This window comes from Actinomadura sp. 3N407 (assembly GCF_052245875.1).
GTDB lineage: Bacteria > Actinomycetota > Actinomycetes > Streptosporangiales > Streptosporangiaceae > Spirillospora.
In genome coordinates this window covers 55,720-111,848 of record NZ_JBQQBP010000011.1, presented here as the reverse complement: position 1 = coordinate 111,848, position 56,129 = coordinate 55,720, and the positions used below count along the sequence as shown (strand labels likewise).

Below are 56,129 nucleotides of genomic sequence, written 5' to 3'. Positions count from 1 at the left end.
GGACGCCGAGCACCTGTCCGCGCTGGCCTCCGGCGTGCAGAGCCTCGCGCGCGGCGCGGGCCGGCACTTCGCCGGCGGGAACGTCCGCCAGACCATCATCGAGATGGACGCGCTGCTGCTGTTCGTGACCGCCGCCGGCGACGGCACCTGCCTCGCCGTGCTCGCGGAGGCGGACGCCGACGCCGGTCTCGTCGCCTACGAGATGGCGGTGCTGGTCAAGCGCGTCGGCCAGCATCTGCAGGCGACCCCCAGATTCGGAGCCGAGCACGAAACGGCGGGTGAGGGCTTCGGGGGCGCCGGGGGGACCTCGCCGAGGGGTCTGTGACCGATGTCCCCGTCGGCAGAGCGGTGGCTGGACCGGGAGGCCGGTCCGGTCGTGCGTCCGTACGCCATGACCCGGGGACGGACCCGTCCCGAAGGCGAGGGCTTCGAGCTGATCGCCGTCGTGGCCGCCACCGGCACCCCGCCCGGCGACCGGCTGCGCTACAGCCCCGACCACGCGCGGGTGCTGCGCGGCTGCGCGCGTCCCGTCCCGGTCGTCGACCTGTCGGCCGACCTCGGCCTGCCCATCGGCGTCGTCCGGGTCCTGCTCGGCGACCTGCGGGACGAGGGCCTGGTCACGGTGGTCGCCGCGGTGGAACCCGCGCAGGGCCGCCGTCCCCCCAACGGAGTGCTGAGGGAGGTGCTCAATGGCCTACGCGCCCTCTGAGGAGACCGGCACGAGCGCGCGTCCCCTCGTCACGACGAAGATCCTCATCGCCGGCGGGTTCGGCGTCGGCAAGACCACGATGGTCGGCTCGATCAGCGAGATCAGGCCGCTGCACACCGAGGAGCCGCTGACCGACCGCGGCGTCGGGGTGGACGACGTGGCCGGCGTGGGCGCGAAGTCGACCACGACCGTCGCGATGGACTTCGGCCGGATCACCCTGTCGGAGCAGCTGCTCCTCTACCTGTTCGGCACCCCGGGCCAGGAGCGGTTCTGGTTCATGTGGGACGAGCTGGCGGCGGGCGCGATCGGCGCGGTCGTCCTGGCGGACACGCGGCGGCTGACCGGCTGCTTCCCCGCCATCGACTACTTCGAGCGGCGCGGCGTCCCGTTCGTCGTGGCGGTCAACTGCTTCGACGGGCACCGCACGCACAGCGCGGAGGACGTCGCGATCGCGCTCGACCTGGATCCGGGCGTCCCGGTCCTGCTGTGCGACGTCCGGCGCCGAGAGTCGTCCAAGGAGGTTCTGGTCGCGCTGATGGAACACGTCCTGAGCTGGCCCGACCCGCAGGAGGCGCCGGATGGCGCGCGTCCGCCCGACCGCCGGGAACCCGCGACGTAGTAGGCTCCCGCACACCCCCGTACTCCACGCATCGGGAGGTTTCCCCCGCATGTTCCGCCCCCGAGTGCCGAAGCCGTGATGTCCCCCCGTTTCTCCTCCATCCGGGCGAGGATCACCCTGCTGGTCCTCGTGCCGCTGCTGGCGCTGGCCTCGCTGTGGGTGTTCGTCACCGGCATCACCTACGGCGACGCGCACCAGCTCCTGCAGAGCCGGACCTTCCAGCAGAAGACGGTGCTGCCCACGCAGCGGCTCATCGACGGCCTGCAGAAGGAGCGGCGCCTGTCGATGGTCCGGCTGGGCGGCGCCCGGCCTGCGGGCTCCGGAGTGATGCGGACGCAGCGGCAGGCGACCGACAGGGCGGCCCGGGAGGTTCGCGAAGGCAGCCGCGACGAGGGCATGCGCGACGCGATCCTGCCCGAGGTCGTCGTCCGGCTGGACGGTCTCGTCGACAAGCTCGGCGGCCTCAAGGAGCTGCGCCGCAGCGTGGACCAGCGGGCCGCCGACCGCGCGCACGTGCTGAACGAGTACAACGAGCTGATCGACGCCGGTTTCGCGATGTACAGCGCGACCACGCCGGCGGAGGGGTCCATCACCGCGCGGGCCCGCACGCTCACCTCGTTCGGCCGCGCCCGCGAGTACCTTTCGCGCGAGGACGCCCTGCTGACCGGGGCGCTCGCCGCGGGACGCATCACCGCCGCCGAACGCACCCAGTTCGCCAAGCTCGTCGGGGCGCACCACACGATCCACGCGGACAACGCGCGCGACCTGCCCGCCGAGCACCACGCCCGCTACGAGCGGCTGATGGCGTCGCCGCCGTTCACCCAGCTGATGAAGCTGGAGAACCAGGTCATCAACGGCGCCGAGCCGCCGGCGGCCGCGGAGCGCAGGACCCGCGCGGCCCCGGGGAACGGCACGCGGCCGGCGCGGTCCGGGCAGGCCGGCGCGCGCGACGTGGTCGTCGTCGAGCCCGCCGTCTGGCGGTCGGTCGCCGACACCGTCAACGGCCGGCTCTTCGAGCTGGAGAACGAGGTCCTCGACGACGTCACCGACCACGCCCAGGGCATCGCGGTCGGCACCTTCACGCGGCTCGCCCTCGCCGGCGGTCTCGGGCTGGTCGCGATCATGCTGTCGTCGTTCATCGCGGTCCGGGTGTCCCGGCGGCTGGTGCGCGAATGCCGCGCGCTCGCCGGCGGCGTCGTCGACTTCACCCACCAGCGGCTGCCGCGGCTGGCCGAGCAGATCCGCGCGGGCCGGGCCGCCGAACCGGAGCCGGAGCCCGGGGTCGACTACCGCATCAACGAGGTCCGGCAGATCGCCGAGTCGTTCGACCGCGCCCGCGAGGCCGTCGTGCGGGCCGCCGAGGGCGAGGTCGCGGCCCGGCGCGGCATCAGCGAGGTGTTCGTCAACCTCGCGCGCCGCAACCAGGCCCTGCTGCACCGCCAGCTCAGCCTGCTGGACAGCATGGAGCGCCGCACCGAGGACCCGTCGGAGCTGTCGGACCTGTTCCGGCTCGACCACCTCGCGACCCGGATGCGGCGGCACGCCGAGGGCCTGGTGATCCTCGCCGGCAAGACGGCCGGCCGCGGCTGGCGCCGCCCGGTGCCGCTGGTGGACGTGGTCCGCGGCGCCGTCGCCGAGGTCGAGGACTATCCGCGCGTCCGGGTGCAGCCGCTGCCGCGCGTCGCGCTGCTCGGCTCCGCCGTCGCCGACGTCGTCCACCTGCTCGCCGAGGTCGTGGAGAACGCCACGACGTTCTCGCCGCCGCAGTCGCCGGTGCGGGTCAGCGGGCAGCCGGTCGCCAACGGGTTCGCGATCGAGGTCGAGGACCGCGGGCTCGGGATGACCGAGGAGGCGCTGCGCGTCGCCAACGCGCGGCTCGCCCATCCGCCCGAGTTCGACCCGTCCGACAGCGCCCAGCTCGGGCTGTTCGTCGTGGCGCGGCTGGCCGAGCGGCACGGCATCCAGGTCACGCTCCGCCAGTCCCCGTACGGGGGAACGACCGCGATCGCGCTGATCCCCGGCTCGCTGATCGTGGACGGCGCCGAGCCCGAGCCGGCCGGGCGCCGCGCCACGGGGCCCATGCAGACGTTGCCGGGCCCCGCCGTGGCGCTGTCGGCGCCCGCGCGCCCGGCGGTCGAGTCCGGTGGTGTCGAGCCGGGCCGTTTCGAGTCGAGCAGGGCCGACCCGGGCGGCGTCGTGCGGCTGGTCGAGGCCGAGCCCGTCCCGCCCGAGCCCGTCCCGCCGGAGCCGGCCCCCCGGCCTCAGCCCGTGCCCGCCGAGGCGAGTGCCGAGGCCCCGCAGGAGGCCGCACCGACGCAGGACCCGGGAGGGCTGCCAAAGCGCAGGCGGCAGGAGCACCTGGCGCCCCAGCTCAAGAGGCGGGTGGACGCGCACCTGGCCGCGCAGGGCCGGCCCCCGCCCGCCGAGCCCGAGCCGCCGCCCGCGGAGCCCGCCGGCCCGCGGCCCGAGCCGGAACCTGCGGGGATGCCGCTCGCCGCGCCCGTCCCGATGGACGAGGAGCCGGCGGACGGCGCGCGCTCGCCCGAGACGATGGCATCGATGATGTCGGCCATGCAGCGTGGCTGGCAGCGTGGCAGGCAGGACGCGGCCGACGCCGACGCGGAGGCCGTGCGGAACCCAGCCGACCAGGAGGACGACACCCCATGACACAAGCCCAGTACCCCGGCGCGGAGGTCCCGGGCGGAGCCGGCGGTGAGCTGAACTGGCTGCTCGACGGCCTCGTCCAGCGGGTCGCCCCGGTGCAGAACGCGGTGGTGCTGTCGAGCGACGGACTGCGGATGGCCGCGTCGAGCGGCCTGGCCCGCGAGGAGTCCGACCATCTGGCCGCCGTGGCCGCCAGTTTCCAGAGCCTCGCGCGCGGGGCGGGGGAGACGTTCGGCGGCGGGCCGGTCCGGCAGACGATCGTGGAGATGGAGTCGTCGTTCCTGTTCGTCACTGCCGCCGGGCATGGCGCCTGCCTGGCCGTCCTCGCCTCCGCCGACGCCGATCTCGGGGTCATCGCCTACGAGATGGCGATGCTGGTCACCCGCGTCGGTCAGCACCTGTCGGCCAACCCGCGGGTCGCCGCGGCCAAACCTGGCGGCGTGTGAGGTGCAGGGGCGAGGCGGCGCCTGGTACGACGACGACGCGGGGCCCGTCGTCCGCCTGTACGCGCTCACCGGTGGCCGGACGCACTACGACGGCGTCGAGTTCGATCTGGTGGCCCTGATCGCCGCGGCGGATCCGCCGGCGCACCCCGATGACGGCCCCGCCCTTCCGGCGTCTCACTGGGCGCCGGAACCGGAACATGACATGATCTTGGAGCTTTGCCGCACCCCGTTGTCGGTCGCCGAGATAGCGTCGGATCTGGAACTTCCCCTCGGGGTCGTCCGTGTCCTGCTCGGCGACCTGCTCGACCATTCGCTGATTCAGGTCCGGCGTCCCGCGCCGGTGGCGCAGTTCCCCGGCGAGCGCGTACTCAAGGAAGTGATCGATGGAATCCGTGCGCTCTGACGCGGTCGCCGCCCAGGGCGAATCCGCGTTGACGGTCAAGATTCTCGTGGCCGGTGGTTTCGGCGTCGGCAAGACCACCCTGGTGAGCGCGGTGAGCGAGATCCGTCCGCTGCGCACTGAGGAGGCACTCACCGAGAAGAGCATCGGGATCGACGACACCACGGCCGTCGCGTCCAAGACGACGACGACCGTGGCGATGGACTTCGGGCGGATCACCCTGCCGAACGGCCTGGTGCTGTTCGTGTTCGGGACGCCCGGCCAGGACCGGTTCTGGTTCATGTGGGACGAGCTGGCGAAGGGCGCGCTCGGCGCGGTCGTCCTGGTGGACACCCGCCGCCTCGCCGACTGCTTCGCGTCGGTCGACTACTTCGAGCGGCGCGGCGTCCCGTTCATCATAGGCGTCAACCGGTTCGACGGGGCGGGCCAGCACACCGCCCAGCAGGTCCGGGACGCGCTCGACCTGTCCCCCGACATCCCGGTGATCTCCTGCGACGTGCGTGACCGGGAGGACGCCAAGCGTGTGCTCATCACCCTCGTTGAGCACATCATGCGCACCATGAGCGGCCGGCAGACGGTCAGCTACTAGCGCCACCCCGGAGGCCCCTGCCCGCGACGTCGCGGGCAGGGGCCTTTTGCTCGATCACCTTTGTCCTCTGAGTGGAGAAAGTTTGATCTCAATCAGGAAAAGGTCTTCTCAAGGAGGCGAAAGCCGGTTACGGTCTCGCCATGAGACCGGGGTCACATGCTCCGGCCCGGCCCTGAACGGACCCCTGCCGCCCGCCTGCCGGGGGGCCGTGGGGGTCGTCCCCACAATGAGAGGACGGCGTGATGCGGATGTCGGCTCGCCCGCAGAACGTGCATCAGGCGCGCCTGGTGCGGCTGCTGCGCGACGAGGGCCCGCGATCGCGTGCGGAGCTGGGCGACGTGGTCAGGCTGTCGCGGTCGAAGCTGGCCGTCGAGCTGGACCGGCTCGTCGAGCTCGGGCTGATCGAGGGCGCGGGGCTGGCCGCGTCCCGGGGCGGGCGCCGCTCCGGGATCGTCCGGCTGTCGCCGCGGCTGCGGTTCGTCGCCTTCGACATCGGCGCCACCTCGATCGACGTCGCCGTGACCGACGGCTCCATGGAGGTGCTCGGCCACGTCAGCGAGGAGTGCGATGTCCGGCAGGGCGCGACCGTGGTGCTCGAAAGGGCCCTCGACCTGCTCGGCAAGCTGCGCGACGAGGGCCTGATCGGCCAGGTGCACGGCACCGGGATCGGCGTGCCCGGGCCGGTCAGCTTCCGCGACGGCATGCCGGTCGTCCCGCCGATCATGCCCGGCTGGGACCGGTTCCCGGTGCGGGACGCGATCGGGCAGGAGCTCGGCTGCCCGGTGCTGGTCGACAACGACGTGAACCTGATGGCGCTCGGCGAGCTGCACGCCGGGCTCGCCCGCTCCGTGGACGACTTCCTGCTCGTCAAGATCGGCACCGGCATCGGCTGCGGCATCGTCGTGGACGGCGCCATCTACCGCGGCGTCTCCGGCAGCGCCGGCGACATCGGCCACATCCGCGTCGACGACGACGGCCCCATCTGCGCGTGCGGCAACGCCGGCTGCCTGGAGGCCTACTTCGGCGGCGCGGCGCTCGCCCGGGACGCGGAGGCGGCCGCCCGGTCGGGCCGGTCGCCGCAGCTCGCCGCGCTGCTGGAGACCCACGGGCGGCTGTCGGCCGTGCACGTCGGCGAGGCCGCCGCCGCGGGGGACCCGGTCGCCGTCCAGATCATCCGGGAGGGCGGCCGGCATGTCGGGCAGGTGCTCGCCGGGCTGGTCAGCTTCTTCAACCCCGGGCTCGTCATCATCGCGGGCGGCGTCGCCGGTCTCGGCCACGCGCTGCTCGCCGAGATCCGCAGCGTCGTCTACCGCCGGTCCGCCCCGCTCGCGACCGGCAACCTCCCGATCGTGCTGTCCGAACTCGCCGGTGCCGCCGGCGTGGTCGGCGGCGCCCGGCTCATCAGCGACCACGTCTTCTCCGCGTCCTGACCCCCACCACGTCCAGACCCCTCCTACGACCCCTTCTCCGCGTCCCCGCCCCCTGTGGCACCGCCCCACCGAGGAGGCCCGATGGGCTCGCCCGAACCCGAACCGCTGCTGCTGATGCGCGGCATCGTCAAGCAGTTCCCCGGCGTCCGCGCCCTGGACGGCGTCGACCTCGACGTCCGTCCCGGCGAGGTGCACTGCCTGCTCGGGCAGAACGGCGCCGGGAAGTCGACGCTCATCAAGGTGCTCGCCGGCGCGCACCAGCCGGACGGGGGCGAGATCCTGTTCGCCGGGAAGCCGGTGCGGCTCGCCGGGCCGACCGCCGCGATGCGGGCCGGGATCGCGACCATCTACCAGGAACTCGACCTGGTGGACGGGCTGTCGGTCGCGGAGAACATCTTCCTCGGCCACGAGAGGGCCACGTTCGGGTTCACCCGGCGCGGCGACGCCGAGAAGGCCGCACGTGAGCTGCTCGGCCGGCTCGGGCACGCGGAGATCCCGCCGCGCCGCGAGGTGGGGCGGCTGCCGGCGGCGGGCAAGCAGGTCGTCAGCATGGCCCGCGCCCTGTCGCACGAGGCCCGCATCCTCGTGATGGACGAGCCGTCCGCCGCCCTCGCCCACGACGAGGTGGACAACCTGTTCCGCATCATCCGGGAGCTGACCGCCGCCGGGGTCGCGGTCATCTACATCTCGCACCGCCTGGCGGAGATCCGCGAGATCGGCGACCGGGTGACCGTCCTCAAGGACGGCCGCGCCGTCGCCGTCGGGCTGCCCGCCCGGACGACGTCCACCGACAAGATCGTTTCGCTGATGACGGGCCGGGACGTCGAGTACGCCTTCCCGGAACGCCCCGGCCCGCCGCCCGGCGACGACCGGCCCGAGGTGCTCCGCGTCGAGAACCTGGCGCTTCCCGGCGCCTTCGAGGACGTGTCGCTCTCCGTCCGCGCCGGGGAGATCGTCGGGCTCGCGGGGCTGGTCGGCTCCGGCCGCTCGGAGATCCTGGAGACCGTCTACGGCGCACGGCGTCCCTCGCGGGGACGGGTGCTCATCGACGGCCGGCCGGTGCGGCCCGGCGACACCGGCGCGGCGGTGCGGCGCGGCATGGGAATGGCGCCGGAGGAGCGCAAGAGCCAGGCGCTGCTGATGAACGAGACCGTCGCCGGGAACGTCAGCGTCGCGGGCCTGTCCCGGTACGCCTCGTTCGGCTGGCTCAACCGCCGCCGCGAGATCGCCGACGTGCGCCGCCAGATCGAGGCGCTCGACATCCGCCCGCCCGATCCGCGGCGCCCGGTCGTGACGCTGTCGGGCGGCAACCAGCAGAAGGTGGTGCTGGCGCGCTGGCTGCTCGGCGCCGCCGGCCTGCGGTTGCTGATCCTGGACGAGCCGACCCGCGGCGTGGACGTCGGCGCCCGCGCCGAACTGTACGCGGTGATCCGCGAGCTGGCCGGACGCGGGATCGGGGTCCTGCTGGTGTCCAGCGAGGTGCCCGAGGTGCTCGGGCTCGCCGACCGGGTCCTGGTCGTCCGGGAGGGGCGGGTCATGCACACCGGCGACGCCCGCGACCTCGACGAGGCCACCGTGCTCAACATGATCATGGAAGGGAGCGCCCTGTGACCGCGCGTCATTCTGAGGGGACGACCCCCGAAACCCCCCCGGACGACACGGGAGCGGGCGAGCCCGGCGGGATGCCCGGCTCGCCGACCGAGCACGTCTCCCTGGGGAAGGCGGCGGGCGGACTCCGGTCGCCGTTCGCCAAGGGCGGCGGCCTGGCGCGGGGGCCCGGCGAGATCCGGCATCTCGGGCTGGTCGCCGCGCTGGTGCTGCTGGCGGGCGTCGGGCTGGCGACCCAGCCCGACAACTTCGCCACGTCCGGGAACATGGTCGCCATCCTGGTGCTCGCCGCGACCATCGGCGTGATCACCGTCGGCCAGACGTTCGTGATCATCGGCGGCGGGATCGACCTGTCCGTCGGGTCGGTGATGGCGCTGGCGTCGGTGTGGGCGACGACCGTGGCGACGCAGTCGTACGGCCCGGCGGTGATGGCGCTGTGCGCGATCCTCGTCGGGACGGGCACGGGCGTCGTGACCGGGCTGCTGATCTCCTACGGGCGGCTGGTCCCGTTCATCGCCACCCTCGCGATGCTCGTCGCGGCGCGGGGGCTGGCGCAACGGATGTCGGACCGCAGGACCCAGCTCATCCGTCCCGAGAACGACGCCCTCGTGGCGCTGTCCACGACCAAGATCCTCGGGCTGCCGCTGGTCGTGTACATCTTCGCGGCGGTCGGCCTGGCCGGCTGGCTGCTGCTCAACCGCACCACGTTCGGCCGCCGGACGTTCGCGGTCGGCGGCAACACCGAGGCGGCGCGGCTCGCCGGCATCGACGTCCGCCGGCACACCCTGATGCTGTACGCGCTGTCGGGGTTCTGCTGCGGCATCGCCGCGATCATCATCATGGCGCGGACCACCACCGGCTCCAGCACCCACGGCGACCTGTACGAACTGGACGCGATCGCCGCCGTCATCATCGGCGGGACGCTGCTCACCGGCGGGCGCGGCACCGTCGTCGGGTCGATCCTCGGCGTGCTGGTGTTCACCCTCATCACCAACCTGTTCATCCTGAACGGCCTGCAGACCAGCGACCAGCTGATCGCCAAGGGCGCGATCATCGTGGCCGCCGTTCTGCTGCAGCGCCGCGGGCTTCGCTCGCCCACCTGACCCCCCTGCCACCCCCACCCTCAATCAGGAGCACGACATGCGTGAACAGCGCCCGCACCAGCAGGGCCCCCGTCCCACTCGCAGAGGCGTCCTGTTCGGCGGCGCCGTCGTCGCGGCCGGCGGCCTGGCCGCGGCCTGCACCGGCAACTCCGAGAGCGGCGACTCCGGCACGTCCCCCCAGGCCGGGACGCTCGCCGGCGACAACGACAAGCCGGGCAAGAAGGTCACCGTCGGGTTCTCCGCGCCCGCCGCGGACCACGGCTGGATCGCGGCGATCGCCAAGAACGCCGAGGCGCAGGCCAAGAAGTACTCCGACGTGACGTTCAAGCCGGTGGAGCCGACCAACGACATCAACCAGCAGATCTCCGCCGTCGAGTCGCTGATCAGGGCGAAGGTCAACGTGCTGGTGATCCTGCCCAACGACGGCGAGCAGCTCAACCAGGTCGGCCGCAAGGCGATGGACGCCGGCATCCCGGTCGTCAACCTCGACCGCGTCTTCCCCGACAACCTGTCGTACCGGACGTGGGTCGGCGGCGACAACTACGGCATGGGCGTCTCCGCCGGCAACTACATCGGCAAGAAGCTCAAGGACAAGGGCGTCGCGGACCCGGTCATCGTGGAGATCCAGGGCATCGCGACGCTGCCGCTGACGCAGGACCGCAGCAAGGGCTTCGCGGACGCGCTGAAGACCTACGGCTTCTCCGTCACCGCGAAGCAGGACGCGCAGTTCACCGTCGAGTCCGGCAACGAGGTCGCCTCCAACCTGCTCCAGGCGCACGAGAAGATCGACGCCATCTGGAACCACGACGACGACCAGGGCGTCGGCGTGCTCGCCGCGATCAAGCAGTCCGGCCGCAAGGAGTTCTTCATGGTCGGCGGCGCCGGATCCGCCAACGCGATGCGCGAGATCAAGGCCGGCGGCGTGCTGGAGGCGACCGTCACCTACTCGCCGACGATGGCCGCGTCCGCGATCAAGCTGGGCCGGTTGATCGCGCAGGGCAAGGGGATGGCCGACCTGGTCGAGCTGCAGGTGCCGCAGTCGATCACACTGGCGTCCGAGACGATCACCAAGGACAACGTCGACCGCTACATGCCGCTCGGCTTCGAGTCCTGAGCGACGGGGGCGCCGGCGCGTCCGCCCCGCTTCCGCGGGCGGATGCGCCGGCCAGACAGAGAGGTGAGCAGGATATGACGACCGTCGGAGTCGGGATGGTCGGGCACGCGTTCATGGGACGCGCCCACTCCCAGGCGTGGCGCAGCGTCGGGCCGTTCTTCGGGCCGCCGCTGACCCCGGTCATGACCGCGCTGGCCGGGCGTTCCGCCGAGCGCGCCGGCGCGGCCGCCGCGTCGCTCGGGTGGGCGTCGGTGGAGACCGACTGGAAGGAGTTGCTCCGCCGCGACGACGTCCAGCTCGTCGACATCTGCACGCCGGGCGACAGCCACGCCGAGATCGCGGTCGCCGCGCTCGACGCGGGCAAGCACGTGCTGTGCGAGAAGCCCCTCGCCAACTCCGTCGCGGAGGCCGAGGCGATGGCCGCCGCCGCCGGCCGCGCCCGCGAGCGCGGCGTCCGGTCGATGGTCGGGTTCAACTACCGGCGCGTCCCCGCGGTCGCCCTGGCCCGCCGGCTGGTCGCCGACGGGCGGCTCGGGACCGTCCGGCACATCCGGGCCCAGTACCTCCAGGACTGGCTGGCCGACCCGCAGGCCCCGTTCAACTGGCGGATGGACCGCGACAGGGCCGGGTCCGGCGCGCTCGGCGACATCGCCTCGCACATCGTCGACACCGCGCAGTTCATCACCGGGCACACGGTGACCGGGGTGTCGGCGACGCTGGAGACGTTCGTCCCGGAACGCCCGGCGCCCGGGGGCGGCACGGCCCAGGTGACCGTGGACGACGCCGCCCTGTTCATCGCCCGCACCGACCGGGGCGCGGTCGCGTCCTTCGAGGCCACCCGCGCCGCCACCGGACGCAAGAACGCGCTGCGGATCGAGGTCAGCGGCTCGTCCGGCGCGCTGTCCTTCGACCTCGAATCGCTGAACGAGCTGTGGTTCTACGACGGGACCGAGGACGGGGCGACGGCGGGGTTCCGGCGCATCGTCGTCACCGAACCCGTCCACCCCTACACCGGGCACTGGTGGCCGCCCGGTCATGTGCTCGGCTACGAGCACACCTTCACCCACCAGATGGCCGACCTGCTCACGGCGATCGCGGACGGCACCGACCCCAGCCCCTCGTTCGCCGACGGCCTGCGGATACAGCGCGTCCTCGCCGCCGTCGCCGACAGCGCGGCGTCCCGGCGCTGGGTCGACGTCGAAGGGAGCGAATGACATGGCACGACCGATCACCCTGTTCACCGGCCAGTGGGCGGACCTGCCGTTCGAGGAGGTCTGCCGGCTGGCGTCCGGCTGGGGATACGAGGGACTGGAGATCGCCTGCTGGGGCGACCACTTCGAGGTCGACAAGGCCCTCGCCGACGACACCTACGTCCCGCGCAGGCTGGAGACCCTCGCCAAGCACGACCTCAAGGTCTGGGCGATCTCCAACCATCTCGTCGGCCAGGCCGTCTGCGACAACCCCGACGAACGCCACCAGGCGATCCTGCCCGAACGGATCTGGGGCGACGGGGAGGCGGAGGGCGTCCGGCGGCGCGCCGCCGCCGAGATGAAGGACACGGCCCGCGCCGCCGCGAAGCTCGGCGTCGACACCGTCGTCGGCTTCACCGGCTCCTCGATCTGGCACACGGTCGCGATGTTCCCGCCGACCCCCGAAGCGATGGTGGAGCGCGGGTACGCCGACTTCGCCGACCGCTGGAACCCCATCCTGGACGTGTTCGACGAGGTCGGCGTCCGGTTCGCGCACGAGGTCCACCCGAGCGAGATCGCCTACGACTACTGGACGACCGTGCGGACGCTGGAGGCGATCGGGCACCGTCCCGCGTTCGGCCTCAACTTCGACCCGTCCCACTTCGTCTGGCAGGAACTCGACCCGGTCGGCTTCCTGTTCGACTTCCGCGACCGGATCTACCACGTCGACTGCAAGGACACGAAGGTCCGCACCGGCGACGGCCGGCGCGGGCGCCTCTCGTCCCACCTGCCGTGGGCGGACCTGCGGCGCGGCTGGGACTTCATCTCCACCGGCCGCGGCGACGTCCCCTGGGAGGACTGCTTCCGCGCCCTCAACTCGATCGGCTACACCGGCCCCATCTCGATCGAGTGGGAGGACGCGGGCATGGACCGGCTGCAGGGCGCCCCCGAGGCGCTGGAGTTCGTCCGCGCCCTCAACGCGATGGAACTTCCGACGGCATCCTTCGACTCCGCGTTCTCCTCCGACTGAGTCGCGTTGGACGCCGGCCCCCGCTGACCTGCGGCGTGCCGCCCTTTTGAGGCCACGCATCAGGGCGGCACGCCGCGACCGAACGTGGTCAGCGGGCCGGCCGGGCGCCCAGCCTGTGCGGGGCGTGCGCTTCGACGAAGCGTTCCACGTCGGCGAGCGGCGCGCCGAGTGGCGGGACGAGGATGAGGCGGTCCACGCCCAGCTCGCCGTAGGCCCGGACGTGCTCGGCGTCCGGCGCGCGCGGCGGGCTCACCGAGATGTGCGGTGACGCGCGGCCGGCCTCGTCGGCCATGGCGCGCAGCCGCGTGATCGATTCCGACGCGGCGCGGCGTCCGAGCATCCAGCCGTACCAGCCGTCGGCATGCCGGACGGCCCGCTGCAGGGCGGCCCGGCTGTGCCCGCCTGTCACCACGGGAACGGGGCGCTGCACCGGACGCGGATGGGCGTCCACGCCCTCGAAGTCCACGTGGCGCCCGTGGAAGGCGGGCTTGTCGTCGTTCCACAGCGACCGCATCGCAGCGAGGTATTCGTCTGCGCGCGTGCCGCGGTTCTCTAGCGGGACTCCGAGGGCTCGCAGTTCCGGTTCCAGATATCCGACGGCTGTGCCGAAGATGAGCCGTCCCTGGCTCAGCACGTCGACGCTGGCGAGCTGCTTGGCCAGGATGAGCGGGTTGCGCTGCGGCAGGACGATGATCCCCGTACCGAGGGCGATGCGCTCGGTGTGCGCGGCGAGGTGGGCGAGCGCGATCAGCGGGTCGAGGACGGGGACGTCCGGGTCCAGAGGCGAGGAATCGGTGCGCGGGCTCGGCAGCACGACATGGTCGGCGACCCACAGCGAGTCGTACCCGAGGTCCTCGGCGAGCTCGGCGACACGGGCGGCGGCGCGAGGTTCCGCGCACGCGTGCAGATTGACGGCGAAGAGACCCACAGTCGGTGTCATCCCTCAATAGTCGAACTCTTCTATGATCGAGTCAAGCGATGATCGAGCGGATATATCCTGTCCGTCATGGGTTCCACGCGGGACGGACTGCCCGAGGGGCTCGCCTCCCTCACCGGTTTCCAGCTGTCCAAGTGCGGCTGGTGGCTGGAGCAGCGGCTCGAGGAGGAGCTGCGGCCCCTCGGCCTCCGGGTGCGGCACTTCCTCGTGCTCGCGATGCTCGGCTCCTCCGACACGCTGTCGCAGCAGGAGATGGCCGGCTACCTGCTGCTCGACCCGACGCTGATGGTCGGGCTCGTGGACGATCTGGAAGCGCGCGGCCTCTGCGAGCGCGCCCGGGACCCGAAGGACCGGCGGCGCTACTCCGTCCGGATCACCGAGGAGGGGGCCGGCCTGCACCGCCGGGCCCGCGAAGCCGCCGACCGGGTCGGGGCGGAGGTGTTCGGGCCGCTGTCGGACGACGAACTGCGCGTGGTCACCCGGGCGATCGGGCGCGTCATGGAGCCCTTCTGGGCCGAGCAGATGGTCCGCCCGCGCCGCAAGCCGGTGCGCTGAGCGGGGTCAGGGCAGGGCGCGGAAGTCGGCGAAGTCGAAGCCGGGGGACACCACGCAGCTGACCAGGACCTCCGCGTCGCCGGACGGGCGGGCGGCCTGCCACACGCCCGCCGGCACGACGGCCTGCGGGACCTGGCCGCCCGCCACGTCCGCGCCGAGGATGACCGGCTCCCCTGTCCCGGACGGACGTTCGCCGTCCCCTCCGAGGAGCAGTTCCAGCGGGCCTCCCCGATGCCACAGCCACACCTCGGCGGACCGGACGGCGTGCCACATCGACTCCTCGCCGGGCGGCAGCAGGAAGTAGATGCCGGTGGCGCTGGCCCGCTCGCCCGGGTACCCGCCCGGCGTGAACGTCACGTCCGACCGCCACGTCTCCCGGTACCAGCCGCCCTCGGGATGCGGCAGCAGATCGAGGGCCTCCGCCGTCGCGGGACGGTCCAGCAACGCCGCGTGCCGGCCGTCCGGGCCGCGCCGCGCGTACCGGACGCGGGCGGCCGTCGTGCGGTCGATCACCCCGCGTCCCGGTACCGCACCGGGCGCCGGGTCCAGTGTGACGGCGACGACCTGCCCGTCCTCGAACACGTCGTCGGCGACGGCCAGCGCAGCGCCGTCGTCGGGCGCCCACACCGCGCCCGCCTCGGACAGGACGAACCGCGGGCCGGGCTGGGCCCGCCATGCATCGAGAGTCGTGAGCAGCAGCACATGTCGAGCCTAGAGAAGGCGCCGCCGCGCGTCTCCGTCACCCCACGGTCAGGACGATCTTGCCGGGCACCCACCCGGTCTCGCCGCACTCATGGGCCTTCGCCGCGTCCGCGAGCGGGAAGGCCGAGTCGATCTCCGCGCGCAGCCTCCCCGCCCCCCGGCGATGTCCGCAGGGATCCGGCGAGGCGGGAGGCGCCGGTCAATCCATCTCCGAGAGGCGGGCGGGGTCGAAGGAGATGGGGTAGGGGCGCTTCAGCGTGATGGTCTCGCCGGAGCGGGCCTTGGCGGCCACCTCGTAGCGGTCGCCCAGCAGCTCCAGCATGGTGATCGTCGGACGGGGCTCCAGATCGACCAGCCAGTAATGGGGGATGCCGGTCACGGCGTACTCGTCCACCTTGCGGACGCGGTCGATCTGCTCGTTGACGGTGCGGGGCGTGACGACCTCGGCGACGAGGAGCAGGTCGGGGCCGTAGTAGGTGCGCGTCTGCCGTTCCAGGGCGGCGCGGGCGACGTCGCGGCTCACGGCGAAGACGTCCGGTTTGCGGATGCCCGCGGGGGTGGTCACGTCCTGCGGAGCGCCGGCGACGTGGACGTCGGCGTCCGCCTGGCGGGCCGAGTCCTTGAGGATGCCCTTGAGCTGTTCGGCCGCGTGGTCGTGCCACAGGTCGCCCGGCAGTTCGTTCAGCCACCCGTCGGCCAGCTCGTAGCGGCGGCCCTCCTCGGGCAGCGCGTCCAGGTCGTACAGCGTGTACGGACCATGTGCGCGGCCGAGCGTCCCGCCCATGGATCGTCCCCCTCACCTCGGCTTCTCCGAATTTAGCGGACGGAGGTCCGGCGGAGCCGCAGGCAAGATCGCGCGTCGGGATGCGGCCAATGTCTCGAAAGCCGAGGGGGGACGGGTTAAGATACATCTCGTCTTGCACTTGACCCTCCACCCGGGGGAGGGACGAGGCTGCGGCTCCCGGCCAGCGGAGGCAGACCGTCCCGAAGGAGAGATGCGATGAGCGTCGAGCAGCATCCCCAGACCGCGCCCGCGCTGCGCGCCTCGGACCGCGACCGCGACGAGATGCTCGTCCGGCTGCACACCGCCTTCGCCGAGGGGCGGCTGAGCGAAGCCGAGCTCGATGAGCGCATCGACCTGGTCCTGGCCGCGCTGACCCATGAGGAACTCGGGGCCGTGGCCGCCGACCTGCCCCGTGAAGGGGGCGGGGCGGTTCCGGAAGGCCGCGGGCCCGCCGGGCGGTACCAGGTCGCCTACAAGAACTCGGTCGCGCGCGCCGGACGCTGGCGGCTGCCCGAGCGGTTCACCACCGTCGTCTACAAGGGGACGGGTCTGCTCGACCTGCGGGCCGCCGAGCTGGAGGGGCCCGTCACCACGCTCCGGATCCTGGCCTACAAGTCCTCGGTGGAGATCATCGTTCCGCCGGGTGTTCGCGTGGAGACCGACGGTGTGGGCGTCTCCACCGAGGTCCACGGCGTCCCGCCCGCGGGTGCGCCGGTCGTTCATGTCCGGGGTTATGCCTACAAGGGAACGATCGAGGCGAAAGATCGGATACGCCGGGCCTGAAGTGATAGAACGCTCCCGCGGCCCCATTGGCCGCCGTTCACCTGGATGTCCGTACAGACACCTACGTGGCGCGATTTGATGGTGGTCCGACAGGACCGTGAAGGAGCGCGTGTGACGGCGAGGACCCCGGAGCAGGACGAGGCCCGGCGGACGGCCGAGGAGGAAGCGGCCGGCTCCCGCCAGGTCCGGCGGCGGCTGACGTTCGGCGTCGCCGGCGACCTCGCAGGCATGCGGGCGGCGCTCTCGCCCTGGCAGCGCGCGTACGAGGCCTGGCGGGCCGCCGGGCTGAGCTGGGGCCACGGTGCCCCGCCCCGGGAACGGTCCGCCGGCGGCGCGGCGGGCGGCGGCGCCGTCCTCCCGGAGGAGGCGCCGGAGCTCGCCGAGCCCGAGCCCGCCGAGCACACTCCCGAGAAGCCCGAGAGCAAGAAGCCCGCCCCGGAGAAGACCGGGAGCAAGAAGCCCGTCGCGGTGAAGCCTGCGAAGAAGGCCCCGGAGAAGGCCGCGCCCGACCCGGACGACGTGCTGGTGGCCGGGCCGAGCATGACCGCACGGAAGCAGGCGCCGCCCCCGCCACCGTCCCCGCGCCCGGCGCGCCGGATGCGTTCCCGCCTGGCGGTCGTGACCGGGCTCGTCGTGGTCGCCGGAGGCGCGATCTTCACGGTGTCCCAGGGGGAGAGCGGCTCGGACGAATCGGGCATCGCGGGCCCGGTGGCGGCGGACGCGCTCTTCGCGCCCGACCCGGCCGCCACGACCGACGGGCTCGTCCAGGACCTCGTCACCGTCGCCTCCGCCGGCGGGACGCTCGTCGCCGCGGGAACCGAGGGCGACGGCGTCCCGGGACGGGATCGGACCCGGTTCCTCTTCTCCGTCGACGCGGGGCGCGCCTGGTCGCTGGGACGGGTCCAGACGGCGGACGGCTCGGTGCCCCCGTTCGGTGACGACCCGGGCATGGTCTCCGGCGGAAACGGCCAGTGGGCGGCGCTCGGCCGGTCGTCCGGCGGCGGCGTGGTGGCGTGGACGAGCCAGGACGCCAAGACCTGGACCAGGCACACCCTCGGCGCCGCGTTCCAGACGTCCGACAAGGTGAACGACCTGGCCCGCACCGGCGACGGCTTCGTGGCCGTGGGCGGCGCGGCCGGCCGGGCCGTCGTGTGGATCTCGGCGGACGACGGCACCTGGCAGCGCGTCGAGGGCATCGAGGGGATCACGAGCCTTGATCGCGTGGCGTCGTCCGGGACGGTCCTGGTGGCCCACGGGACGTTCCCGAAGAAGGTCACCCGGAAGCGGGGCGGGAGGAAGGTCACGCGCACGGTGTCCGCCCAGGGGGCCTGGCGGTCCACGGACGGCGGGCGGACGTGGGCCGGCGTGGACATCCCGCAGGCGCAGGGCTCGTACGGGGCCACGAAGGGCCTCACGTTCGGCCCCGGCGGGTTCGCGACCGTCCGCGAGGGCAAGCACACGACCGGCCGGAAGAAGAGCCGCAAGACGACGCGCTTCGGGGTCCTGTTCACGTCGGCGGACGGCCTGAAATGGCAGGTCGCGAGCCGCTTCGATGGACACGGCATCGAGCGGTTCGGCGGAACGCCGGCCGGGCTCGCGGTGCTGGTGCAGGGCGGGAAGGGCGCACGCGAGATCCTGCGCAGCCCGGACGGCCGCACATGGCGGCCGGGCGGCACGGTCGCCGCGCCCGTGCGGAGCAGCGGGCTGACGGTCGCCTCGGGCGGCGCGATCGCGATCTCCGGGCGGCGGGGCGACGACGCCTACCTGCACGGCGTGGATCTGCGGACCGTGCCGGGGGCCGTCCGTCCGGAACGCGCCATCAGGTCCCTCGCGGCGGCTCCGGGCCGCTCGGTCGCGGTGGGCAGCACCAATGGCGGCGCGGCGATCTGGACGGCCCCCGACGGCCGCACCTGGAAGCGCGCCCGGTTCCCCGGCGCCGGCGGTCGGCTTTCGGACGTCGTCCACGGCGGCAAGGGGTGGCTCACGGTGGGCCGCACGTCCGCCGCGAAACCGGGCCCGCTCGTGATGACCTCGCAGGACGGGACGTCCTGGCAGAAGGCCGCGTTCCCCGCCGGCCCGCCGCCCGTGGCCGTCGCGACCGGGCCGTCGGGTTATGTCGCCGTCGGGGAGGGAGCGGTCTGGCGCACGGCCGATCTCAAGACGTGGAAGCGCACCGGCCTCGACGGCGCCCCGTCCGACGTGGCGGCGACGACCGTGACGTACGTGGCGGTCGGCGGCCGGGGGAAGGCGCCGGCCGTCTGGACGTCACCGGACGGCGTGGAGTGGACGGCCGCCGAGCTCCCGGCCGGCCTCGCCACCGGGCCGCTCACCCGTGTCGCCGCCCACGGGAACGTCCTGGTGGCGATCGGCGCGGACGGTGCTCCGATGGTCTCCGCCGACGGCGGGACGACCTGGGGCGCGCACGGTCTCGGCGGCGATTTCAACGCCACCGCCATCACGTCGACGCCGGACGGCTTCGTCCTGGCCGCGGTCACCTCGACGCAGAACGCGGTGGTCCTGACGTCCGAGGACGGCAGCGCGTGGCGGCAACTCCAGGTTCCCGGGCTGTCCGGGGTCGGTGACCAGAGGCTCACCGCCCTGACCGCGATGGGAACCGCCGTCCTGGCCACCGGCACCACGGCCGGCCCGCGCTCGGAGATCCCGCTCCTCTGGAACGCCCTCGTCCCGCAGTAGCGGCACCGCGGGATGTCAGCCTGGGCTGACAAATGTGGCGTGTCAGTCTAGGCTGACAGGCATGACGTCGATGAGGGAGCTGGCGAACGCCGCCGACAGCGCCGACCCGGCGACCGGCCTGGCCGCGGTGGCGGCGCTGCGCAGGCTCGCCGACGAGCTGGAGGCCCTGCACGTCGGCAACGCGCGTGCGCGGGGATGGTCGTGGCAGGCCATCGCCGACTCCCTCGGGGTGCGGCGCCAGTCCGTCCACAAGAAGCACGCCGCGCGGCTGAGCGGGGAGAAGCGATGACGATGCTCGACATGTTCACGCCGGACGCGCGGCACACGATCGTCCGTGCGGGCACGCTGGCCTCGCAGGCCGGGCGCGGGAGGCTCGGCGACGTGTTCCTGCTGCTCGCGCTCGCCGAGGACCGGCCCCTCGGCGTGGAGGCCGACGACATCAGGGCGGCGGCCGGGGCGAGGCCCGGCCGGGACCGCGAACTGCTCGCCACGCTCGGAATCGACCTCGACGAGGTGCGGCGCCGCGTCCACGAGACCACGGCGGCGCGGCCGGACGACCCGGCGCTGTGGAGCCTGCGGCGCGCGCCGCTGCGTCCGCTGCGGGTCACGCTGTCCGGCCCCGGCACCGAGCTCGTGCTGGACGAGAGCGGGCGCAAGGCCGTCGAGGTCGCCCTCTGGGCCCGCCGCCGCGCTCACCGGGCGCGGGCAGGGCGGGCAGACCTCCTGTGGGGCCTCCTCGCCGACGGGTCGAGTGAGGCGGTGGACGTTCTCCGGAGGCTCGGCGCCGATCTCCGGGCGCTGTGGACGGAGCTCGGCCGGGCGGCGTGAGCGTCAGCCGTTGCAGCCGCAGGAGCATCCCTTCGGGCAGGAGCATCCGCCGCCATGTCCGCAACTGCAGTCCTTCTTCGTCATGCGCGGAAGGTAACCCCCGCCGCACTGTGCGGTCCATGGCCGCCGGCGCGAGGTGCACCTGTCGTGGAGGACACGGACCGTCCCGGGGCGGGGTACTCGGGACGGCCCGTGCCTGGCTCGCGGCTCAGACGTCGATGTGGAGATCCACGCCGAGCAGGATCAGGACCCAGAGGAAGATGGCCAGCAGCGCGCTACCCACGCGGCGGATCAGGCTTTCGTCGATATAGCCGCGGTCCCAGGCGATGAACACGCCGATGATGATGTAGATGAGGCCGACCAGGCTGATGTGCGGCCGGTATCGGGTCGCCATGAAAGGCGTCTCCTCCCGGTGGGGGTGTGACGATCGCTCGCTGCCCCGCGGGTCCGGGAGAAAACACCGTCGGCATTCAGGGCCAGGCCCTGACGATCTTTTTGGCACATCCCAAATCGGAGAGCCGTCACCGTGCGGAGATGAGCGCTAACTCTGCGGGTATGCCGCCTATTTTCCGGACACGTTGATCCGGACGACGGTGGGGTCGCGGTCGTCGGGACCGGCGAACTCGGCGTTGCGGTGCACCACGTCGAACTCGTGCGCGTCCCGGCGCAGTGACGGGCTGAGCAGGATGTGGTCGAGGACCTCGGAGTTGCCGCCGGAGACCGCCGTGTAGCGGTCGCCCGCGGGCAGCCGGGCCGGGAGGTCGATGAGCCCGGTGCCCTGGACGAGGGCGCGGACGGAGGAGGAGGTCTCACGGTCGTTGAGCTCGCCCGCGACGATCACCCGGGCGTTCGCGTCCACCTGCCGGACCGACCGCACGAACCCCGCCACCACGCGGGCCTGCGCGGCGCGTCGCCACTCGGTGGGGCGGGCCGGCGGCTGGTTCCGGCCGAACAGCGGCTGGTCGTCGGTCGTCCGCGGGAACCACTGGTTCGCGATGACGATGATGCGGCGGCCCTGCCAGGTGACCTCCCCGGCGAGGGGCTTGCGGGTGCCCGCCCACGCGGCGTCGCCCGGCGCGATCCGGCCGGGGCTCAGCGACAGCCCGGCCGTCCCGCCGTGCCGGACGGCCCGGACCGGCGTCACGGCCGGGTCGGGGCCCTCGGGCGGGGCGTCCGGGATCGGCTCGGTGAGGGCGGGACGGTCGACGAACGCGAGCCCGCGGTCGGTGCGGAACAGGAACCCGCTCCGCCGGTTGTCGCCCTCCTCGCCGCCGTCGGCGTTGTCGCGCGGGGTGACCGACCGCCAGTCGTAGCCGGGACCGCCCGCCGCGCTGATCGCGGTGATCAGCTGGGCGACGGTCTGGTCGGCGGCGACGGTCCCGTCGTCCTCGGGCCCGCTGTTGTCCCCGAGGCCGCTGATCGCGATGAGGTCGGGGGAGCGCAGCCCGGTCACGATGTCACCGGCGAGTCCGGCGAACCGCGCGGGCGGCGCGTCCGGGCTCAGCCCGTCCAGCGCGGCGGTGGCGACGGCGAGTTCGCCGGGCTTCTGCGGGCGGGTGACCTCGCGGGGCAGCCCGCCGGGGTCGCGGCGCGGGGTCGCGGTGAGCAGCAGGTGGTAGTCGCCGTACCCGTAGTCGAGGATCCCGTGGTTCGCGCCGGGGAGCCGGTCGCCGACGTTCATCCCGGGCAGCGCGGCCAGGGCGTCGTCCAGGATGATCCGCTCGGGGTTGGCGTCGCCGTCGCGGAGCAGGATGCCGCCGCGCACCGTCCGCGTCCCGGCGCCGGCGCCGTTCGCGGGCAGCACCGGGATCTCGCCGTAGCGGGACGGGCCGACCGCGACGGCGTCGCGGATCTCGATCCGCATCCCTTCGAGGGACTCGTAGAAGTCGATGCCGTCGCGGCGGGGGGCGAACGCGCCGCCCCCCTCGACGTCGCCGTGCCCGCTGTCGATCACCCGGGCCGGCGGCCGGCGGCCCCGCGGGCCGATGACGACCGGCGGCGGCAGCGGCGCGCCGTGCGCCTCGACGGTGGTCGCGGTGGCGTCGATCTCCGTGCGGGTGAGCCCGCCGGACGGGGCGCCGCCCGGACGGAACTCGGCGACCTTGCCGTCCACCCGGACGGAGTCGCCGATCGCCGCCTCCGGCCGGGTCCGGGTGAAGACGAACACGCCCTCGGACGACGCGTCGCTCTTGTCGGGACGGGGGTCCTGCATCCAGAACCCGTTGCCGGTCAGCGCGGTCACGACGCCGGGGACCCGGGCGACGGCGGAGCCGTTCAGCGGCGAGATGTGCGCGGCGCCCTGGACGTCGCGGATGCGCACCCCCGGCGCCGCCGCGTGCGCGGCGGGCGGCGCTGCGAGCGGTGCGATGAGGACGGCCGCGGCCAGGAGCCTCCGGAGACCGTGCACCACCCGCGCTCCATGATCGACTAGGGAGTCCGACCGAACGACAAGGATGATACGCGTGCGTTCCGGCACCGCGTGCCGCCCTCGGGAAACGCGGTTCGAGGGCGGCACACCGCATGCTGGGCGCCGCCGCGGGAACGCCCTGCTCGAACGGGAGGGACCCGCCGGCCTACTCCTCCAGCGCCAGCGCGGCCTTCGGGCACGAACGGACCGCATGCCGGACGCGGTCCGCCTCTTCCGACGGGACGTCCGGCTTCAGGATCTCGAGTTCGTCCTCGTCGTTCAGGTCGAAGACCTCGGGTGCGAGCCCGGCGCACACGGCGTTCGCCTCGCACACCAGAGGATCGACTCGTACTCTCATCGCCTTCTCCGTTCACACCGTGAGCGTGCCGCTACCACCTTCGCCCGCCAACTTACCGAACGTGATTCGGGGTGGCGTGCCCACCCCGAAAGTAGAACAGGTTCCATACAGCGCGGGCAAGGGCGGGTCTCGCTGAGCGGATCTCGGATAGGGTGCCCGGACTGGAGGAGATCGATGACCCACACCAAGGCGTCCACCGGCCCGGGGACGACCGGCACGTCCACCCCCGAGATGCCCGCCGATCTGTGGCGGGCCGCACGCCACGCCAAGGGCTTCATGCCGGACGGCGAGGGCCTCGCGCTGTACGAGACGGCCCTGGAGTACGGGGCGCGCCTCGCCGGCACCGGCCCGATGCTGGAAGTCGGGACCTACTGCGGCAAGTCCGCCGTCTACCTGGGGGCCGCGGCCCGGACGGCGGAGACGATCCTGGTCACCGTCGACCACCACCACGGCTCGGAGGAGAACCAGGCAGGGTGGGAGCACCACGACCCGTCCCTCGTCGACCCGAGCACAGGGCAGATGGACACGCTCCCCACGTTCCGGAAGACGATCGCGGCCGCCGGGCTCGAAGGCGAGGTCGTCGCCGTCGTCGGGCAGTCCCGCACCGTGTCGGCGTTCTGGCGGACGCCGCTGGCGCTGCTGTTCATCGACGGCGGCCACGCCGAGGAGCACGCCCAGGGCGACTACGAGGGCTGGGTCCCGCACGTCGCCGTCGGAGGAGCCCTCGTGATCCACGACGTCTTCCCCGACCCCAAGGACGGCGGGCAGCCGCCGTACCACCTCTACCTGCGGGCACTGGAGAGCGGCGCGTTCGAGGAACGCCGCGCCGAAGGCTCGCTGCGCGTCCTGGAACGCGTCAACGACACCGATCCGCTGCGCTGACCTGCCGCGTGCGGCCCTTGAGAGGGGCCGGGCAAGGGCGGCACGCCGCAGGTGGACGCTAGAGGTTCGTCCGCATCGGGTTGGCCACCGAGACCAGCGCGCACCCGCACGCGAGCGGATCGGACGCCTCGGACGGCCCCAGCGACCGTCCCGCGATCTCCTTGAACAGCCGGGCGCCGGGTGAGGCGTCCGCCAGCGCGTCCGCCGCCAGGATCACCGCCGCCGCCGTGTAGGTGGAACGGTCCCCGGGAAAGTGCCTCCGGTTCTCGAACTGCCAGCCCGTCCAGTACGAGCCGTCCTCATGCCGCAGATGCTGGATGGTGCCGAACAGCTCCAGCGCCCGGTCGCGGTCGCCCGCCGCGTCCAGCGCCAGCACCAGCTCGCAGCTCTCCGCCGCCGTCACCCACGGCTGGTCGGACACGCAGCGGCAGCCGAGGCCCGGCACGACGAACGTGTCCCAGTCCTCGTCGAACCGGCGTGCCGCGTCCTCACCACGGACGGGACCGCCGAGCACCGGGTAGTACCAGTCCATCGACCAGCGGCTCTTGTCGGCGAACGCCTCCGGATGCGCGGCCACCACGTGCCCGAGCTGGTCGGCGGCCAGCTCCCACTCGGGCTGGTGCTCGCCGAGATGCTCGGCCAGCGCCACCGCGCACCGCAGCGACTGGTGGATCGACGAGCAGCCGGTCAGCAGCGCGTGGTCGGATGCCTCGCCGTCCTCGTGCCGGATCCAGATGATCTCCCCGCGGCGGGTCTGCAGGCCGAGGGTGAACTCGATCGCCCGCCGGACCGCCGGCCACATCCGCCGCGCGAACTCCTCGTCCCCGGTCATCAGCAGCTCGTGCCAGACGCCCACCGCGACGTAGGCGGCGTGGTTGGACTCGCCGCCCGGCTCGGTGACCTCGCCCAGCACCCACTTCGCGGGCCACGACCCGTCCGGCCGCTGGACGCTCCGCAGCCACTCGTACGCCCGCCTGGCCTCCCGGCCGAGCCCGGCGGCCGACAGGGCCATCGCGGCCTCGATGTGGTTCCAGGCGTCCACGTGCCCCGGGACGCCACCCGTGGGGGAGAACCAGGGGATCGCGCCGGACTCCTCCTGCTGCGCGGCGATGCTCCTCGCCGTCGCGACGATGTCGTCCGGCGACAGGACTCCGGTCACTGAAGGCGGGCCGGTGTCAGACCGCATCCGCGGTCTCCTCGACCGGGGCCGCCGGAGTGCCCGGCGCGGCGGGCTTGCCGAAGTAGACGACGACGCTCTTGCCGATCACCGGGTTCAGCGCGCGCTCGGCCAGCCGGGTGGCGAGGGGGCGCTTCATGATGTCCCAGACGAGGATCTGGTGGTAGGCCTTCGCGAGCGGGTTGCCGTCGTTGTTCACCCCGACCGCGCACTTGATCCACCAGTACGGGGCGTGCAGCCCGTGCGCGTGGTGGTGGCCGCCGACCCTGAATCCGACCGACTTCAGCTTGGCCTCCAGCTCGGCGCGCGTGTAGATCCGCACATGCCCGCCGGGGGCGGTGTGGTAGTCCTCCGACAGCGCCCAGCACACCCGCTCGGGCAGCCAGCTCGGCACCGTCACCGCGAGTTTGCCGCCCGGCTTCAGGACGCGCAGCAGCTCGCGCATCGCCGTCATGTCGTCGGGGATGTGCTCCAGCACCTCCGACGCGATGATCGCGTCGAAGTGGTCGTCGGGGAACGGCAGGTCGAGCGCGTCACCCTGCACGGTCTCTGCGGTCGCGTCCCCGGGCACATCGCCTTCGAGGCTCATCGCCCCGAACATCTTGTCGACGGCGGACAGCTCCTCGGCGTCCTGGTCGAAGGCGACGACATGCGCACCCCGGCGGTACAGCTCGAAAGCGTGCCGTCCGGCGCCGCATCCCATGTCGAGGACGCGGTCTCCGGGGGTGACGCGGAACCGCTGGAAATCCACGGTCAGCAGGGTCGTGCTCCTTCCATACGGGGGAACGCCATCGGGACGTCCCTCAGCCCTTGCCCTTGCCCGCGGCGAGCCGCAGGTAGTTCTGCTGGGTGATGGCGGCCCGGTAGTGCTCGACCGTGGCCTTCGCCACCGCCGGCCAGGCGAAACGTTCCTGGACCCGGGCCAGGCCGGCGGCGCCGGCACGTGCGCGCTCCGCGGCGGAGTCGTGCAGCCGGCGCAGCGTGGCGGCCAGCTCCTCCACGTCCCCGGGCTGGACGAGGACGCCCGCGTCGCCGGCCACCTCGGGCAGCGCGCCGGCGCGGCTCGCGACCAGCGGCGTCCCGGACGCCATGTGCTCCACGGCCGGCAGCGAGAAGCCCTCGTAGCGGGACGGGACGGCGGCGATCTCCGCGGACGCCATCAGCTCGCCCAGCTCGTCGTCGCCGATGCCGCTGACGAACCTGACGCGGTCGCCGAGGGCCAGTTCCCGCACGAGCTTGTCGGTCGGGCCGTCCTTCTGCGGCTTGCTGACGACGATCACGTGCACGTCCCGCTCGGTGGCGAGCTTGGCGACCGCGCGCAGCAGCACGTCCACGCCCTTGATCGGCGCGTCGGCGCTGGCCATCGCCACGATCCGGCCGGGGACGCGCTCGCCGCGCGGGTGGAAGATGCGGGTGTCGACGCCGAGCGGAAGGATCTCGATGTCGCGCGGGTCGACCCCGAAGTCCTTGACGATGTCGACCTTGGACGACTCCGACACCGTCAGCACCGGGCCGATCCGCCGCGACACCCGCGACTGCATGCCGACGAACCCGTACCAGCGGAACTTGCCGAGCTTCTGCTTGATCCCGCGCGCCGCCTCCAGCTCGATCCGCCGGTCGACGCTGATCGGGTGGTGGATGCTGGTCACCAGCGGCAGCCCGAGCCGGGCGATGCCGAGGTTGCCGAGGCCGAGGACCTGGTTGTCGTGCACGACGTCGAAGTCGCGGCGGCGCTTCTTCAGCAGCCGCAGCGCGCGCAGGCTGAAGGTCAGCGGCTCGGGGAAGCCGCCCGTCTTCATGTGCGCGAACTCCAGGACGTCGATCCAGTCGCGGAACTCGCCGAGGGCCGGGATCCGGAACGGGTCCTCGTCCCGGTACAGGTCCAGGCTCGGGATCTTGGTGAGGGCGATCTCCTCGCGGTCCAGCTCCGGATACGGCTGGCCGGACAGCACCTCCACCGTGTGCCCGAGATCGGCCAGTTCCCGGCTCAGATGCCGGAGGTAGACGCCCTGGCCGCCGCAGTGCGGCTTGCTCCGGTACGAGAGCAGGGCGATCCGCAAAGGACCGGCCGGGCGCAGCGGATCACCGCCCGGCTCGCCTGCCTCACCCACGCCATCCCCTGCCCACGCACCACTCCCGTCAGTCGAGGAACGCCGGCCGCACGCGCACCGGCATCTCCTTGATGCCGTTGATGAAACTAGACCTTAGCCTCCGTACGTTACCGCTGAGTTCAATATTGGGCACAGTGTCCAAAAGTGTTTCGAAAAGCACACTGAGCTCGAGTCGGGCGAGGTGGGCACCGAGGCAGAAGTGCGGCCCTCCACCGCCGAACCCCAGGTGGGGGTTGGGGTCGCGTCCCACGTCGAAGGCGTACGGGTCGGCGAACAGGGCCTCGTCGCGGTTGGCGGAGGCGTAGAACACCACGACCTTGTCGCCCTCGGCGATCTTGCGGCCGCGGATCTCGGTGTCCCGGGCGGCCGTCCGCTTGAACAGGTTGACGGGGGTGACCCAGCGGACGATCTCGTCCGCCGCCGTCCGGACCAGGGACCGGTCGGCCTTCAGCCGCTCCCACTGCTCCGGATGCTCCAGCAGCGCCAGCATGCCGCCGGTCGCAGCGTTGCGGGTGGTCTCGTTGCCGGCGACCGACAGCAGCATCACGAACAGCTCGAACTCGTCCCCGCTCAGCACCTCGCCGTCGGCGTCGGGCTGGAGCAGCCTGGTGACGATGTCCTCGCGCGGGTTCTCCCGCCGGTCGGCGGCCAGGACGTTCGCGTACGCGTACAGCTCCGTCGCGGCGGCCTGGCCCTCCTCCGGCGTCCGCTGGAACTCCGGGTCGTCCCCGCCGATCAGCGTGTTCGACCAGGTGAAGATCTTCTCCCGGTCCTCCGGCGGGGCGCCCAGCAGCTCGCAGATCACGTACAGCGGCAGCGGTGCCGCCAGGTCCCGGACGAAGTCGGCCTCGTCGCCGCGCTCCACGGTCTCGGCGACCAGCTCCCCGCAGATCTCCCGGATGTGCTGCTCCAGCGCGCCGATGGCACGCGGGGTGAAGCCCCGGTTGACGATGCTCCGCTTGCGCGAGTGCTCCGGCGGGTCCTGGTTGAGCATCATCATCCGCTGCAGGACGAGATGCTCCTCCTCCGGTTCCTCGAACAGCGCGAGCCGCCGCCACGAGGAGAACAGCTCCGGGTGCCGCGACACGTGCACGACGTCCTCGTGCCGGGTCACCGCCCAGAACGGCGGTTGCCCCCGGTCCGGGTCGCCGTGGTGCCGGTGCACCGGATCGTGCTCGCGCAGCCACGCCAGCTGCCCGTGCGGGATGCCGCCGTGCTCGTACGCGCCGGGGTCGACCAGCTCGATGTCGGGGGTGATGTCGGGGGTCGCGGTCACCTGAACCTCCTCGGGTCCCTGAAGATCAGGACGGGGTGAAGCGCACCGGCAGCTCCTTGAGCCCGTTCACGAAGTTCGACCGGAGCCGGCGCGGCTCGCCGGCGGGCGCGATGTCGGGCATCCGGTCGAGGATGGTCTCGAAGATGATCTTCAGGTTCATCCTGGCCAGATGGGTGCCCAGGCAGAAGTGCGGCCCGCCGCCGCCGAACCCGAGGTGCGGGTTCGGGTCGCGGCCCACGTCGAACGCGAACGGGTCGTCGAAGACCCGCTCGTCGCGGTTCGCCGACCCGTAGAACATCACGACCTTGTCGCCGGCCTTGATCTGCTTGCCGCCGAGCTCGACGTCGGTGAGGGCCGTCCGGCGGAACTGGTTGATCGGGCTCACCCAGCGGACGATCTCCTCCACCGCCGCCGGCAGCAGGCTCCGGTCGGCCTTCAGCCGCTCCCACTGCTCGGGCCGCTCGAAGAACGCCTGCATGCCGCCCGCCGTCGCCGTCCGCGTCGTCTCGTTCCCGGCGATCGACAGCATGATCACGAAGAGCTGGAACTCCTCCTCGCTGACCCGCGTCCCGTCCGCGTCCGGCGTGAGCAGCTTGGTCACGATGTCGTCGCGCGGCGTCGACTCCCGGCTGCGCGCCAGCTCCCCGGCCCAGCCGGCGAACTCGGCGGCGCACAGCTGCGACTCCGTCCGGTCCCCGATGTAGTCCGGGTCGTTGAACGCCACCAGCTTGTTGGACCAGTGGAAGATCTTCTTCCGGTCCTCCAGCGGCGCGCCGAGCAGTTCGCAGATCGTGTAGAGGGGCAGCGGCGCGGCGAAGTACTCCACGAAGTCACACTCGCCCAGATTCGCCGCCTCGTCGATGAGCCGGTCGCAGATCTGCCGGATGTGGTCTTGCAGCCTGCCGATCATGCGCGGGGTGAACCCCTTGTTCACCATGGCCCGCAGCCGGGTGTGGTCCGGCGGGTCCTGGAACAGCATCATCTGCCCGTACATGGCGATGTCGTCGTCGGTGAACTCCTCGAACATCGCCGTCCGCTCGTGGGACGAGTACGGGTCGGCGCGCCGCGACACCTGCACGACGTCCTCGTGCCGGGTCACCGCCCAGAATCCGGGCACCCCCTCGTTGGGGTCCTGATGCCAGTGGACGGGATCGTTGTCGCGCAGCCATGCGAACTGCCTGTGCGGGATCCCTCCACGCTCGTACACCCCGGGATCGATGATGTCGATCTCGGGGGCTCGGAACGTCCGGGTAGCCGAAACGGTGGACGTCGCAAGTGCCATGGGGAAGATCCTTCGTGCCGGGGCCGGAACTCGAGGCGTGTGAACTGAGCGCTTGCTTGGCCTGCAGACCTAGAACACGTTCTAACATGAGACTCCAGTCTCATCAAGAGTCACAGCCCACTGAGTGACCCGCATCGCACCCCGGACGCCGTCCCTCCACCCACCGGCCGATCACCGCCGCACCGCTCCCAAGGCCGCGGAAGTAGAGGATTCGCCCAGATGGAGGTGGCCGGTCAGCGGAGCCTGTAGCGGAGGGGGTCGTCGGTGCCTTCGCGGCGGGCGACCCCCCGGGTCTCCAAGGTGCGGATGTGGGCGGCTGCCTCGGCGGCGGCCATGCGGCGGGCGGTCTGCGACATGTCGGCCCAGGGGTGGCGCCAGGTCAGGGCCGCCGTGAGGTCCCACAGGGTGATCGGGCGGGACGACAGGAGGGCGGTCACCTCGGCGAGGCGCTGCTCGTGGTGGTCGATGATCTCCTGGGCGCGGCCGGAGAGGCCGTTGAAGCGGAACTGGTGGGCCGGCAGGACCTCGTCCACGGACATCGCGGCGACCTTGTCGAGGGAGCCGAGGAAGCTGCTCAGGGGGTCGATGTCCGGGATGTCGTAGGGGTAGAGGCCGATGTGCGGGGTGATGCGGGGCAGGACGTGGTCGCCGGTGAAGATGCGGTCGCCGTCTTCGAGGTGCAGGCAGATGTGGCCGGGGGAGTGGCCCGGCGTCCAGATGGCCCGCAGCTTGCGGCCGGGGAGGTCGATGAGGTCCCCGTCGGACAGTTCGCGGTCGGGGACGGCGGGCGGCTCGACCCGGCGGCTCTCGACGGGCTGGGCCAGCTCCGGCTCGGACGCGCCGGCGCGGCGCAGGGCGGTCAGCTCGAAGGCGCGGCGGCCGCCCTGGTCGGTGGAGCGGAAGAGCCGGACGATGTCGGCGTCCGCGTGGTGCATCGCGATCCAGCCGCCGGACGTCTCGCGGACGCGCCCGGCCAGTCCCGCGTGGTCGGGGTGGTAGTGGGTGACGACCACCCCGCGGACGTCGGCGACGTCGATGCCGAACGTGCCCAGGCCGTCGCGGAGGGCCGTCCAGGCGTCCTCGTGCTGCCAGCCGGCGTCGATGAGGACGGGGCCCTGTGGGCTCTCCACCGCGTACACGAGCGTGTAGGCGAGCGGATTGTCCGGGATCGGGACTGGAACGCTCCAGAGTCCTCCGCCCAGGTCTTCGGGTTCCGGCTGCAAGGAGACCGCCTTTCGCGCCTGTGAAAGGCCCCGGCGGCGAAGGCCGGGGCCCCGACTGATGTTCCGGTCAGATCCGTTCGAGGATGGTCGCGGTGGACAGCGCGCCGCCGCAGCACATGGTGACCAGGGCCGTCCCGGCGTCGCGGCGCTCCAGCTCGTGCAGCGCCGTGGTGATCAGCCGCGACCCGGTCGCGCCGACCGGGTGCCCGAGGGCGATCGCGCCGCCGTTGACGTTGACCGTGTCCATGTCGGGCTTGTGGACCGATGCCCAGGACAGCACGATCGACGCGAACGCCTCGTTGATCTCGGTGATGTCGATGTCGTTCATCGTCATGCCGGACTTCTGGAGGACGCGCTCGGTCGACTGGACCGGGCCGTCCAGGTGGTAGTACGGCTCGGAGCCGACCAGCGCCTGGGCCTTGATGCGGGCGCGGGGGCGCAGGCCGAGGGCGTTCGCCTTCTCCTCCGACATCAGCACGACGACGGCGGCGCCGTCGGAGATCTGCGACGAGGTGCCCGCCGTGTGCAGGCCCTCGGGGCCGAGGACGGGCTTGAGCTTGGCGAGGCCGTCGGCGGTGGTCTCGCGCAGGCCCTGGTCGCGGGTGACCTCGCGGGTCTCTCCGGTGACGGTGCCCTCGGCGTCCAGGACGGGCGCCGTGATGGGGGCGATCTCGCGGTCGAAGCGGCCGTCCGCCCACGCCTTGGCGGCGAGCTGCTGCGAGCGGGCGCCGAACGCGTCGAGGTCGGCGCGGGTGACGCCGCGGCGGGCGGCGATCCGCTCGGCGGCCTCGAACTGGTTCGGCATGTCCAGCGACCAGTCGTCCGGGCGCGGGTTGGCGGGCATGACGTTGCTGCCGAGCGGCGCGCGGCTCATCACCTCGACGCCGCAGCCGATCGCGACGTCCACGATGCCGGCGGCGATCTGCGACGCGGCGAGGTGCACGGCCTGCTGCGCCGACCCGCACTGGGCGTCGATCGTGGTGACCCCGGTCTGCCAGGGCAGGCCCGCGTACAGCCAGGAGTAGCGGCCGACGTGCCCGCCCTGTTCGCCCGCCTGCGTCACGCAGCCCGCGAAGACCTGCTCCACCTCGGCGGCGTCGATGCCGGAGCGTCCGACGGCGGCGTTCAGCGCGTGTGCCAGGACGGCCTGTGCCTTCATCCCCGCCAGCCAGCCGTTGCGCTTTCCGAGCGGTGTGCGTACCGCCTCGACGATCACCGGGGTACCCATGCGGTCTCCTTCTAGAACGAGATTCGCTTACAACTGTAACCGGTTCTAGATTTCAGGGAACGGCGGAGTCCCGGAGAGCAGGACGAGGGCGCCTACGCGTAGCGGACGGGCAGTTCCTTGACGCCGTTCAGCCAGGCGGAGCGGAGGCGGCGCGGCTCGCCCAGGCGGGTGATGCCCGGCATCTGGTCGGCGATCGCGTCGAACATGAGCCGTATCTCCAGCCGGGCCAGGTTCGCGCCGATGCAGTAGTGCGCGCCGGTCCCGCCGAAGCCGAGATGCGGGTTCGGGGAGCGGGTGACGTCGAAGGAGGCCGGGGCGTCGAAGACGTCCTCGTCGAAGTTGGCCGAGCTGTAGTACATGGCCAGGCGGTCGCGCGCCTTGATCTCCACCCCGCCGAGCTCGGTGTCCCGGACGGCCGTCCGCTGGAACGCGGTCACGGGCGTCGCCCACCGGACGATCTCGTCCGCCGCCGTCTCGGGACGCTCGGCCTTGTACAGCTCCCACTGGCCGGGGTCGTCCATGAACGCGATCATGCCGTGGGTGATGGCGTTGCGGGTCGTCTCGTTGCCCGCGACGGCGAGCACGATCATGAGGTAGCCGAACTCGTCGTCGGTCAGGCCGCGCCCGTCCACGTCGGCCTGGACGAGCCTGGTGACGATGTCGTGGGCGGGGCAGCCGCGGCGCTGCTCGGCGAGGTTCATGGAGTAGCCGATGATCTCGGCGGCGGAGCCGGCCGGGTCGGCGTTGTACTCGGCGTCGTCGTAGCCGAGCATCTTGTTGGACCACTCGAACAGCCGGCGCCGGTCCGCCTGCGGGACGCCCATCAGCTCGGCGATCGCCTGCAGCGGCAGCTCGGCCGCGATCTCGGTGACGAAGTCGCCCTCGCCGCCGCGCCGGCGGGCCTCGGCGACGATCCGCTCCGCCCGTTCCTGCAGGGCGTCGTGCAGCGCGTTGATCACGCGGGGCGTGAAGCCGCGGGAGACGATCTTGCGCAGCCTGGTGTGCTGCGGCGGGTCCAGGTGCAGCAGGAGGTTCTCGCGCTGGAAGGCCAGCTCCTCGGGCGTGAACGTCTCGTTGTACCGGATCACCGCGCCGCCGGCGGCGGAGGAGAACAGCTCGTGATCGCGCGAGATCTCCTTGATGTGGGCGTGCCTGCTGATCACCCAGAAGCCGTCGTCGTCGAAACCGGTGCGGCCGCGCGGCTGCTCGTTCCACCACGGGCGGCCGGTCCGGCGCAGCAGCGCGAACTCGGAGAGGGGGACGCGCTCGGCCATCAGGTCCGGGTCGCTGAAGTCGAATCCGGCGGGGACGGTGGTGTCAGGTGCGGTGGCGGTCATGCGCGCTTCCTCCCGATACGGCTGGCTGCTCGTCCTCACCGTAGAACTGGTTTCAGTCCAACTCAAGGAAAATGAGACTCCAGTCTAATCGTGGGTCTTGCCACAGGTCTCTTTCGACGGCCCGCGTTCTCATGTGCCCGAATACGCCGGATCGCCCGCGCCGTGAAACCTTGATCGAACTCACGGCGGGCCGCCGGTGAGGTCCGTCGCGGTCACGGTGGCGTTCGAATGGAACGCATTCTAGAAATGTGATGGGGAACCGCCCGGGGACGTCGACTAGCCTGGGTGTTCGACCGCCCCCGGCGCCGGAGAACCTCATGGCCGCAGACTTCGACGAGCCCATGTTCGACGACGACTTCGTCAGAGGCGCCACGTTCACCGAGCCGAGCGCACGAGAGCGGGCCCGGTCGCCGAGCAGGCGCGAGCGGCGGCGCATGCGCCGCGCCGCCAAGCGCGCCCGGCGGGCCGGCGGCGGTGTCGGCTTCCGGCGGCGGCGCCGGTACCGCGAGCCGAGCCACCGGAGGGCCGTGTTCCAGCTGATCGGCGCGATCGTGGTGCTGTTCGCGATCTCGTTCGCGCTCTGGTGGTGGAACTCGGCGCCCAGGGAGCCCGAGCGGCCGGTGCAGCCGATCGTCCCGACGGCGCCGGGGCCCGAGGCACCGGTGCCCGAGGGCCCGGCCGAACCGAACTCGCCCGCCCCGGCCCCCACCACGGGTGTCCCGACCTCGATCCCCGAGATCTAGGCGAGCCGCACCCGCAGTTCGGCGTACGCGGGCACGAGGACGCGGCGGGCGGCGCGGCGCGAGACGATCCGGTAGGGGCGGCCGCCGGAGTGCAGCGTCGTCAGCATGCGGGCCACCTGCGTGCGCGCCACGGCCGCGCCGAGGCAGAGGTGGCGGCCGGCGCCGAACCACAGCTGCCGGGTCTCGGGAACGTACGCGCGGCGGACGTCGAACGGCCCGGCGCCGCCGGTGGCGAGATAGGTCAGCAGCAGGATCCGGTCGCCCGCGCGCAGCCGGCGCCCGGCCACGGTCGCGTCGCGGGACACGTGCCGCCCGATCACGGGCGCGGGGGTCGAGACGCGCAGGCCCTCGCGCACCGCGTTGTCCATGAGCGACGGGTCGTCCAGCAGGGCCCGCTGCTCGCCGGTGTCGTGCAGCAGCGCCACGGTGCGGACGGTCCCCGACGCGCCCGTCTCGGTGCCGGCGATCACCAGCAGGGTCGCCAGCCCGCGGCTGAGCGGCACGCCGAGGCCCATCTCGCGGCAGCGGCCGAGGAGCGTGTCCGGCCCGGCCGTGCGGTAGGCGTGCGGGACTCCGGCGGTGATCTCGTCCACGATCGCGCGGGCCCGGTCGATGACCGCGGGGTCGAGTTCGGTCGAGGCGGCCGTGCCCATCGCCAGCCGGGCCAGCCGTTCCCCGGCCGCGAAGACGTCCCGGTGGGCGGCGTCGTCCCGCCCGGCGGGCAGTCCGAGCAGGTCGGCGACCATCCGGCCGACCAGGACGCGGGCGGCGTCCGCGACGTCCACGGTCTCCCCGGCGGCGAGGCGGCGGGCCAGCGCGGCGTGGGACGGGCCCTGGGAGCGTTCCACCAGCGTGCGGGCGGCGCCCTCGGTGAACAGGTCGCGGGCCCGGGTCCGGACCTCCGCGTGCCCCGGACCGCCGAAGAACCGCGCCATCCCGTCCCCGAACAGCTGTGTCCAGAGGTGGCCGACGCCGCCCTCGCCGTTCATGCCGAAGCCGGCGTGGTCGTTGAGGACGCGGCGGGCGAGGACCGGATCCGTCACCACCCAGCCGAGCCGCGGCACGCGCGCGATGGGGCCGGTGTGGCGCCCCGCCTCCAGCAGCGCGAACAGTCCCGGGTCGGCCGCCCACAGCAGCCGCGCCTCATGGCGCGCCGCGCTCCCGATCTTTGTGCTGGTCACCCGGCGATTCTGCCGGGTGGCGGATCCCGGTGGAAACGCGGTAGTACTCAATCCGGATGAGTGGCGGTACTCACGGCGAACCGGGGTACAACGCCCACCCCGTGTTCCGTAGGGTCGCTCTGTCCGGGAGCGTCCGGGGTCGGCGAGTCTGATCGTCCACGGAGCACGAGGAACCGGGGGAACCCCAGCCCATGAGAGCCCGCATCACCGCCGTCGCGGCGCACCTGCCCGAGCGGACGGTCACCAGCGCCGAAGTCGAGGCCCGGGTCACGGCGGAGAGCGCCACAGGGGACGGCGGGTACCGGCCGCATCCCACGATCGTCGAGCGGATGACCGGAATCCGCACCCGCCATGTCATGCGCGACGACGAGCAGGCGTCCGACCTGGCCGTCGCCGCCGCCCGCGGCGTCCTCGCCGAACGCGGGATCCCGGCGGCGGGCATCGACCTGCTGGTGTTCGGATCCGCCTCTCAGGACCTCATCGAACCGGCCACCGCGCACATCGTCGCCGCCAAGCTGGGCGCGGCGTGCCCCGTCTTCGACGTGAAGAACGCCTGCAACAGCTTCCTGAACGGCCTGCAGATGGCGGACGCGCTGATCCGCACCGGGCAGCACGAGCGGGTGCTGGTCTGCACGGGCGAGAGCCCGTCCCGCGCGATCCGCTGGAGGGTCCGCGACCGCGCCCAGTTCGTCGACGCGTTCGCCGGCTACACCCTCTCGGACGGCGGCGCCGCGATGCTCGTCGAGGCCGCCCCGGACGGCGGGATCTTCTACCGCGACTTCGCCGCCGTCTCCAGCGCCTGGCGGATCGGGACGCTCCCGGCGGGCGGCTCGATGCATCCCCGCGACCCCGACTTCACCTACTTCAGCGGGGACGGGCGCCGGCTCAAGGACGCGTTCGTCGCGAGCGGCCCGGAGATCTTCACGACCGCGCTGCAGAAGACCGGCCTGACATGGGACGACTTCGCCGTCGTCGCCGTCCACCAGGTGACCCTGCCGTATCTCGAGGTGCTCCGCTCGATCCTCGGCATCCCGCCCGGCCGGCTCGTCGTCACGCTGCCCGACCACGGGAACGTGGCGTCCGCGAGCCTTCCGCTCCAGATCGCCGCCGCCCGCGCGCGGGGACGCTGCGGCCCCGGCGACCGGGTCGCGCTGATCGGCCTCGCCGGCGGCGTCAGCCTCGGTGTCATGTTCGCGGAGCTGTGACCATGAACCTGTGGGTCGTCATCCCCGCCTACGACGAGGAACGTTCTATCGGTGCCACGCTGCGCCGCCTCGCCGAGCAGACCGACACCTGTTTCTCGCTCGTCGTCGTCGACAACGGCAGCACCGACGGGACCGCCCAGGCCGTCAAGGAGTTCGCCGCCGAGAACACGGCGTTCGACGTCCGGATCGTCCACGAACCGGAGAAGGGGACCGGGGCCGCCGCCGACACCGGCATCCGGCACGCGATCAGCGCCGGGGCCACGCACGTCGCCCGCACCGACGCCGACTGCCTGCCGCACCGCGGCTGGATCGCGGCGGTGAGGCGCGCGTTCGGTGAGGGCCTGGAACTGGTCAGCGGGCCGCTGCTGCCCCGGACCGACGAGTTCCCCCTGAAGTTCTGGGAGCGGCGCCTGCTGCCGGCCGTCATCGACCTCGCCGCCCTCTTCGGACGGTTCCGGCCCGGCAACCAGGACCCGCTCTACCTCGGCCCGTACGTGATGATGCCGGGCTGCAACCTCGCCATCACCGCCGACCTGTACGAGCGGGCGGGCGGTTTCCCGCGCACCCGCATCGAGGACGTCCACGAGGACCGCGAGCTGGTCAACCGCGTCCGCCGCGTGACCGACGCCTACGGGCTGCGCAAGGACGTGGTCATGTACGGCTCGGTGCGGCGCCTGCGGGCGTTCGGCCTGGTCAGGACGCTCGGCTGGTACGCCGACCACCGCTACAGGCCCCCGGTCGCGGACATCCGATGAACTGGGAGAGGCGCCTCTACCTGACCGCGCATCCGTTCGCGTACCCGCTGCTGCGCGGGGTGGCGCGGCGCGGCCCGGTCGTCCGCGTGCCCGGCGTCGGCGTGGTCGTGAACGACGCGCCCCTGGCCCGCGAGGTCCTCATGGACGGCGGGACGTTCCGCAAGGACGGCCCCGGCTCGCCGGGCGAGCTGTGGACGCCGGTCCTGGGCCCGTCCGTCCTGCTCAACATGGAGGGGGACGCGCACAGGGCTCTGCGCCGCCGCCTCACCGACCTGTTCGTCCCGTCCTACACCGAGGCCCTGTGCGCCCGCGTCCTGGCCGAGCCGCTCGCCCGGCTCACCGATCGCCTCGGACGCGGCGCGACCGTCGACCTGGTGGACGCGGCGCGGGTGATGGCCGGTGCGGTGATCGGCGAGGTCATCGGCCTGGACACCAAGACCGAGGCGGCCTACCGGGACCTGTTCGAGCAGGGCGAGCGCATCGTCTCGATGGTGTCGCTGCGGACGCGCCGGCTCTCCCCGTCCCAGGTGCGGCGGGCCCGCGCCGTGCTGGACCCGCTCGGCGACATCGCGGCGAAGGCGTACCTGACGGGGGACGAGTCGACCGTCATGGGACGGATGCGGGCACTCGGCCTCTCCGAGGACGAGGCGCGCGGGGCCGCCGGGGCGTTCTTCCTGACCGGTACCGAGACGGTCGCCACGCTGCTGCCGCGCTTGATCGCGCTTCTCGCCGACCACGGGCGGCTCGCCCGTGTCGCCGCCGGCGACGGCGCCCTGCTCGACCGGGCGATCGAGGAGGCCATGCGGGTGACGACCCCGACGCCGGTCATGCTGCGCAGCGTGCACAGTCCCGCCATGGTCGGGGGCGTCGCGATCCGTCCCGGCGACCGGGTCCTGATCGCCACGCACAACTGCTGCCGCGACCACGGCCCCTTCGACCTCGACCGCCCCCACCCGCCCGAGCTGCGGCGGCTGTGGTTCGGCGCGGGACCCCACTTCTGCATCGGGTATCCGCTGGCCATGGCGCAGATCCGGCTGGTCGCCCGGACGGTGCTCGCCGCCGCCCCCCTCAAGATCACGCGGCGTGCGGCGGCGCGCGGCGTCCTGATCCCGACGTACGCGCACCTGACCGTCCGCGCGGAGCGGGGCACGAGATGACACTGGTTCGGCGGCTGCTCGACCAGGCCGCCCGGACGCCCGGCGACGTCGCGCTCGTCGCCGGGGACGGTGCGGAACTCACCTACGGCGAGCTGCGGCGGCAGGTGCTGGCCGTCCGGCACGGCCTGCTGTCCGGCGGGCTCGCGGCGGGCGACGGGGTGCTGTTCTCCGTCCGGCCCTCGCCGGAGTCGCTCGTCCTCGCGCTGGGCGTGGTCGCGGCCGGGGGCGTGGTCGTGTTCGCCGATCCGGGGGCCGGGCCGGAGATGTTCACCGCCCGGCTGAGGCTGGCGCGTCCGCGCTGGTCGGCGGCGGAGTCGGTCCTGTACGCGGGCAGTCGGCTGCGTCCCGTCCGGGCGTATGCGCGGCGGCGCGGGCTGCTCCTGCCGAACCTCGCCGACCTTCAGATTCCGGGCGAGGACCCGATGCGGCACATTCACGTCGGACGGCGGCTGCCCGGTGTTCCGCGGGGCGCGCTGTCGTTCGCGCGCCTGGTGCGGGGGGACGCGCCGGAGCCCGGCGCCGGCGCCGACCCCGACGCCCCCGCCGCCGTGATCTTCACTTCCGGGACGACGGCCGACCCGCGCGCCGTGGTCCACACGCAGGCGTCGCTCGCCGCGGCCCTCGACCTCTTCCGGGCGCGGCTGCCGCTCGGCCACGGCGACGTCGTCCACACCGACCAGCTCATGCTCGGGCTGCCGACGCTGATCTCGGGGGCGCGCTGGTCGATGCCGCCGCTGTTCTGCGCACCCGCCGACTTCGCCCGGCTGATGCGGGAACGGGGCGCCACGCACACGTTCTGCGTTCCCGTCCACCTCGCCGAGATTCTGGACGCGTCCCCGGAGCTGCCGCCGGCGCTGCGGTACGTGCTGCTCGGGGCCGCGCCGGCCCCTCCGGCGATCCTGCGGCGGGCCGTCGCGGCGGCGCCGTCCGCCGAGGTCCTGTCCGTCTACGCGATGACGGAGATCCTGCCGGTGGCGATCGCGTCGGCGGAGGAGAAACTCGCGCACACCGCGTCCGGTGACCTCCTGGGGGCGCCGCTTCCCGGTGTCGCCGCGCGGCTCGCCGGCGACGGGGAACTGCTGCTGTCGGGCCCCGGCCTGTGCCGCGGCTACCTCGGCACGGAGCCGCTCGCCGAACTGGCGACCGGCGACCTCGCGCGGCTGGACGAGGGGCGCCTCGTCCTCACGGGACGCAAGAAGGACATGCTGATCCGCGGGAAGTTCAACCTCTACCCGGGCCTGTACGAGCCGTCGGTCGCCGCGCTCCCCGGTGTGGCGGAGGCCGCCATCGTGGGCGTCCCCGATCCGGAGACCGGCGACGAGGAGGTCGTCCTGGCGGTGGTCGGCCCCGCCGACCTGCCCGTCCGGCTCCGGCGCGCTCTCCCGGACGTCATCGACCACGACGCCCTCCCCGACCGCATCGTCGTCCTGGACGAGCTGCCCCGCTCCGGCCGGACGCGCAAACTCGACCGCGACCGCCTCCGCGAGCTGGTGACCCCATGAGGATCGCGGTGACGGGTGCCTCGGGCTTCGTGGGCGGCGCGGTGTGCCGGGCGCTCATGTCCGAGGGCGTCACGGCGTTCGCCCATGGCCGCCGTCCCGCCATCGCCCCGGCCCATCTGGGCGGCGCGGTCTACCGGTCGTGGGACCTCACGCATGGCCCCGTCCAAGACGCCCCGGACGTCGACGCGGTCGTCCACTGCGCGGGCAGCGTCACCGACTGGGGACCCGCCGCCGACTTGTTCGCCGCCAACCTCACCGGGACCCGCAACGCCCTCGCGTCCTTCCCCGGTGCCCGGTTCGTGCACGTCAGCACGGCCAGCGTGTACGACCCGTTCCGCCCGAGCGTCATGGCCGCCGAGGACGAGGCGCCGGTGAGCCGCTACATGAACGCCTACGGGGCGTCGAAGGCCGCCGCCGAACGCGCCGTCCTGCGGGCCGCCCGCGACGCGATCATCCTGCGCCCGCACGCCGTCTACGGGCCGGGTGACACGACCCTGCTGCCGCGCGTCCTGTCCGCCGTGCGGGGGCCGCTGCTGCCCGCCGCCGGGACGGGACGGCAGCGGATCAGCCTCACCTCGATCGGCAACCTCGTCCGGGCGTGCGTTCTGGCCGCGACCGGCCCGGTCACCTCGGGGGTCTTCAACATCGCGGACTCCTCCCCGGTGACGATCGACGACGCGTTCCGCGAGATCCTCCGCGAGCGCGGCATCAGGGCGCGGCCCGTCTACATCCCCGCGGCCGTCGCCCGCCCGCTCGCCGCCGTCACCGAAGGCGTGTTCCTGCTGGCCGGACGGCCCGAACCGCCGCGCCTGACCCGGTACGCCATCGGCCATCTCGCGGTCGAACGCACCCTCGACATCACCGCCGCCCGTGAAGTCCTCGGCTACGACCCGCACGCGACGACGTTCGCCGGGGCCGCTGGCTGGTGATCGTCAACCCCGAGTTGACGATGCTCGATCGTCAACCTATGGTTGACGCATGACGGAACCCATCCGGCCGGTCGGCCAGATCAGGCTCGACGAGCTGATCGACGCCATCAAGAAGGTCCACACCGACACCCTCGACCAGCTCACCAGCGCGGTCGTCGCCGCCGAGCACCTCGGCGAGGTCGCCGACCACCTCATCGGCCACTTCGTCGACCAGGCCCGGCGCTCCGGCGCCTCCTGGACCGACATCGGCAAGAGCATGGGGGTCACCAAGCAGGCCGCGCAGAAACGGTTCGTCCCCAAGGGACTGACGGCCGACCTCGACCCCTCCCAGGGCTTCTCCCGGTTCACCCCGCGGGCCCGCAACGTCGTCATGGCGACGATGAACGAGGCACGGGCGGCGGGCAACGACCAGATCCGGCCCGTCCACCTCGTCCTCGGCCTGCTGGCGGAGCCCCAGGCGCTCGCGGCCAAGGCGATCGCCGCGCAGGACGTCCTGCTCGACTCCGTCCGCCAGGCCGCCACCGCCGCGCTTCCCCCGGAGTCGGAGCAGGTCCCCGATCTCATCCCCTACGACGCCGACGGAAAGAAGGCCCTGGAACTGACCTTCCGCGAGGCGCTCCGCCTCGGCCACAACTACATCGGCACGGAGCACATCCTGCTCGCCCTCCTCGAATTCGAGGACGGGACGGGCGTCCTGTCGGAACTCGGCATCGACAAGGCGAAGGCCGAGGCGAGCATCGTCGAGGCCCTGAACGCCATCGCCGCACCCGAGTGATGAGTTCTCGGCGCCCGGACAGTCCAACCCTTCATGGAGAACTTCATCAAGACCAACGGGGTGGAACTGTGCGCCGAGACGTTCGGCGAGGTCGGTGACGCGCCGATCCTGCTGGTGGGCAACACGATGCTCACCTGGCCCGACGATCTCTGCGCCCGCCTGGCGGCGCTGCGCCGGTTCGTCGTCCGCTACGACCTGCGCGACACCGGACGGTCCACGACCGCCGACCCCGAGGCTCCCGATTACACGCTGCGCGACCTGGTCTCCGACGCCGCCGGCGTCCTGGACGCCTTCGGCCTGCCCAGCGCGCACATCGCCGGCTTCGGGGTCGGCGGCTGGATCGCCCAGCTCCTCGCCCTCGACCGTCCCGCCCGCGTCGCCACCCTCACGCTGATCGCCACGAGGCCCACCGCGCCCGGCCCGAACGACTCCGACCTGCCCGAGCACGCGCCCGAGCTGATGGCCCACTTCATGAACCCGCCCGAGGTCGACTGGACGGACCGCGCGTCCGTCGTCGCCTTCATGCTGGAGAACGTGCGCCACCTGTCCGGCCCGGCGTTCGACGAGGCCGAGGCCCGGGAGAACATCGAGCGCGTCCACGACCGCACGCCCGCCGCCGCCGACCCGGGCAAGGCGCACCGCGCCGCCCAGATGGCGACCGCCTTCGCCGCCCTGGACAGCGGCCCGCGCTGGCGCGAGCGCCTGGGCGGCATCACCGCGCCGACCCTCGTGATCCACGGCGAGGACGACCCGTTCTTCCCGCTCGGCAACGGCCGGGCCCTCGCCGCCGAGATCCCCGGAGCCGAGCTGATCACCCTGCCCGGCACGGGCAACGAACTCCCGCGCCGCACGTGGGACACGGTCGTCCCCGCGATCCTCCGCCACACGTCCTGACGTGGCCCGATCCTGATGACGGCAACCGGCCCGCCATCACGGCCGGCCCTCGCCGCCCGATCCGTCCCCGGGGCTGTGCATGAGGCGGAGGGCCAGGAAGAAATCGACCCGGTCCTCCAGGCGGGAGAGGTCGCGGCCGGTGAGGTCCTGGATGCGCTGAACGCGGTAGCGGACGGAATTGACGTGCAGGTGCAGCTGTTCGGCGCAGCGCGTCCATGAGCCGGAGTTCTGGAGGAACGTCTCAAGCGTGCGGACGAGGTCGGCGCCGTGGGCCTCGTCGTAGGCGCGCAGCGGGTCCAGCAGCCGGACCTGGAACATGTGGCGGACGTCGTCGGGGACGCTGGCGAGCAGCAGGACGTGAGTGGCCAGTTCGTCGTGGCGGACGACGCGGACGGGGGAGTGCGACCCGGGCGTCCGGGAGATGCGGAGCCGGGTCGCGGCCAGGCGGCGCGCGTAACGCGCCTCCTCGACGGCGCCGCGCAGCCCGGCCGCCGTCACGGTGTCGCTGACGCCCACGGCGATGCCGTCGGCGGACAGGCCGGGGACCAGCGCGTTGAGGGCGTCCTGGATCTCGGCGACGATGTCCTGCCCGGCCGCCGGGGCGATGGCGATGGCCTGGTCGTCCAGCAGGCCGACGAGCGGCCGGGTGCCCGGCAGGACCTCCGCGAGCACGGTGCGCAGTTCACCCGGGCGCAGGGTGCCGTGGGCCGATGCCGCGACCGCCGTGAACTCGGTGGACGGGGCGAAGCCCGCCCGTTCCAGTCCCGGGACGATCTCTGCGCCGGTGGCCGCGGCGGTCACGATCTCCTGCGCGACGCGGTGTTCGGTGTTCTGGCGCGCTCTTTCCAGCGCCACGATCGCGGCGAGTTCGGTGGTGAGGGTGCGGCGCTCGGCGGGCCAGTCGGCGAGGTCGCCCTCGCAGGCGATGAACCAGTCGGCCACGCGGGACGTGGTGTCCTCGGCGACCGCGAAGATCGACGTGTCGAGCCGGGGGACGTGGCAGGGCAGGCGCGGCGCCGTGAGGAAGGCCCTCGCCAGGGCGGCGGGGGCGGGCGGACGCGGGCCCGCGACGACGCGTCCGGTGGGGGTGAGGACGTGGCAGCGCATCCCGAGGTCGCGGCCGACCAGGTCGAGGACGGCGCCGAGGCCGGTGCCCTCGACGAGCCGGCGGTGCCGGTCCAGGACGGCGGTCAGGTCCGCGGCGCGGGCACCCGACAGGTGCCGGACGACCTCTTCGGTGACGGTCGCGAACGCGACGTCCTCGGGCACCTTGAACAGCGGGAGCCGGTGTCGGCGGCAGGCCTCGACGAGGTCGTCCGGGACGGCCCCCAGCGCGAGGTCCCAGGCGGCGAGTCCCGACACGCCCGCGTCGGCCAGGGCCCGCACGAACGTCTCGGAGTCGGCGGGCCGCGACCGCCAGACGAGCCCGGTCAGCACGAGCTCCCGCCCGCGCAGGTAGCGGCCCGGGTCGAGGAGATCGGTGGTGACGACCCATCGGATCGTCCGGTCCAGCTCGTCCTCGCCGGTGACGACCTCAAGCCGCAACGCGGGCATCGCGAGCAGGGAACGCAGCTTCATGTGTAGCAACCTACAAACGCCGGCGGGTCGACGGCGCCACAGTTCGGACGTCCTGTGCCTCGACCGGCCCCCGGGCGGCTGTGTGTACTCGGGCAGGGAGGGGAGGAAGCCACCTGGTCACCATGTATCGGAGCCACCACGGACCGGAGGACGCGTGAGTCTGTCGACGCATGTGCTGGACGCGGCGAAGGGGCTGCCGGCGGCGGGTATGGCCGTCCGGCTGGAGCGGCGCGCGGCGGACGGCGGCTGGACGCCGCTGGCCGAGGGCCGCACCGACGCCGACGGCCGCATCAGGGAGTGGGGCGCCGCGGTCGAGGCCGGGGTGCACAGGCTGACGTTCGACACGGCGGGCCTGTCGGACTTCTATCCCGAGGTCACGGTGGCGTTCACGGTCACCGATCCGGGGCGGCATCTGCACGTGCCGCTGCTGATCAGCCCGTTCGCCTACTCGACCTACCGAGGGAGCTAGGACACGCGGACATGGACTTCCTGCGACCGCTGAGTTGGGAGGACGCCCTCGCCGCGAAGGCGGAGCTGCCGGGCGCCCTGCCCGTTCAGGGCGGCACCGACGTCATGGTCGAGATCAACTTCGATGTGCGGCGGCCGGAGGCGCTGCTCGACCTCACCCGGGTCCGTGACCTGGCGGAATGGGACATCGCGGACGGGCGGCTGCGCGTCGGCGCCGGCGTCACCTACACCCGGCTCATCGACGGGCTGGGGGACCGGCTGCCCGGCCTCGCGCAGGCGTCCCGGACGGTCGGGTCGCCGCAGATCCGCAACCGGGGCACGGTCGGCGGCAACCTCGGCGCGGCGTCCCCCGCCGGGGACGCTCATCCGCCGCTGCTGGCGGGCGGCGCCGAGATCGAGGCCGAATCGGCGGCGCGCGGCGTCCGGATGATCCCGGCCGCGGACTTCTTCACCGGCGTGAAACGGAACGCGCTGGAGCCGGACGAGCTGATCCGCGCGTTCTGGACGGCGCCCGCGTCCGGCCCGCAGTACTTCTCCAAGATCGGCACCAGGAACGCGATGGTGATCGCCGTCTGCTCGTTCGCGGTCGCGCTGCATCCGGGGGAGCGGCGCGTCGGGACGGGCCTCGGGTCGGCCGCCCCGACACCGCGCCGCGCCACCGCCGCCGAGGCGTTCATCTCCCGCGAACTGGACTGGGACGGCCGGGGACCGCTCGCAGGATCGGCGGCGCGGCGGTTCGGTGACCTGGTGACGGAGGCGGCGGCACCGATCGACGACGTCCGGGGCACGGGCGGCTACCGCAGGCACGCCCTGGCGGTGATGGCGCGCCGCACGCTGACCTGGGCCTGGAACGACCACCGCGCCGGGGCACCGGCCGGTTCCGGGAAGGAGGCCTCCTGATGCGGGTGAACGTCACCGTCAACGGGTCGAGCGAGACCGTGGACGACGTGTGGGAGGGCGAGAGCCTGCTCTACATGCTGCGGGAGCGGATGGGGCTCCCCGGCTCCAAGAACGCTTGTGAACAAGGCGAATGCGGCTCCTGCACCGTCTACCTGGACGGTGTCCCCGCCTGCGCGTGCCTGGTCGCGGCCGGGCAGGCGGAGGGACGCGACGTCCGCACCGTGGAGGGCCTGGCCGAGGGGCGGCCCGGCCCTACCGGCCGCGCGGGCGAGCGGCTCGACCCCGTCCAGGAGGCGTTCGCCGAGACGGGCGCCGTCCAGTGCGGGTTCTGCACGCCCGGCCTGATCGTCCAGGCGCACGACCTGATCGAGCGGAACCCCGCGCCGGCCGACGCCGAGATCCGCGAGGCGCTCGCCGGGAACCTGTGCCGCTGCACCGGCTACGAGAAGATCCTGGACGCGGTGCGCCTCGCCGCCGAGCGGAAGGCGGCGACGCGATGACGATCATCATCGAGAACGCCCACGTCGTCACCGTGTCCGGCGACGAGCATCCGGGCGGCCACATCGTGATCGACGGCGACAGGATCACGGCCGTCGGCCCCGGCCCCGCCCCGGCCGCGTCCGCCGGCGCCGCGCGGGGGGCGGCGGGCCGCAGCGATGGGGGCGGAACACAGCGGATCGACGGCACCGGATGCCTCGCCACCCCCGGCCTGGTCAACACCCACCACCACCTCTACCAGTGGGCGAGCCAGGGCCTCGCCGTCGACAACACCCTGTTCGAATGGCTGACCACGCTCTACAAGCCGTGGTCGAAGATGGACGCCGAGGTCGTGGCCGGAGCGGCGAGCGCGGGCCTCGGGTGGCTCGCCAAGTCGGGCTGCACCACCTCCACCGACCACCACTACCTGTTCCCGAAGGGACGCGGTGACCTGTTCGCCGCCGAGGTGGACGCGGCGGCCGAGATGGGCGTCCGGTTCCACCCGTGCCGGGGGTCGATGGACCGGGGCCGGTCGCAGGGCGGGCTCCCGCCGGACGAGGTCGTCGAGGACCTCGACACGGTCCTCGCCGAGACCGAGGCCGCGATCGACCGGTACCACGACCCGTCGCCCGGCTCCCTGCTGCGGGTGGCCGTCGCGCCCTGCTCACCGTTCACCGTCACCAGGGAACTGCTGGTCAGATCGGCGGAGCTCGCGCGCGCCAAGGGCGTCCGGCTGCACACCCACCTCGCCGAGACGCTGGACGAGGAGGAGCACACGACGGAGCAGTTCGGCATGACCCCCACCGAGTACATGGACTCGATCGGCTGGCTCGGCCCCGACGTGTGGCTCGCGCACTGCGTCCACCTGCACGACACCGACATCAAGCGGCTCGCCGAAACCCGCACCGGCACCGCGCACTGCCCGAGTTCCAACGCGCGTCTCGGCGCCGGGATCGCCCGCGTGTCCCGCCTGCTGGAGGAGGGCGCGGCCGTCGGCCTCGGCGTGGACGGGGCGGCGTCGGCGGAACTCGTCCCCCTCGCCGGCGAGATCCGGCAGGCGATCTACCTGCAGCGCGCCCGGTTCGGGCCGACCGCGCTGACCGCCCGGCAGGCCCTGGAGATGGCGACGCTCGGCGGCGCCCGCTGCCTCGGCCGCGACGACGAGATCGGCTCCCTCGAACCGGGCAAGCTCGCCGACATCGCGCTGTGGCGGGTGGACGGCTTCCACGCGGCCGTCGACGACCCGGTCGTCGCGTTCGCGTTCGGGAAGACCCCGCCGCTCCAGCGCCTCCTCGTCGGCGGCCGCACGATCGTGGACGACGACGCCCTCGTCACCGTCCCGCAGGACGAGGCCGGGCGGCGCGGCGCCGACGCCCACCGCCGCCTGATGCGGCTCGCGGAGGAGGTGCTCTGATGGCGCCGCCGGTGAGAAGCCCCGGTCATGTCGCCGCCCCCGGGCTGGGCGGCGTCGGGGAGAGCGCGCCGCGGCCGGACGGGACGCTCAAGGTGACCGGCGAGTTCGCGTACGCGTCCGACCTGTGGATGGACGGGATGCTGTGGGGCGCGACGCTCCGCAGCCCGCATCCCCGGGCGCTGATCAGGTCGATCGACATCGGGCCCGCGCTCGCGATGCCCGGCGTCCGGGCCGTCCTCACCCACGAGGACGTGCCGGGCCGCAAGATGTTCGGCATCGACCACACCGAGGACCAGCCCGTCCTCGCCATCGACCAGGTCAGGCACGAGGGCGAGCCGGTCGCGCTCGTCGCCGCCGACCACCCGGAGACGGCGCGGCGCGCGATGGAGAGGATCGCCGTCGGCTACGAGGTGCTGGAACCGATCACCGACCCCCGCGCCGTGATCGCCGACCCGGAGGGCCTGAAGGTCCAGGACCGGGGCGGCATCACCCGCCATCAGCCGGTGCGCGTCGGAGACGTCGCCGCCGCGAGGGCCGAGGCGGACGTCGTCGTGTCGGGCGAGTACGAGGTCGGCATCCAGGACCAGGCGTTCCTCGGGCCCGAATCCGGCCTGGCGGTCCCGGCCGAGGACGGCGGCATCGACCTCTACGTCTCCACGCAGTGGATCCACAACGACCTCAAGCAGATCGCGCCCTGCCTCGGCCTCGCCGAGGACCGGATCCACATGACGCTCGCGGGCGTCGGCGGCGCGTTCGGCGGACGCGAGGACCTGTCGATGCAGATCCACGCCGGGATGCTCGCCCTGCACACCGGCAGGCCCGTCAAGATGTCCTACAACCGGTACGAGTCGTTCTTCGGGCACGTCCACCGGCATCCCGCGCAGATGCGGTACGAGTACGGCGCCGCGGCCGACGGGCGGCTCCTCTACGCCGACGTCGAGATCGTCCTCGACGGCGGCGCGTACACCTCGTCCACGAAGAACGTCACCGGCAACGCGGCCTCACTCGGCGTCGGCCCGTACGAGATCCCGAACATCAGGATCGACGCGTACGGCGTCTACACCAACAACCCGCCGTGCGGCGCCATGCGCGGGTTCGGCGCCGTCCAGGCGTGCTTCGCCTACGAGTCGATGATGGACAAGCTCGGTGACGCCTGCGGCCTCGGCCCGGTCGAGATCCGCCGCCGCAACGCCGTCTCGCAGGGGTCGAAGCTCGCGACCGGGCAGGTCATCGACTCGCCTGCACCGCTCGCCGGGATGCTGGCCCGGCTGGAGGCGATGCCGATGCCGCCGCCGCTCGACCCGTCCGACCTCAGGAACCTGCCCGGCGGGGTCTCCCAGACGACCCACGGCGAAGGCGTCGTGCGGGGCGTCGGGTACGGCGTCGGGATCAAGAACATCTGCTTCTCCGAGGGCTTCGACGACTACTCCACCGCCCGCGTCCGGCTGGAGGTCATCGGCGGCGAGGCGACCGTGCTCGTGCACACCGCCGCGGCCGAGGTCGGTCAGGGGCTCGTCACGATCCAGGCGCAGATCGCCCGGACGGAGCTGGGCGTCCAGAGGGTCACGATCGCCCCGGCGGACGACCGGGCCGGCGACGCCGGCTCGTCCAGCGCGTCCCGCCAGTCGTACATGACGGGCGGCGCGGTCAAGACGGCCTGCGAGGCGGTGCGCGCCGGACTCCTCGCACTGGCCGCCCGCCGCCTCGGCCGCCCCGCCTCCGCAGACCTGACCGCCACCGGCGGGAAGATCGTCTCCCTCTCGGACGGTGTGCTCGGCACCATCGAGGACGTCCTCGGCGACGCCGTCATCGAGGAGACCCGCGAGTACCACCACCGGCCCACGGCCGCCATGGACCCCGTCACCGGGCAGGGCAGCAGCCACACCCAGCTCGCCCTCTGCGTCCACCGCGCCGTCGTCGACGTGGACGTCGACCTCGGCCTCGTCAAGGTCGTCGAGCTGGCCGCCGTCCAGGACGTCGGGAAGATCATCAACCGGACGGGGGTCGAGGGGCAGATCCACGGCGGCTCCGCGCAGGGCCTCGGTCTCGCCGTGATGGAGGAGATCGTCGTGTCGGACGGCCTCGTCCGCAACCCGTCCTTCACCGACTACCTGATCCCGACGATCCTCGACATGCCGCCGATGCGGCTCGACATCCTGGAGAACCCCGATCCTGCGGCGCCCTACGGCCTGCGCGGCGCCGGCGAGCCCCCCACGCTCTCCTCCACCCCCGCCATCGTCGCCGCGATCAGGAACGCCACGGGGCGCCCGCTCCCGCGGGTTCCGGTCCGCCCGGAGCACATCGTCGGCTAGGACCGGCCCAGGCCAATATTAGGCAGAGCATTGACCGCCGCAGAGAATCTGCCTACATTCTGCGATGTTCGACAAATTTCTGACGTTCGTGGAACATGCATCCAATTCTGGGCCATCCCCCAGGCCGGAGGATCACCATGAAACGACTACCGACCGTCGCAGTGGCCGCCGTCCTCGCGGCCCCCGCGGTCCTGACACCGGCCGCCGCCCACGCGTCCGCCGGCCCCGCGCACTACACCGGCACCCTCCCCGACGGCGCCACCTGGATCGCCGACGTCCCGGCCGACTGGAACGGGACCCTCGTCCTTTACAGCCACGGATTCGGGCCGCTCACCCCGGCGAACCGCCCGAGCGAAGCCGCGGGCAAGGCCCTCCTCGACCGCGGCTACGCCCTCGCCGGCTCGTCCTACGACCCCTCCGGCTCGCTCTGGGCCCTGGGCAGCGCCGTCCGGGACCAGCTCGCCACCGGCAGAGCCGTCTCAGAGATCATCGGCCGCCCGCGCATCACGCTCGCCCTCGGCCAGTCCATGGGCGGCCTCGTCAGCGCCAAGATCGCCGAGACCCGCGCGGTGGACGGCGTCCTCAGCACCTGCGGCATCGTCGCTGGCGGCGCCGACCTCATGAACTACCAGCTCAACGCCGGCCACGCGATCGACACCCTCCTGGCCCCGGACCGGGACATCAAGCTCGCCGACTACGAGACGCCCGCCCAGGCCGCTGCCGCCGGAGCCCAGCTCACCCAGGCCGTCGCGGACGCCCAGGACACCCCCGCCGGCCGCGCCCGCATCGCCCTGGCCTCCGCGTTCCTCAACCAGTCGACCTGGTTCTCCGGCGACTCCCCACCGGCCCGCAACGACTACGCGGCCATGCAGCGCCAGCAGTACGAATGGATCGCCTCCGGCGGCGTCCTCAACTTCGTCTTCGGCGGCCGCTACTGGCTCAACCTGGCCGCAGGAGGCGACAGCGCCTGGAACAAGGGCCTGAACTACTCGCGCCTGCTCCACGAGTCAGGCAATCTGCGCCAGGTCAAGGCCATGTACCGGGCCGCGGGCCTGAACATGAGGTCCGACCTGTCCCGCCTCACCGCGACCGCCGCCGAGAAGGCCGAGCCGCGCCCGCTCGCCTGGATGATCCGCACCTCCGAGCCCACCGGCCGCCTCCGCGTCCCGACCCTGAACATCCACACCATCTCCGACGGGATCGTCCCGGTCGAGCACGAGCGCGAGTACGCCGCGTCCGTCCGCCGGGTCGGCCACCCCCACCTCCTGCGCCAGGCCTACGTCCACCGCATCGGACACTGCAACTTCACCGCGTCCGAATACGTGGCCTCCCTCCAAACCCTGGAGAAGCGCGTCAAGACCGGCCACTGGCCGAACACCACCGCCCGCTCCCTCAACAAGGCGGCCGAGTCCCTCTCCCTCGACCCCTCGGCCTTCATCCGCTACCGCTCAAACCGCCTCGTAGTCCAACCCTCCCACCCGTAACTCACTGTGACGTAAGACACACGCCGAGTCATTGGATAGTCAAGATATCTAATGGTGATGCCTTAGTAACTTTCCGTGTATGGTCACCGCAGTCCACGAAGGACCAATCCAGATCATCCGCGACAACCCGGAAGTCATAGCCCAGATCCTGCACCGCGTTCGACGTCGAGATCGGGGACGACCTGATGATCAGATCGGTGTCCGAAGAGTGCACCCAGATCGCCCCGACCGCCTACCGAGCCGACAACGTCGTAGAGATCTGCGAAGGAGGCTCCGAGAAGACGACCCTCGCCGTCGTCGCGGAAATCCAGCAGAAAAAGGACCTGCGGAAGCGCAAGTCCTGGCCCATCTACCTCACGACGCTCCATGGCAAACCGCATGCCCGTGCTACCTGATCGTCATCTGCCCCAAGCGCTCAGTCGCCGACTGGGCACGCGAGCCGATCAGGATCGGCCACCCTGGTTTCACCCTCAAGCCCCTGGTGGTCGGCCCAGGAACCAAGCCGCTCGTCACCACGACCGACCAGGCGGCGCAGATGCCCGAGTTGGCCATCATCAGCACTCTGGCCAACGTCAGCGCCCCCACCAGGGAGTCTTTGGAGATCACCCACGCGGCCCTCGCCACCATCGAGAACGCGGGCCACGAAAACGCCGATCTGTACACTGACCTTGTGGTCAGCGCGCTGCCGAGGCTGGCGCGTCGCATCCTGGAGGAACTCGTGTCCACTGGTACCGCCGAATACAAGTTCAAGAGCGACCTCTTCCTCCGCCACCAAGCCATCGGCAAGGCGGAGGGCGAGGCGAAGATGGTGCTCGTCGTGCTTGAGGCTCGCGGGCTGAGTGTGTCCGACGAGGCGCGTGAGCGGATCATGGCCTGCACGGACGAGGAGCAGCTCACCGAGTGGGCGACGCGCGCGGTGACGGCGGGGTCCGCCGACGAGTTGTTCGACTGACGCCGTTTGTGGCGTGGTGTCCCCTCGTTCAGGTGTTTCGGGGGGTTACCAGGCCGGATTCGTAGGCGAGGACCACCAGCTGGGCGCGGTCGCGGGCGTGGAGTTTGATCATGGCCCGGTTGATGTGGGTCTTCGCGGTCACGGGGCTGATCACCATGCGGTCGGCGATCTGGCCGTTGGACAGGCCCTGCGCGGCCAGGGCGACGGCCTCGCGTTCGCGGTTCGTCAGCTCCTTCAGCTCTGTGCCGGCTCCCGTGTTGAGAGGCTGGGCGACGTACCGGCTGATCAGCATTCTGGTGACCGACGGTGCGAGCAGCGCGTCACCGCGCGCGGCGACGCGTACGGAGTGGAGGAGGTCCTCCGGCTCGATGTCCTTCACGAGGAACCCGGCGGCGCCGGCGCGCAGCGCGTTGAAGACGTACTCGTCGAAGCCGTAGTTGGTCAGGATGACGACGTGCACGCCGGCCAGCGCCGGGTCCGCGGCGATGCGGCGGGTCGTCTCTATGCCGTCCATGACCGGCATCTGGATGTCGATGAGCGCGATGTCGGGGAGGTGTTCCCTGATCAGCGCCAGGCCCTGTTCGCCGTCGGCGGCCTCGGCCACCACCTCGATGTCGTCCTCCGCGTCGAGGAGCGCACGGAATCCGCCTCGCAGGAGCGGCTGGTCGTCGACCAGCAGGACGCGGATCACTGCGGCCCGCCCACGGGAAGCTCTGCCTGGACGCTGAAGCCGCCGTCGCTGCGCGGTTCGGCGCGCAGGCGGCCGCCCAGGGCGGTGACCCGCTCACGCATTCCGAGCAGGCCGACGCCGGGCACGGGGGCGGTGCCCGGCATGGCCTTGCCGTCGTCGTCGACTTGTATGGCGAGGATGTCCGGACGGTAGTCGATCCGGATCGTCGCCGTGGAGGCGGCGGCGTGGCGGGCGGTGTTGGTGAGCGACTCCTGGACGATCCGGTAGGCGGTCCGGTCCACCGCGGTCGGCACGTCGTGGCGTTGCCCTTCGATCGTCAGGGTCGTGTTGAGGCCCGTCCAGCGGGCCCGTTCTACCAGTTCGGGGACGTGATCGAGGCCGTGCGAAGGGGTCTTGGCGTCGTCCCGCAGCGTTTCCAGGGTCGCTCGCAGTTCCCGCGTCGCCTCACGGCCGGCCTCCTGAATCGCCAGCAGCGCCTCCGGTACCTGCTCGCCGCGTTTGCGGGCCAGGTGGACGGCGACTCCGGACTGCACCTTGATGATCGAGATCTGGTGGGTGAGCGAGTCGTGCAGCTCCCGCGCGATGTGCAGCCGTTCCTCCGACGCGCGCAGCCGGGCGGTCTCCTCCCGGGTGCGCTCGGCCTCGTCCGCCCGCCGCTCGGCCTGCCGCAGCGCCTCACCGGCGGCGCCGGCGGCGATCAGCCACGCGATCTCAAGCGCCCCCCTGGCCTGTGCGAACGCGTCGCTCGCGGGCCCGTCCGCCGGGGAGGCCATGGCGGCGAGGGGCAGCGCGGCCAGCAGGGCCGCGCTCGCCGCGACCGTGATGATCCGGTGCCCCGCGCGGACGGCGGCGTACACCGCGAACAGGTACGCGACGGCGGGCACGTCGAAACCGACCGCCTGGTAGCCCAGCGCACAGAGCCCGGTGACGGCCAGGACGGGGACGGGGGCCCGGCGGCCGGCGGCCAGCACCAGGCCGCTCGCGACCAGGAGGGCGTAGCCGAGTACGTCGAGGTCCGTGCCGGGGTGGTCCCCGGCCAGCGCGGTGACCAGCAGCGTCGCCGTCACGCATACCGCGATTACCCAGCGTCCGGCCCTGGCCCAGGCGACCGCCAGTCCTGTGCTCATACGCGCACCCTAGCCGCGTGCCGTCGCGTGCGAATCCTGCCGGCGGACGAGCGGCCGGCTACCGCGCACGCAGTACTCCCGCGGTTCCTGCGGCTTCCGCGGTAACGGAATGCGCCATTGGCGGTAGCGCGAATTGCATGCGTCCGGGGGACGACCGGCAATGGGTCCGGTGTGCAAGATCAGGGCGCATTGCGAAAAAGAAGAGAGTTGGGGAGAAGATGATGTCAACCGAGACTCCGGCCGCGGACGGAGTCCTGGCGGGACTGGCCCGGTTCTGTTACCGGCGCCGCCGCCTGGTCCTCCTGACCTGGATCGTCGGCGTGATCGCCGTGGCGTTCGCCGGCTTCGGCTACGGCGCCGCCCCCGACAACGACTTCTCCGGCGGGGATTCCGGGTCCGCCAAGGCGCAGGAGCTGATCGAGAGGCATTTCCCCGAGCGGCAGGGGGACACGCTGACTCTCGCGATCAAGGCGGAAAAGGGAATCGACGATCCGGCCGCCCGGCGGAAGATCGAGACGGTCATCGCCGATCTGTCCGCCTCACCCGTTACGGGACCGGTGACGTCGCCGTATCAGAACGCGGACCTGGTGACCGAGGACCGCCGTATCGCCCGCACGACCCTCCCGCTGACCGATGAGGAAGCGGACAAGTCCGAGGTCGAGCCGCTGGTGGACACGGTCAAGGACGCCTCCGGCGACGGCGTGACGCTGGGGCTCGGCGGGGACAAGGCCGAAAAGGCCGAGACGCCGGCGCAGGGCCCGGCGGAGGGCGTGGGCGTCCTGGCGGCGGCGGTGGTCCTGTTCATCGCGTTCGGGTCGCTGGTAGCGATGGGCCTGCCGATCGTGACGGCGCTGATGTCGATCCTCGGCGGCATCGCCCTGATGAAGCTGGTGGGGCACGTGATGCCGGCGCCCGACTTCACCGTGCTCTTCGCCGCGATGATCGGGCTCGGCGTCGGCATCGACTACGCGCTGTTCATCGTGACCCGCTACAAGGACGGACTGCGGGACGGCGACGACCCCGAGAGCGCCACGGTCACGGCCATCGCGACGGCGGGTCGCGCGGTGCTGTTCGCCGGCACGACCGTGGTGATCGCCCTGCTCGGCCTGATCGTCATGGGGCAGCGGCTGATGACCGGGGTGGCCGTCGCCACGTCGGTGACCGTGGTGGTGACGATGATCGCCGCGCTGACCCTGCTGCCGGCGTTCCTGGGCTTCACCGGCCACAGGATCAACTCGCTTCGGCTGCCCCGCCGCGCCTCCCGCCGGCTCGGGCCCGCCGGCGCCCCGTCCGGGGAGCGTCGTACACCCGCGGAGCGCTGGGCGGGCGTGGTGCAGCGCAGGCCGCTGGTCGCCGCGCTGCTGGCCGGCGCGGTCCTGCTGGTGCTGGCCGCGCCCGCGCTGTCGATGCGGCTGAGCCAGCCCGACGCCAGCGTCCAGCCCCACGACAGGAGCAGCTACACCTCATACAAGATCATCTCTGAGGGGTTCGGTCCCGGCTACGGCGCGCCTTTGGTCTTCGCCACCCGGGTCGGTTCCGGGGACGCCGATCTGCGTCCCGTCGTCAGCGCGGTCGGCGAGGCGGAGGGCATCGCCCACGTCACGCCGCCCCAGGTCAGCGAGGACGGGGAGGCCGCCACCTTCATGGCCTTCCCGGAGACCGGATACCAGGACGAGGCGACCGCGGACCTGGTGCACCGCCTCCGCGACGACGTGCTGCCCGAGGCGCCCGGCGGTGAAGGCGTCCACATCGGCGGCCCGAACGCCGGCGCCATCGACTTCGCCGACGAGGTCGGCTCGCGCCTGCCCCTGATGATCGCGGTCGTCATCGCGATGTCCATGCTGCTGCTGATCGCCCTGGTCCGGTCGGTCACGATCGCACTGCAGGCCGCCGTGGTGAACCTGCTGTCGATCGGCGCCGCCTACGGCGTGATCGTCGCGGTCGTGCAGTGGGGATGGTTCGGCCCGGCCCTCGGTTTCCCCGCCGAGATGCCGGTCACGACCTGGGTGCCGATGGTGATGTTCCCGGTCCTGTTCGGCCTGTCGATGGACTACCAGGTCTTCCTGATCTCACGGGTCCGGGAGGAGTACGAGCGCACCGGCGACACCCGGACGGCCGT

Annotated in this window: 55 protein-coding genes (2 of these 55 only partly in view); 36 read left to right on the top strand and 19 right to left on the bottom strand. The window is 72.6% G+C overall.

The window, feature by feature from the left end:
• The 13 genes from ACTWPP_RS26665 to ACTWPP_RS26605 all read left to right on the top strand — a co-directional run.
• Positions 1-325: the 3' portion of a roadblock/LC7 domain-containing protein gene (locus tag ACTWPP_RS26665; protein WP_443107256.1), read on the top strand. Its footprint begins 134 nt before the window's first position; the window shows 325 of its 459 coding nt (coding positions 135-459); its start codon lies beyond the left edge, outside the window; it ends in the stop codon at positions 323-325.
• Positions 326-328: 3 nt separating this feature from the next.
• Positions 329-709: a DUF742 domain-containing protein gene (locus tag ACTWPP_RS26660; protein ID WP_443107106.1), complete on the top strand. Its 381-nt coding sequence runs from the start codon at positions 329-331 to the stop codon at positions 707-709.
• Positions 690-1,328: a GTP-binding protein gene (locus ACTWPP_RS26655; protein ID WP_443107105.1), complete on the top strand. Its 639-nt coding sequence runs from the start codon at positions 690-692 to the stop codon at positions 1,326-1,328. Before ACTWPP_RS26660 ends, ACTWPP_RS26655 begins: the two co-directional genes overlap by 20 nt.
• Before the next feature lie 78 nt (positions 1,329-1,406).
• Entirely contained in the window at positions 1,407-3,995 is a 2,589-nt protein-coding gene (locus ACTWPP_RS26650) for a sensor histidine kinase (RefSeq protein ID WP_443107104.1), read from the top strand.
• Entirely contained in the window at positions 3,992-4,438 is a 447-nt protein-coding gene (locus ACTWPP_RS26645; RefSeq protein ID WP_443107103.1) for a roadblock/LC7 domain-containing protein, read from the top strand. The genes ACTWPP_RS26650 and ACTWPP_RS26645 overlap by 4 nt, the downstream gene beginning before the upstream one ends.
• Position 4,439: 1 nt before the next feature.
• A complete protein-coding gene (locus tag ACTWPP_RS26640) occupies positions 4,440-4,841 on the top strand; it encodes a DUF742 domain-containing protein (protein WP_443107102.1) in 402 nt (133 codons plus the stop codon).
• Positions 4,822-5,427 carry a GTP-binding protein gene (locus ACTWPP_RS26635; protein WP_443107101.1) on the top strand — a complete coding sequence of 202 codons (606 nt, stop codon included), beginning with the start codon at positions 4,822-4,824 and terminating at the stop codon, positions 5,425-5,427. Before ACTWPP_RS26640 ends, ACTWPP_RS26635 begins: the two co-directional genes overlap by 20 nt.
• Before the next feature lie 242 nt (positions 5,428-5,669).
• The gene (locus ACTWPP_RS26630; RefSeq protein ID WP_443107100.1) at positions 5,670-6,857 is read left to right on the top strand and encodes an ROK family protein; all 1,188 of its coding nucleotides are present in this window, start codon (positions 5,670-5,672) and stop codon (positions 6,855-6,857) included.
• A gap of 81 nt (positions 6,858-6,938) precedes the next feature.
• Positions 6,939-8,468 (top strand): sugar ABC transporter ATP-binding protein, encoded by a 1,530-nt coding sequence (locus ACTWPP_RS26625; RefSeq protein WP_443107099.1) that lies wholly within the window; start codon positions 6,939-6,941, stop codon positions 8,466-8,468.
• Complete coding sequence (locus ACTWPP_RS26620) at positions 8,465-9,568, top strand: ABC transporter permease (protein ID WP_443107098.1); 1,104 nt, start codon at positions 8,465-8,467, stop codon at positions 9,566-9,568. Before ACTWPP_RS26625 ends, ACTWPP_RS26620 begins: the two co-directional genes overlap by 4 nt.
• A gap of 37 nt (positions 9,569-9,605) precedes the next feature.
• Entirely contained in the window at positions 9,606-10,682 is a 1,077-nt protein-coding gene (locus tag ACTWPP_RS26615) for an ABC transporter substrate-binding protein (RefSeq protein ID WP_443107097.1), read from the top strand.
• A 74-nt stretch (positions 10,683-10,756) separates the two neighbouring features.
• Entirely contained in the window at positions 10,757-11,896 is a 1,140-nt protein-coding gene (locus ACTWPP_RS26610; protein ID WP_443107096.1) for a Gfo/Idh/MocA family protein, read from the top strand.
• 1 nt (position 11,897) lies between these two features.
• Positions 11,898-12,902 (top strand): sugar phosphate isomerase/epimerase family protein, encoded by a 1,005-nt coding sequence (locus ACTWPP_RS26605; RefSeq protein ID WP_443107095.1) that lies wholly within the window; start codon positions 11,898-11,900, stop codon positions 12,900-12,902.
• An 88-nt stretch (positions 12,903-12,990) separates the two neighbouring features.
• Here the strand turns inward: ACTWPP_RS26605 and ACTWPP_RS26600 are convergent, their stop codons facing one another.
• Positions 12,991-13,842 carry an LLM class F420-dependent oxidoreductase gene (locus tag ACTWPP_RS26600; protein WP_443107094.1) on the bottom strand — a complete coding sequence of 284 codons (852 nt, stop codon included), beginning with the start codon at positions 13,840-13,842 and terminating at the stop codon, positions 12,991-12,993.
• A gap of 66 nt (positions 13,843-13,908) precedes the next feature.
• Between ACTWPP_RS26600 and ACTWPP_RS26595 the strand changes: the two genes are divergently transcribed.
• Positions 13,909-14,394 carry a MarR family winged helix-turn-helix transcriptional regulator gene (locus ACTWPP_RS26595; RefSeq protein ID WP_443107093.1) on the top strand — a complete coding sequence of 162 codons (486 nt, stop codon included), beginning with the start codon at positions 13,909-13,911 and terminating at the stop codon, positions 14,392-14,394.
• A gap of 6 nt (positions 14,395-14,400) precedes the next feature.
• Here the strand turns inward: ACTWPP_RS26595 and ACTWPP_RS26590 are convergent, their stop codons facing one another.
• From ACTWPP_RS26590 to ACTWPP_RS26580, 3 genes are read right to left on the bottom strand one after another with little or no spacing between them, the layout of a single operon-like run.
• Positions 14,401-15,096, bottom strand: coding sequence for a cupin domain-containing protein (locus tag ACTWPP_RS26590; RefSeq protein WP_443107092.1), 696 nt, complete (start codon positions 15,094-15,096; stop codon positions 14,401-14,403).
• A gap of 37 nt (positions 15,097-15,133) precedes the next feature.
• Complete coding sequence (locus ACTWPP_RS26585) at positions 15,134-15,241, bottom strand: zinc-binding dehydrogenase (RefSeq protein ID WP_443107255.1); 108 nt, start codon at positions 15,239-15,241, stop codon at positions 15,134-15,136.
• Positions 15,242-15,295: 54 nt separating this feature from the next.
• Positions 15,296-15,880, bottom strand: coding sequence for a Uma2 family endonuclease (locus tag ACTWPP_RS26580; RefSeq protein ID WP_443107091.1), 585 nt, complete (start codon positions 15,878-15,880; stop codon positions 15,296-15,298).
• A 216-nt stretch (positions 15,881-16,096) separates the two neighbouring features.
• On the opposite strand from ACTWPP_RS26580, the gene ACTWPP_RS26575 reads away from it, so the two are divergent.
• The 4 genes from ACTWPP_RS26575 (at position 16,097) to ACTWPP_RS26560 (ending at position 20,185) form a co-directional block, all read left to right on the top strand.
• Positions 16,097-16,663, top strand: a complete 567-nt coding sequence (locus ACTWPP_RS26575) for a DUF1707 SHOCT-like domain-containing protein (RefSeq protein WP_443107090.1) — start codon at positions 16,097-16,099, stop codon at positions 16,661-16,663.
• A 111-nt stretch (positions 16,664-16,774) separates the two neighbouring features.
• A complete protein-coding gene (locus tag ACTWPP_RS26570; RefSeq protein WP_443107089.1) occupies positions 16,775-19,357 on the top strand; it encodes a hypothetical protein in 2,583 nt (860 codons plus the stop codon).
• Positions 19,358-19,418: 61 nt separating this feature from the next.
• Positions 19,419-19,646 (top strand): RNA polymerase subunit sigma-70, encoded by a 228-nt coding sequence (locus ACTWPP_RS26565; protein ID WP_443107088.1) that lies wholly within the window; start codon positions 19,419-19,421, stop codon positions 19,644-19,646.
• Positions 19,643-20,185, top strand: coding sequence for a Clp protease N-terminal domain-containing protein (locus ACTWPP_RS26560; protein ID WP_443107087.1), 543 nt, complete (start codon positions 19,643-19,645; stop codon positions 20,183-20,185). Before ACTWPP_RS26565 ends, ACTWPP_RS26560 begins: the two co-directional genes overlap by 4 nt.
• Positions 20,186-20,393: 208 nt before the next feature.
• On the opposite strand, the gene ACTWPP_RS26555 is transcribed toward ACTWPP_RS26560, so the two are convergent.
• From ACTWPP_RS26555 to ACTWPP_RS26545, 3 genes are all read right to left on the bottom strand, one after another.
• Positions 20,394-20,579 carry a hypothetical protein gene (locus ACTWPP_RS26555; protein WP_443107086.1) on the bottom strand — a complete coding sequence of 62 codons (186 nt, stop codon included), beginning with the start codon at positions 20,577-20,579 and terminating at the stop codon, positions 20,394-20,396.
• Between the two features lie 168 nt (positions 20,580-20,747).
• On the bottom strand, positions 20,748-22,595 hold the full coding sequence (locus ACTWPP_RS26550) for an endonuclease/exonuclease/phosphatase family protein (protein WP_443107085.1): 1,848 nt from the start codon (positions 22,593-22,595) through the stop codon (positions 20,748-20,750).
• Between the two features lie 163 nt (positions 22,596-22,758).
• Complete coding sequence (locus ACTWPP_RS26545) at positions 22,759-22,950, bottom strand: ferredoxin (protein ID WP_443107084.1); 192 nt, start codon at positions 22,948-22,950, stop codon at positions 22,759-22,761.
• 174 nt (positions 22,951-23,124) lie between these two features.
• On the opposite strand from ACTWPP_RS26545, the gene ACTWPP_RS26540 reads away from it, so the two are divergent.
• Positions 23,125-23,832: a class I SAM-dependent methyltransferase gene (locus ACTWPP_RS26540; protein WP_443107083.1), complete on the top strand. Its 708-nt coding sequence runs from the start codon at positions 23,125-23,127 to the stop codon at positions 23,830-23,832.
• A 58-nt stretch (positions 23,833-23,890) separates the two neighbouring features.
• On the opposite strand, the gene ACTWPP_RS26535 is transcribed toward ACTWPP_RS26540, so the two are convergent.
• The 8 genes from ACTWPP_RS26535 to ACTWPP_RS26500 form a co-directional block, all read right to left on the bottom strand.
• A complete protein-coding gene (locus tag ACTWPP_RS26535) occupies positions 23,891-25,018 on the bottom strand; it encodes a prenyltransferase (RefSeq protein WP_443107082.1) in 1,128 nt (375 codons plus the stop codon).
• Positions 25,008-25,769 (bottom strand): class I SAM-dependent methyltransferase, encoded by a 762-nt coding sequence (locus ACTWPP_RS26530; RefSeq protein WP_443107254.1) that lies wholly within the window; start codon positions 25,767-25,769, stop codon positions 25,008-25,010. The genes ACTWPP_RS26535 and ACTWPP_RS26530 overlap by 11 nt, the downstream gene beginning before the upstream one ends.
• A gap of 43 nt (positions 25,770-25,812) precedes the next feature.
• Positions 25,813-27,120, bottom strand: coding sequence for a glycosyltransferase family 4 protein (locus tag ACTWPP_RS26525; RefSeq protein WP_443107081.1), 1,308 nt, complete (start codon positions 27,118-27,120; stop codon positions 25,813-25,815).
• 28 nt (positions 27,121-27,148) lie between these two features.
• Entirely contained in the window at positions 27,149-28,396 is a 1,248-nt protein-coding gene (locus ACTWPP_RS26520) for a cytochrome P450 (protein ID WP_443107080.1), read from the bottom strand.
• A 25-nt stretch (positions 28,397-28,421) separates the two neighbouring features.
• The gene (locus tag ACTWPP_RS26515; RefSeq protein WP_443107079.1) at positions 28,422-29,678 is read right to left on the bottom strand and encodes a cytochrome P450; all 1,257 of its coding nucleotides are present in this window, start codon (positions 29,676-29,678) and stop codon (positions 28,422-28,424) included.
• 233 nt (positions 29,679-29,911) lie between these two features.
• Positions 29,912-30,901: an MBL fold metallo-hydrolase gene (locus ACTWPP_RS26510; RefSeq protein WP_443107078.1), complete on the bottom strand. Its 990-nt coding sequence runs from the start codon at positions 30,899-30,901 to the stop codon at positions 29,912-29,914.
• A 67-nt stretch (positions 30,902-30,968) separates the two neighbouring features.
• Positions 30,969-32,129 (bottom strand): steroid 3-ketoacyl-CoA thiolase, encoded by a 1,161-nt coding sequence (locus tag ACTWPP_RS26505; RefSeq protein WP_443107077.1) that lies wholly within the window; start codon positions 32,127-32,129, stop codon positions 30,969-30,971.
• A 92-nt stretch (positions 32,130-32,221) separates the two neighbouring features.
• On the bottom strand, positions 32,222-33,466 hold the full coding sequence (locus tag ACTWPP_RS26500) for a cytochrome P450 (protein ID WP_443107075.1): 1,245 nt from the start codon (positions 33,464-33,466) through the stop codon (positions 32,222-32,224).
• Positions 33,467-33,783: 317 nt separating this feature from the next.
• Here ACTWPP_RS26500 and ACTWPP_RS26495 point away from each other — a divergent pair, with 317 nt between their 5' ends.
• Positions 33,784-34,209, top strand: coding sequence for an SCO2583/SCO2584 N-terminal domain-containing protein (locus ACTWPP_RS26495; RefSeq protein ID WP_443107074.1), 426 nt, complete (start codon positions 33,784-33,786; stop codon positions 34,207-34,209).
• Here ACTWPP_RS26495 and ACTWPP_RS26490 read toward each other — a convergent pair.
• Complete coding sequence (locus ACTWPP_RS26490) at positions 34,206-35,390, bottom strand: cytochrome P450 (protein WP_443107073.1); 1,185 nt, start codon at positions 35,388-35,390, stop codon at positions 34,206-34,208. The genes ACTWPP_RS26495 and ACTWPP_RS26490 overlap by 4 nt on opposite strands.
• Before the next feature lie 191 nt (positions 35,391-35,581).
• Between ACTWPP_RS26490 and ACTWPP_RS26485 the strand changes: the two genes are divergently transcribed.
• From ACTWPP_RS26485 to ACTWPP_RS26455, 7 genes are read left to right on the top strand one after another with little or no spacing between them, the layout of a single operon-like run.
• Positions 35,582-36,595, top strand: a complete 1,014-nt coding sequence (locus tag ACTWPP_RS26485) for a 3-oxoacyl-ACP synthase III family protein (RefSeq protein ID WP_443107072.1) — start codon at positions 35,582-35,584, stop codon at positions 36,593-36,595.
• A gap of 2 nt (positions 36,596-36,597) precedes the next feature.
• Positions 36,598-37,350, top strand: a complete 753-nt coding sequence (locus ACTWPP_RS26480; RefSeq protein ID WP_443107071.1) for a glycosyltransferase family 2 protein — start codon at positions 36,598-36,600, stop codon at positions 37,348-37,350.
• On the top strand, positions 37,347-38,507 hold the full coding sequence (locus ACTWPP_RS26475; RefSeq protein ID WP_443107070.1) for a cytochrome P450: 1,161 nt from the start codon (positions 37,347-37,349) through the stop codon (positions 38,505-38,507). The genes ACTWPP_RS26480 and ACTWPP_RS26475 overlap by 4 nt, the downstream gene beginning before the upstream one ends.
• On the top strand, positions 38,504-40,009 hold the full coding sequence (locus tag ACTWPP_RS26470) for a class I adenylate-forming enzyme family protein (protein ID WP_443107069.1): 1,506 nt from the start codon (positions 38,504-38,506) through the stop codon (positions 40,007-40,009). Before ACTWPP_RS26475 ends, ACTWPP_RS26470 begins: the two co-directional genes overlap by 4 nt.
• Positions 40,006-40,938: an NAD-dependent epimerase/dehydratase family protein gene (locus tag ACTWPP_RS26465; protein WP_443107068.1), complete on the top strand. Its 933-nt coding sequence runs from the start codon at positions 40,006-40,008 to the stop codon at positions 40,936-40,938. The genes ACTWPP_RS26470 and ACTWPP_RS26465 overlap by 4 nt, the downstream gene beginning before the upstream one ends.
• 49 nt (positions 40,939-40,987) lie before the next feature.
• Positions 40,988-41,713 (top strand): Clp protease N-terminal domain-containing protein, encoded by a 726-nt coding sequence (locus ACTWPP_RS26460; RefSeq protein ID WP_443107066.1) that lies wholly within the window; start codon positions 40,988-40,990, stop codon positions 41,711-41,713.
• A 33-nt stretch (positions 41,714-41,746) separates the two neighbouring features.
• Positions 41,747-42,607 (top strand): alpha/beta fold hydrolase, encoded by an 861-nt coding sequence (locus ACTWPP_RS26455; protein ID WP_443107065.1) that lies wholly within the window; start codon positions 41,747-41,749, stop codon positions 42,605-42,607.
• 36 nt (positions 42,608-42,643) lie between these two features.
• Here the strand turns inward: ACTWPP_RS26455 and ACTWPP_RS26450 are convergent, their stop codons facing one another.
• On the bottom strand, positions 42,644-44,185 hold the full coding sequence (locus tag ACTWPP_RS26450) for a PucR family transcriptional regulator (RefSeq protein ID WP_443107064.1): 1,542 nt from the start codon (positions 44,183-44,185) through the stop codon (positions 42,644-42,646).
• A gap of 154 nt (positions 44,186-44,339) precedes the next feature.
• Between ACTWPP_RS26450 and uraH the strand changes: the two genes are divergently transcribed.
• From uraH to ACTWPP_RS26410, 8 genes are all read left to right on the top strand, one after another.
• Positions 44,340-44,654, top strand: a complete 315-nt coding sequence (gene uraH / locus ACTWPP_RS26445) for a hydroxyisourate hydrolase (RefSeq protein ID WP_443107063.1) — start codon at positions 44,340-44,342, stop codon at positions 44,652-44,654.
• An 11-nt stretch (positions 44,655-44,665) separates the two neighbouring features.
• A complete protein-coding gene (locus ACTWPP_RS26440) occupies positions 44,666-45,553 on the top strand; it encodes an FAD binding domain-containing protein (RefSeq protein WP_443107062.1) in 888 nt (295 codons plus the stop codon).
• Positions 45,553-46,053 carry a (2Fe-2S)-binding protein gene (locus ACTWPP_RS26435; protein ID WP_443107061.1) on the top strand — a complete coding sequence of 167 codons (501 nt, stop codon included), beginning with the start codon at positions 45,553-45,555 and terminating at the stop codon, positions 46,051-46,053. Before ACTWPP_RS26440 ends, ACTWPP_RS26435 begins: the two co-directional genes overlap by 1 nt.
• The gene (locus tag ACTWPP_RS26430) at positions 46,050-47,444 is read left to right on the top strand and encodes an 8-oxoguanine deaminase (protein WP_443107060.1); all 1,395 of its coding nucleotides are present in this window, start codon (positions 46,050-46,052) and stop codon (positions 47,442-47,444) included. Before ACTWPP_RS26435 ends, ACTWPP_RS26430 begins: the two co-directional genes overlap by 4 nt.
• Complete coding sequence (pucD, locus tag ACTWPP_RS26425) at positions 47,444-49,756, top strand: xanthine dehydrogenase subunit D (protein ID WP_443107059.1); 2,313 nt, start codon at positions 47,444-47,446, stop codon at positions 49,754-49,756. The genes ACTWPP_RS26430 and pucD overlap by 1 nt, the downstream gene beginning before the upstream one ends.
• 137 nt (positions 49,757-49,893) lie before the next feature.
• Positions 49,894-51,240 (top strand): hypothetical protein, encoded by a 1,347-nt coding sequence (locus ACTWPP_RS26420; RefSeq protein WP_443107058.1) that lies wholly within the window; start codon positions 49,894-49,896, stop codon positions 51,238-51,240.
• A 185-nt stretch (positions 51,241-51,425) separates the two neighbouring features.
• Entirely contained in the window at positions 51,426-51,635 is a 210-nt protein-coding gene (locus ACTWPP_RS26415; RefSeq protein ID WP_443107057.1) for a hypothetical protein, read from the top strand.
• A gap of 86 nt (positions 51,636-51,721) precedes the next feature.
• Positions 51,722-52,192: a hypothetical protein gene (locus ACTWPP_RS26410; RefSeq protein WP_443107056.1), complete on the top strand. Its 471-nt coding sequence runs from the start codon at positions 51,722-51,724 to the stop codon at positions 52,190-52,192.
• A 28-nt stretch (positions 52,193-52,220) separates the two neighbouring features.
• Here the strand turns inward: ACTWPP_RS26410 and ACTWPP_RS26405 are convergent, their stop codons facing one another.
• Positions 52,221-52,883 (bottom strand): response regulator, encoded by a 663-nt coding sequence (locus ACTWPP_RS26405; RefSeq protein ID WP_443107055.1) that lies wholly within the window; start codon positions 52,881-52,883, stop codon positions 52,221-52,223.
• Positions 52,880-54,010 (bottom strand): sensor histidine kinase, encoded by a 1,131-nt coding sequence (locus tag ACTWPP_RS26400; RefSeq protein ID WP_443107054.1) that lies wholly within the window; start codon positions 54,008-54,010, stop codon positions 52,880-52,882. Before ACTWPP_RS26400 ends, ACTWPP_RS26405 begins: the two co-directional genes overlap by 4 nt.
• Positions 54,011-54,231: 221 nt before the next feature.
• Between ACTWPP_RS26400 and ACTWPP_RS26395 the strand changes: the two genes are divergently transcribed.
• Positions 54,232-56,129, top strand: partial view of an MMPL family transporter gene (locus ACTWPP_RS26395; protein ID WP_443107053.1) — the 5' portion only. Its footprint extends 280 nt past the window's final position; 1,898 of the gene's 2,178 nt are visible here — the first part of the coding sequence; its start codon is at positions 54,232-54,234; the stop codon falls past the right edge of the window.

Coding starts and splice junctions, on each gene's coding strand:
- ACTWPP_RS26595 (WP_443107093.1), top strand. CDS start 13,909: ATGGGTTCCACGCGGGACGGACTGCCCGAGGGGCTCGCCTCCCTCACC.
- ACTWPP_RS26540 (WP_443107083.1), top strand. CDS start 23,125: ATGACCCACACCAAGGCGTCCACCGGCCCGGGGACGACCGGCACGTCC.
- ACTWPP_RS26555 (WP_443107086.1), bottom strand. CDS start 20,579: ATGGCGACCCGATACCGGCCGCACATCAGCCTGGTCGGCCTCATCTAC.
- ACTWPP_RS26440 (WP_443107062.1), top strand. CDS start 44,666: ATGGACTTCCTGCGACCGCTGAGTTGGGAGGACGCCCTCGCCGCGAAG.
- ACTWPP_RS26575 (WP_443107090.1), top strand. CDS start 16,097: ATGAGCGTCGAGCAGCATCCCCAGACCGCGCCCGCGCTGCGCGCCTCG.
- ACTWPP_RS26635 (WP_443107101.1), top strand. CDS start 4,822: ATGGAATCCGTGCGCTCTGACGCGGTCGCCGCCCAGGGCGAATCCGCG.
- ACTWPP_RS26545 (WP_443107084.1), bottom strand. CDS start 22,950: ATGAGAGTACGAGTCGATCCTCTGGTGTGCGAGGCGAACGCCGTGTGC.
- ACTWPP_RS26415 (WP_443107057.1), top strand. CDS start 51,426: ATGATCAGATCGGTGTCCGAAGAGTGCACCCAGATCGCCCCGACCGCC.
- ACTWPP_RS26480 (WP_443107071.1), top strand. CDS start 36,598: ATGAACCTGTGGGTCGTCATCCCCGCCTACGACGAGGAACGTTCTATC.
- ACTWPP_RS26650 (WP_443107104.1), top strand. CDS start 1,407: ATGTCCCCCCGTTTCTCCTCCATCCGGGCGAGGATCACCCTGCTGGTC.
- ACTWPP_RS26610 (WP_443107096.1), top strand. CDS start 10,757: ATGACGACCGTCGGAGTCGGGATGGTCGGGCACGCGTTCATGGGACGC.
- ACTWPP_RS26475 (WP_443107070.1), top strand. CDS start 37,347: ATGAACTGGGAGAGGCGCCTCTACCTGACCGCGCATCCGTTCGCGTAC.
- ACTWPP_RS26600 (WP_443107094.1), bottom strand. CDS start 13,842: ATGACACCGACTGTGGGTCTCTTCGCCGTCAATCTGCACGCGTGCGCG.
- ACTWPP_RS26495 (WP_443107074.1), top strand. CDS start 33,784: ATGGCCGCAGACTTCGACGAGCCCATGTTCGACGACGACTTCGTCAGA.
- ACTWPP_RS26435 (WP_443107061.1), top strand. CDS start 45,553: ATGCGGGTGAACGTCACCGTCAACGGGTCGAGCGAGACCGTGGACGAC.
- ACTWPP_RS26535 (WP_443107082.1), bottom strand. CDS start 25,018: ATGCGGTCTGACACCGGCCCGCCTTCAGTGACCGGAGTCCTGTCGCCG.
- pucD (WP_443107059.1), top strand. CDS start 47,444: ATGGCGCCGCCGGTGAGAAGCCCCGGTCATGTCGCCGCCCCCGGGCTG.
- ACTWPP_RS26420 (WP_443107058.1), top strand. CDS start 49,894: ATGAAACGACTACCGACCGTCGCAGTGGCCGCCGTCCTCGCGGCCCCC.
- ACTWPP_RS26560 (WP_443107087.1), top strand. CDS start 19,643: ATGACGATGCTCGACATGTTCACGCCGGACGCGCGGCACACGATCGTC.
- ACTWPP_RS26580 (WP_443107091.1), bottom strand. CDS start 15,880: ATGGGCGGGACGCTCGGCCGCGCACATGGTCCGTACACGCTGTACGAC.
- ACTWPP_RS26450 (WP_443107064.1), bottom strand. CDS start 44,185: ATGAAGCTGCGTTCCCTGCTCGCGATGCCCGCGTTGCGGCTTGAGGTC.
- ACTWPP_RS26625 (WP_443107099.1), top strand. CDS start 6,939: ATGGGCTCGCCCGAACCCGAACCGCTGCTGCTGATGCGCGGCATCGTC.
- ACTWPP_RS26400 (WP_443107054.1), bottom strand. CDS start 54,010: ATGAGCACAGGACTGGCGGTCGCCTGGGCCAGGGCCGGACGCTGGGTA.
- ACTWPP_RS26455 (WP_443107065.1), top strand. CDS start 41,747: ATGGAGAACTTCATCAAGACCAACGGGGTGGAACTGTGCGCCGAGACG.
- ACTWPP_RS26430 (WP_443107060.1), top strand. CDS start 46,050: ATGACGATCATCATCGAGAACGCCCACGTCGTCACCGTGTCCGGCGAC.
- ACTWPP_RS26470 (WP_443107069.1), top strand. CDS start 38,504: ATGACACTGGTTCGGCGGCTGCTCGACCAGGCCGCCCGGACGCCCGGC.
- ACTWPP_RS26465 (WP_443107068.1), top strand. CDS start 40,006: ATGAGGATCGCGGTGACGGGTGCCTCGGGCTTCGTGGGCGGCGCGGTG.
- ACTWPP_RS26605 (WP_443107095.1), top strand. CDS start 11,898: ATGGCACGACCGATCACCCTGTTCACCGGCCAGTGGGCGGACCTGCCG.
- ACTWPP_RS26515 (WP_443107079.1), bottom strand. CDS start 29,678: ATGGCACTTGCGACGTCCACCGTTTCGGCTACCCGGACGTTCCGAGCC.
- ACTWPP_RS26655 (WP_443107105.1), top strand. CDS start 690: ATGGCCTACGCGCCCTCTGAGGAGACCGGCACGAGCGCGCGTCCCCTC.
- ACTWPP_RS26505 (WP_443107077.1), bottom strand. CDS start 32,129: ATGGGTACCCCGGTGATCGTCGAGGCGGTACGCACACCGCTCGGAAAG.
- ACTWPP_RS26460 (WP_443107066.1), top strand. CDS start 40,988: ATGACGGAACCCATCCGGCCGGTCGGCCAGATCAGGCTCGACGAGCTG.
- ACTWPP_RS26660 (WP_443107106.1), top strand. CDS start 329: ATGTCCCCGTCGGCAGAGCGGTGGCTGGACCGGGAGGCCGGTCCGGTC.
- ACTWPP_RS26630 (WP_443107100.1), top strand. CDS start 5,670: ATGCGGATGTCGGCTCGCCCGCAGAACGTGCATCAGGCGCGCCTGGTG.
- ACTWPP_RS26485 (WP_443107072.1), top strand. CDS start 35,582: ATGAGAGCCCGCATCACCGCCGTCGCGGCGCACCTGCCCGAGCGGACG.
- ACTWPP_RS26565 (WP_443107088.1), top strand. CDS start 19,419: ATGACGTCGATGAGGGAGCTGGCGAACGCCGCCGACAGCGCCGACCCG.
- ACTWPP_RS26500 (WP_443107075.1), bottom strand. CDS start 33,466: ATGACCGCCACCGCACCTGACACCACCGTCCCCGCCGGATTCGACTTC.
- ACTWPP_RS26615 (WP_443107097.1), top strand. CDS start 9,606: ATGCGTGAACAGCGCCCGCACCAGCAGGGCCCCCGTCCCACTCGCAGA.
- ACTWPP_RS26645 (WP_443107103.1), top strand. CDS start 3,992: ATGACACAAGCCCAGTACCCCGGCGCGGAGGTCCCGGGCGGAGCCGGC.